At 60.5% G+C, this 57,671-nt stretch carries 39 protein-coding genes (2 of these 39 cut by a window edge); 16 read left to right on the forward strand and 23 right to left on the reverse strand.

Annotated elements, in window-relative coordinates; translation table 11 throughout:
• The 3 genes from BMZ66_RS07470 to BMZ66_RS07480 form a co-directional block, all read left to right on the forward strand.
• Positions 1-30 carry the final stretch of a YceI family protein gene (locus BMZ66_RS07470; protein WP_092670697.1) on the forward strand. Its footprint begins 570 nt before the window's first position, so 30 of the gene's 600 nt are visible here — the last part of the coding sequence; the start codon falls outside the window, past its left edge; it ends in the stop codon at positions 28-30.
• Between the two features lie 24 nt (positions 31-54).
• The gene (locus BMZ66_RS07475; protein ID WP_234795019.1) at positions 55-963 is read left to right on the forward strand and encodes a DUF5777 family beta-barrel protein; all 909 of its coding nucleotides are present in this window, start codon (positions 55-57) and stop codon (positions 961-963) included.
• A gap of 341 nt (positions 964-1,304) precedes the next feature.
• Positions 1,305-2,666, forward strand: coding sequence for a DUF8692 domain-containing protein (locus tag BMZ66_RS07480; RefSeq protein ID WP_092670699.1), 1,362 nt, complete (start codon positions 1,305-1,307; stop codon positions 2,664-2,666).
• A gap of 148 nt (positions 2,667-2,814) precedes the next feature.
• Here BMZ66_RS07480 and BMZ66_RS07485 read toward each other — a convergent pair whose 3' ends face one another.
• The gene (locus tag BMZ66_RS07485; RefSeq protein WP_092670701.1) at positions 2,815-3,249 is read right to left on the reverse strand and encodes a hypothetical protein; all 435 of its coding nucleotides are present in this window, start codon (positions 3,247-3,249) and stop codon (positions 2,815-2,817) included.
• Positions 3,250-3,429: 180 nt separating this feature from the next.
• Here BMZ66_RS07485 and BMZ66_RS07490 point away from each other — a divergent pair, with 180 nt between their 5' ends.
• Positions 3,430-3,690 (forward strand): hypothetical protein, encoded by a 261-nt coding sequence (locus BMZ66_RS07490; protein WP_143080100.1) that lies wholly within the window; start codon positions 3,430-3,432, stop codon positions 3,688-3,690.
• Positions 3,691-4,107: 417 nt separating this feature from the next.
• Here BMZ66_RS07490 and BMZ66_RS07495 read toward each other — a convergent pair whose 3' ends face one another.
• The 3 genes from BMZ66_RS07495 to BMZ66_RS07505 all read right to left on the reverse strand — a co-directional run bounded on the left by BMZ66_RS07495 (position 4,108) and on the right by BMZ66_RS07505 (position 7,973).
• A complete protein-coding gene (locus BMZ66_RS07495; RefSeq protein ID WP_092670705.1) occupies positions 4,108-4,725 on the reverse strand; it encodes a DNA-3-methyladenine glycosylase in 618 nt (205 codons plus the stop codon).
• A gap of 79 nt (positions 4,726-4,804) precedes the next feature.
• Positions 4,805-6,778 carry a carboxypeptidase-like regulatory domain-containing protein gene (locus BMZ66_RS07500; RefSeq protein WP_092670707.1) on the reverse strand — a complete coding sequence of 658 codons (1,974 nt, stop codon included), beginning with the start codon at positions 6,776-6,778 and terminating at the stop codon, positions 4,805-4,807.
• A gap of 193 nt (positions 6,779-6,971) precedes the next feature.
• Entirely contained in the window at positions 6,972-7,973 is a 1,002-nt protein-coding gene (locus BMZ66_RS07505) for an aspartate-semialdehyde dehydrogenase (protein WP_092670709.1), read from the reverse strand.
• Positions 7,974-8,096: 123 nt separating this feature from the next.
• On the opposite strand from BMZ66_RS07505, the gene BMZ66_RS07510 reads away from it, so the two are divergent.
• From BMZ66_RS07510 to BMZ66_RS07525, 4 genes are all read left to right on the forward strand, one after another.
• A complete protein-coding gene (locus BMZ66_RS07510) occupies positions 8,097-10,688 on the forward strand; it encodes a lamin tail domain-containing protein (RefSeq protein ID WP_143080101.1) in 2,592 nt (863 codons plus the stop codon).
• 67 nt (positions 10,689-10,755) lie between these two features.
• Positions 10,756-12,300 carry a DUF1800 domain-containing protein gene (locus BMZ66_RS07515; protein WP_177204637.1) on the forward strand — a complete coding sequence of 515 codons (1,545 nt, stop codon included), beginning with the start codon at positions 10,756-10,758 and terminating at the stop codon, positions 12,298-12,300.
• A 216-nt stretch (positions 12,301-12,516) separates the two neighbouring features.
• A complete protein-coding gene (locus BMZ66_RS07520; protein WP_092670715.1) occupies positions 12,517-13,734 on the forward strand; it encodes a DUF1501 domain-containing protein in 1,218 nt (405 codons plus the stop codon).
• 109 nt (positions 13,735-13,843) lie between these two features.
• Positions 13,844-14,257, forward strand: coding sequence for an SPW repeat domain-containing protein (locus BMZ66_RS07525; RefSeq protein WP_092670717.1), 414 nt, complete (start codon positions 13,844-13,846; stop codon positions 14,255-14,257).
• 170 nt (positions 14,258-14,427) lie between these two features.
• Here the strand turns inward: BMZ66_RS07525 and BMZ66_RS07530 are convergent, their stop codons facing one another.
• Positions 14,428-15,192, reverse strand: a complete 765-nt coding sequence (locus tag BMZ66_RS07530; protein ID WP_092670719.1) for an alpha/beta fold hydrolase — start codon at positions 15,190-15,192, stop codon at positions 14,428-14,430.
• A gap of 539 nt (positions 15,193-15,731) precedes the next feature.
• Between BMZ66_RS07530 and BMZ66_RS07535 the strand changes: the two genes are divergently transcribed.
• On the forward strand, positions 15,732-16,556 hold the full coding sequence (locus BMZ66_RS07535) for an energy transducer TonB (protein ID WP_092670721.1): 825 nt from the start codon (positions 15,732-15,734) through the stop codon (positions 16,554-16,556).
• Between the two features lie 13 nt (positions 16,557-16,569).
• On the opposite strand, the gene BMZ66_RS07540 is transcribed toward BMZ66_RS07535, so the two are convergent.
• Complete coding sequence (locus BMZ66_RS07540; RefSeq protein WP_092670723.1) at positions 16,570-17,337, reverse strand: alpha/beta fold hydrolase; 768 nt, start codon at positions 17,335-17,337, stop codon at positions 16,570-16,572.
• A 71-nt stretch (positions 17,338-17,408) separates the two neighbouring features.
• Positions 17,409-18,470, reverse strand: coding sequence for a LacI family DNA-binding transcriptional regulator (locus BMZ66_RS07545; RefSeq protein WP_177204638.1), 1,062 nt, complete (start codon positions 18,468-18,470; stop codon positions 17,409-17,411).
• A gap of 353 nt (positions 18,471-18,823) precedes the next feature.
• On the opposite strand from BMZ66_RS07545, the gene BMZ66_RS07550 reads away from it, so the two are divergent.
• The 3 genes from BMZ66_RS07550 (at position 18,824) to BMZ66_RS07560 (ending at position 24,168) form a co-directional block, all read left to right on the forward strand.
• On the forward strand, positions 18,824-19,876 hold the full coding sequence (locus BMZ66_RS07550) for an arabinan endo-1,5-alpha-L-arabinosidase (RefSeq protein WP_234795020.1): 1,053 nt from the start codon (positions 18,824-18,826) through the stop codon (positions 19,874-19,876).
• 360 nt (positions 19,877-20,236) lie between these two features.
• Positions 20,237-23,059: a bifunctional transaldolase/phosoglucose isomerase gene (locus BMZ66_RS07555; RefSeq protein ID WP_092670729.1), complete on the forward strand. Its 2,823-nt coding sequence runs from the start codon at positions 20,237-20,239 to the stop codon at positions 23,057-23,059.
• A 77-nt stretch (positions 23,060-23,136) separates the two neighbouring features.
• A complete protein-coding gene (locus BMZ66_RS07560) occupies positions 23,137-24,168 on the forward strand; it encodes a glycoside hydrolase family 43 protein (protein ID WP_234795021.1) in 1,032 nt (343 codons plus the stop codon).
• A gap of 328 nt (positions 24,169-24,496) precedes the next feature.
• On the opposite strand, the gene BMZ66_RS07565 is transcribed toward BMZ66_RS07560, so the two are convergent.
• From BMZ66_RS07565 to BMZ66_RS26245, 15 genes are all read right to left on the reverse strand, one after another.
• On the reverse strand, positions 24,497-25,810 hold the full coding sequence (locus BMZ66_RS07565) for a DASH family cryptochrome (RefSeq protein ID WP_092670731.1): 1,314 nt from the start codon (positions 25,808-25,810) through the stop codon (positions 24,497-24,499).
• 264 nt (positions 25,811-26,074) lie between these two features.
• Positions 26,075-27,466 carry a cadherin-like domain-containing protein gene (locus tag BMZ66_RS26030; RefSeq protein ID WP_234795069.1) on the reverse strand — a complete coding sequence of 464 codons (1,392 nt, stop codon included), beginning with the start codon at positions 27,464-27,466 and terminating at the stop codon, positions 26,075-26,077.
• The gene (locus BMZ66_RS25810; protein ID WP_092670735.1) at positions 27,388-28,887 is read right to left on the reverse strand and encodes a glycoside hydrolase family 27 protein; all 1,500 of its coding nucleotides are present in this window, start codon (positions 28,885-28,887) and stop codon (positions 27,388-27,390) included. Before BMZ66_RS25810 ends, BMZ66_RS26030 begins: the two co-directional genes overlap by 79 nt.
• A 283-nt stretch (positions 28,888-29,170) precedes the next feature.
• On the reverse strand, positions 29,171-30,952 hold the full coding sequence (locus BMZ66_RS07580) for a family 43 glycosylhydrolase (RefSeq protein ID WP_092670737.1): 1,782 nt from the start codon (positions 30,950-30,952) through the stop codon (positions 29,171-29,173).
• Between the two features lie 178 nt (positions 30,953-31,130).
• Positions 31,131-33,230 (reverse strand): alpha-L-arabinofuranosidase family protein, encoded by a 2,100-nt coding sequence (locus BMZ66_RS07585; protein ID WP_092670739.1) that lies wholly within the window; start codon positions 33,228-33,230, stop codon positions 31,131-31,133.
• A gap of 149 nt (positions 33,231-33,379) precedes the next feature.
• Positions 33,380-35,080, reverse strand: coding sequence for a sodium:solute symporter family transporter (locus BMZ66_RS07590; protein WP_092670741.1), 1,701 nt, complete (start codon positions 35,078-35,080; stop codon positions 33,380-33,382).
• Between the two features lie 178 nt (positions 35,081-35,258).
• The gene (gene araA, locus BMZ66_RS07595) at positions 35,259-36,743 is read right to left on the reverse strand and encodes an L-arabinose isomerase (RefSeq protein WP_092670743.1); all 1,485 of its coding nucleotides are present in this window, start codon (positions 36,741-36,743) and stop codon (positions 35,259-35,261) included.
• Between the two features lie 179 nt (positions 36,744-36,922).
• Positions 36,923-37,624 (reverse strand): L-ribulose-5-phosphate 4-epimerase, encoded by a 702-nt coding sequence (locus BMZ66_RS07600; RefSeq protein WP_092670745.1) that lies wholly within the window; start codon positions 37,622-37,624, stop codon positions 36,923-36,925.
• Positions 37,621-39,342 (reverse strand): ribulokinase, encoded by a 1,722-nt coding sequence (locus BMZ66_RS07605; protein WP_234795022.1) that lies wholly within the window; start codon positions 39,340-39,342, stop codon positions 37,621-37,623. Before BMZ66_RS07605 ends, BMZ66_RS07600 begins: the two co-directional genes overlap by 4 nt.
• Positions 39,343-39,461: 119 nt before the next feature.
• Positions 39,462-40,661, reverse strand: a complete 1,200-nt coding sequence (locus BMZ66_RS07610) for an aldose epimerase family protein (RefSeq protein ID WP_092670749.1) — start codon at positions 40,659-40,661, stop codon at positions 39,462-39,464.
• 50 nt (positions 40,662-40,711) lie between these two features.
• Entirely contained in the window at positions 40,712-42,442 is a 1,731-nt protein-coding gene (locus BMZ66_RS07615) for a family 43 glycosylhydrolase (RefSeq protein ID WP_092670751.1), read from the reverse strand.
• 44 nt (positions 42,443-42,486) lie between these two features.
• On the reverse strand, positions 42,487-43,563 hold the full coding sequence (locus BMZ66_RS07620; protein WP_234795023.1) for a glycoside hydrolase family 43 protein: 1,077 nt from the start codon (positions 43,561-43,563) through the stop codon (positions 42,487-42,489).
• A 93-nt stretch (positions 43,564-43,656) separates the two neighbouring features.
• Positions 43,657-45,177, reverse strand: coding sequence for a RagB/SusD family nutrient uptake outer membrane protein (locus BMZ66_RS07625; RefSeq protein ID WP_092670753.1), 1,521 nt, complete (start codon positions 45,175-45,177; stop codon positions 43,657-43,659).
• Between the two features lie 64 nt (positions 45,178-45,241).
• Positions 45,242-48,373 carry a SusC/RagA family TonB-linked outer membrane protein gene (locus BMZ66_RS07630; RefSeq protein WP_092670755.1) on the reverse strand — a complete coding sequence of 1,044 codons (3,132 nt, stop codon included), beginning with the start codon at positions 48,371-48,373 and terminating at the stop codon, positions 45,242-45,244.
• Positions 48,374-48,875: 502 nt separating this feature from the next.
• Positions 48,876-51,014 (reverse strand): Ig-like domain-containing protein, encoded by a 2,139-nt coding sequence (locus BMZ66_RS26245; RefSeq protein ID WP_092670757.1) that lies wholly within the window; start codon positions 51,012-51,014, stop codon positions 48,876-48,878.
• A 488-nt stretch (positions 51,015-51,502) separates the two neighbouring features.
• Between BMZ66_RS26245 and BMZ66_RS07640 the strand changes: the two genes are divergently transcribed.
• From BMZ66_RS07640 to BMZ66_RS07650, 3 genes are all read left to right on the forward strand, one after another.
• A complete protein-coding gene (locus BMZ66_RS07640; RefSeq protein WP_177204641.1) occupies positions 51,503-52,879 on the forward strand; it encodes an amidohydrolase family protein in 1,377 nt (458 codons plus the stop codon).
• Positions 52,880-53,265: 386 nt separating this feature from the next.
• Positions 53,266-53,619, forward strand: coding sequence for an ASCH/PUA domain-containing protein (locus BMZ66_RS07645; RefSeq protein ID WP_092670761.1), 354 nt, complete (start codon positions 53,266-53,268; stop codon positions 53,617-53,619).
• Positions 53,620-53,888: 269 nt separating this feature from the next.
• Positions 53,889-55,055: a Gfo/Idh/MocA family protein gene (locus BMZ66_RS07650; protein WP_092670763.1), complete on the forward strand. Its 1,167-nt coding sequence runs from the start codon at positions 53,889-53,891 to the stop codon at positions 55,053-55,055.
• A gap of 281 nt (positions 55,056-55,336) precedes the next feature.
• On the opposite strand, the gene dxs is transcribed toward BMZ66_RS07650, so the two are convergent.
• Positions 55,337-57,283 (reverse strand): 1-deoxy-D-xylulose-5-phosphate synthase, encoded by a 1,947-nt coding sequence (gene dxs, locus BMZ66_RS07655; protein WP_092670765.1) that lies wholly within the window; start codon positions 57,281-57,283, stop codon positions 55,337-55,339.
• Positions 57,284-57,587: 304 nt separating this feature from the next.
• Between dxs and BMZ66_RS07660 the strand changes: the two genes are divergently transcribed.
• A protein-coding gene (locus BMZ66_RS07660) for a TonB-dependent receptor domain-containing protein (protein WP_234795024.1) crosses the window boundary here: on the forward strand, positions 57,588-57,671 show its 5' end (the start). It continues 2,892 nt past the right edge of the window; 84 of the gene's 2,976 nt are visible here — the first part of the coding sequence; its start codon is at positions 57,588-57,590; its stop codon lies off the right edge, out of view.

Here is a 57,671-nt window from a genome sequence, read left to right on the forward strand (position 1 = left end):
AAGCCCACGCGTTCGAGCCCGCTTAAATAACGGCTATATCAATACTTGACTTTTATGCAATTACCCTGCTACACCCTTTTTTCCCTGTTGGGCCTGACCGCCGCCGGCCTGGCCTGGGCCCCAGCGGCGCGGGCGCAGACTGACCTGCTGCACCAGCTCGAACGGGAAGTGGCAGAGCCCGCGAAGCGGGAAGTGGTGGCGGCCACCTTTAAGGGGACGCGCATCATCAATTCGCAGTCGGTGGAAACGCCCGGCGCGGGCACGCTGGCGTTTCTCATTCAGCACCGCTTTGGTACACTCAACAGTGGTGCCTACCAATTCTTCGGTCTCGACCAAGCGGTGCTGCGCCTGGGCTTGGAGTACGGGCTTACCAACCGGCTCACGCTGGGGCTCGGGCGCAGCTCGCAGGACAAAACGTTCGATGGATTCGTCAAATTCCGGGCCCTGCAGCAAGCAACCGGGGTGCAGCCCTTGCCGGTTTCGGTCACGCTGCTGGCCTCGTCGTCGCTCACCACGCTCAAATTCAACGAGACCCCCGACCGGAGCCTCACTTCGCGGGTGAGCTACGCTTACCAAGCCCTGATTGCCCGCAAGTTTAACGAGAACCTGTCGGTGCAGCTGATGCCCACGCTAATCCACCGCAATTACGTGGCCACCGCCGCCGAGCAAAACGACGTGTACGCCCTGGGTGGGGCGCTGCGCCAGAAACTGACCAAGCGCCTCGCCCTCACGGCCGACTACTACTACCTGCTGCCGGGGCCAACGGCGCGCGCTTTCCGCAATGCCCTGGGGCTGGGGGTAGACATTGAAACCGGCGGCCACGTTTTTCAACTGCACGTCACCAACTCGCGGGGGATGACGGAGACGTTCTTTGTGCCCCAAACGCAGGGCAATTTCTTCTCCGGCGACTTGTACTTCGGCTTCACGGTGGCGCGCAGTTTTACCGTCAGCCCGCAGCTGTAGGCTGCGCATTGACGGTAAGTCGGCCTTCCTTTACTTCAACCACCGTTTCACTGAGCGCTGCGCAAGCCATCCGATGCTCCTTCTCTTCCGAGCAAGCGCCCCACTCTGGTGTGCCCATCCCTGCGCTTTTGGGCGAAGTGATTGCCCCTTCCGCTGCCCAAGCACCGGCTGTGGCGGCCGTTATTCTTCCTGCTTGCCCCTCGTTCCCACGCCTCGTGCGCCGGAGACGCTTCGCAGGAAAACAGCGGGGTGAGTCAATGTTACTTGAATATTATGCTATATTAGAGCTCCTCATCCATACTTTACGATGAATGAACTCTATTAAATTATCGATTAGTCAATTGCGGCTTCTGCTCGCGGTGACCGCCGTTCTGGGTATTTTGTTCGTTGCTACCACCGGTGGCCTCTACTGGTACCACGACCAATGGGTAACGGGCCAGGCCAACCCGTTCGTCCTGCCCCGGGCGGGCCATCTCCTGCTCTTGCAAGGAACCCTGGCGCACGAGAACAACGTGGCCACGTGGTATTCGGCCATGCTGATGCTATTGGTCGCCTTTACGTCCCTCTTGTGCTTTGGGGTGGACCAGCAGCCGGGCGGGTCGCGGCGGACGCGGGTCGCGGGCTGGGGCTGGGTGGGCCTGGCCGGCATGTTCGCCCTGCTGTCGTTCGACGAAATCGGGTCGTTTCACGAAACCATCGGGGACACGGCGGTTTTTGCCGCCGTGGGGCGCGGTTCGGGCTGGACGGCCTTTTTGGTGTTGCTGGCCGGGGTGGGGGCGGCCATAGGGTGCTTTGGGGTGCTGCACCTGCGCCGCCACCCGGTCGCTCTGGCCTTGCTGGTCGTGGGCACCCTGCTGTTTCTGAGCAATCCTTACCAAGAAAAGCTGGAGATTGACGCGTACCGCGCCGCCGCGGACCCGGCAACCTGGCAGCGCCCGCTGGGCCTGTTGTTGCTGGAGGAGGGGTCGGAGCTCTTGGCGACCTGGTGCTTTCTCTGCGCGACCGTGGTGTACAGCGCCGGGCGCCCGCACCGGGGGCGCCTGGACCGGCCGGAGGACCCGGCCGGCCTGGCGATTCGCTTGGCATATTCCCCGCACGGCGCCACCCTGGGCGTGGGCCTCGTCGCCGCCATGCTGGCGCTCCTGCTGACGCAAGTAGCCGGCCAGCAAATTGCTCCGGGTATGGGGATTCCGAAGAATTGGTTTCCGAGTGCGGGCGCCTTTGGCCTGTTCGTGTTCAGCCTGTACCAGTTCAGCCGCGGGGGCCGGGCCAAGGCGGGCCATGCCGTCCTGGCCGCCTGCAGCCTGGGCATATCGGTTTTTTACGGGAGCGATTTGTACAGCGCGCCGGTTTTGTGGCGGGAAGGGTCGGCGGCGGGGTACGCCCTGCGCCTGCTGCTGGCCGGGCTCTGCGGGGGCCTGGCCCTTCTGCTGTGGCGGGGGCAACGCTTAACCCGCCTGCAAACGGCCACGTTGGGCCTGGGGTTGACCGGGTGGGCGGCGGCGCTGTGGTTCCCGCAAGAACAAGCCGCCCTCGTGGCATTTGGGGGAGCCGTCGGGCTGGCCCTGGCCTTGGTCCCGAACAGCTTTCTTCCCGCTAGCGTACCCGCCGAAATGACTCAGCAAGCCGAACCATTCGTGCAACAAGAGGCTCCGGTCCGCAAGAACCCCGCCGGAGCAAGCGCCGCCGCAGGAGGCATTTAGGCAGGGGGCAAGTACGGACGAAAAGGGAAGACAACGAATATGCTGGCTTTTCTCCTCTTCCGCAAAGCCATATGGCTTTGGGAACGGTAACGGCTTATTTGACCACGATACGCACCTGACCCTTTGTCACTTGAGCGTTTTAGCTGAACTAGATGGGGATTGGGTTTATAGTTGATGAAAATGCCGCTGCTGGCATTTTAAAATCATACTCGGCCGTCACGCTGCCACAGGAAAAAGCTCCGTCGCGGCCGACCTCTCGGCGTATCCACTGCCTCAACGCCTCAAGTCGCTGCCTTTCATCACCCTCCGACAACGCCTCCCACGTGTCCACTGGCTCAAACGGCTCAGAAGAAACGGCGAGCGAAACCTGGAGCAAGGGGTTGTCGCTAAACCCGAAGGCGAAGGCGTAGTACTCGGTCCCTACTTGCACGTTTCGGGCAAACAACCATTTCCAGCCAGTCTGCACGTCGCGTACTTTCGGCGATTCACCCACGCCCAAAGCGACCACGGTTTCCAACGAGTCGCCGCGACGGACGCACACCGACGGGGAGAAGAGCAGGTTTCCGGTCTGGCGGTCAATCATAAGCTCGCTGTGAACCCTTAAAGAAACGCTCCTTATTTTGAACGGTCTCGGTTGGGACCGTTTTCCTGAACGCAAGTTCTGCTAGGCTGACCAACCCGGTGGACACGGCCACCCGCGCCCGGATGCTAGCCTGTTTTTCTTCCCTATCTTAGCCCGCCGGAAGGACTCCCCTTTCTGCTTTTGCCGCCTCGCCCTATGCCCCTGCTCCAGTTCTACGCCCATCTGTTGTTCCGGGCGGCCGCGCTGCTCATGGCGGGGCTCGCCCTGGCCTGCCTCGCGGTCATCAACGTGCTGGGTGGGGCCCTGCCGGGCGTGGAACTGAACGAGCTGGTGGCCCGCGCGGCGACGGCGTTGCACCGCGACGCCTGCCGGCTGTGGGCTTCGGTACGGGCCCGCAACGCCCCGGAGCCTACCGTTTCCAGGTCCGGCGACGCCGGGTAAGCCCTGGGGATTGCCTCCCTCGAAATACCGTGGCACCTGCCGGGCCGGAGCGGCTTTTTGGCGGGTATTTATGTTTATAAAACCCCAAAACGAGGCACTGGGGCCCATTTATTGCCAGGAAAGAGCTTCTTAGCCTCCTCGTAGAGGCCAGAGCGAAGGTAACATTAGCGCGACCAGTAGGCTGACATATTCCTCATCTAAATAAACCGCTCCACCTAGTGCTTTCAAATCCGCTGAACCGACTCTACTCCTTAGAATGAGCTCAATAAACTGGCTCAAATAATCAAAGTACAGAAACCGCATTTTGCATGAGTTTTATGAACTCCATAAAACGGTATTTCCTTGCCGCTTTAGGGACGTGAGTGCCTACAGGAAGACCAAGCTCCTACAGTCTTCCGGATAAGCAAACCACACACCCTACTTCGCGGGGCTGGTCCAGGCATTGCCGCGAATGCGGAAGCGCCACGGAAGCCCCGCCGCCTCCAGGCCAGCGTATTCCAAGCCGACGCGGGCACTGGCCAGCACATCGGCATCGGCTATGGTCTCGCCGTGGTCTTCAAACCACAGCACTTCGCCGCTTACCGGCAGGCCAGTGAGCGCAGGCGTGATGCCCAGGGCCAGGCTCATCACCCCGGGCCCCGCCGTGAGGGCGCGCTTGGCCGCCGGCAGGCCGCGTCGTGCTAACATCTCTGGAATGCCGATGGTGGGCTCTACGGCCCGAATCAGGACAGCGTCGGGGTGGTCGGCGTCGTGGGTAGCGATGTTGAACAGCGCGTAACGGTTGTAAACGGTATAGATATAAGCCTGGCCGCCGAGCACGTGCAGGCCCTGGGCCTGCTTGCGCTTGCGTTGCAGATGCATGGTTAGCGAGTTGTCGCCCTCGTGCCGGTAGGCTTCGGTTTCGACAACGCGCCCGGCCGTGACAACCCCGTCGATTTTGGTATAGAGGTGCTTGCCGAGCAGCTCGCGGGCAATCTGCAACACATTGGGCCGCTGGAAGAAGGCCGCAGGCAATTGGGGCTGGGTGGTTGGCATGCAAGCTCAAGCAGCAAGTGCCGGGAAGTGTTTTGCCCGGCCGGGGCAGCTTATTGCAGCTGCTTACGCTTGTGGCAGCTTACCGCAGCCGGTACAGCAGCCCAAAGCTGAGCAGCCAGCGCTGCTGTTGCCACGGTGCAGCAGTGGCCGGCTGGTCGTTTACGCGCAGGCTCACGTCGGCGCTTGGCAGGGTGATGGCGGCCGAGCTGCGGGTCAGGAAGAAGCCGCTTTCCTCTTCCAGCTGCAATTGGGTGCGGGTACGAAGCGGCAGCAAGTAGCCCACATCCGCCACTAGCTGAACTTTGTGGCTCAGCTCCAGCCCCAGGCCCAGTTTGGGCTGCACGGCATCGGTGGTCGACTGCAGCGCCATGCTCAACTCATCGGCGTTGAGGCGGGTGCCTCCCACCCGCAGGTCGCCGCTGGTGTTCTCAAAGGTTCCGACTGCCCGCCCCAGGGTTTGGCGTGTGTAGGCCAGCCCGGCTCGCCCATAAAGAGGGCGGTGGCGGGGGTTGAGGTTGTGCTCGTAGCTAAAACCGGCCTCCCAGCCATCGCCGGAAAACTGCCGGAACACGCGCCGCGTGGCCAGGCGCACGGCCAGCTTGGCGGTAAGGTCAAACTGATACTCGGCACTCCACCAACCGGTAAGCTGCTGGCTGGCCACGCCGGCGCTGCCCTGAGCCCGAAACGTTGTCCCGACCGGCGCATAGTCAACGGCCAGCCCACTTGCCGACACGCTCAGCGGCCAAGCCCCCGCCGACGCTCCGTAACGGACGCGACTCAGCCACCGCATGGCCGAAGATTCGGGAGCCGTTGTGGAAGCGGACACGGCTGGGCCATCAGCGCCTGCCGTTGCGGGCAGGCCCTTTTGCTGCTTAAACAACGAGTCGGCGCGCTGCTGGCGGCGCTGGTCCAACAGTGCTTGCTGCACGGCCGCAGGGGGCAGCAGGGTGGTTTGGCTGTGCCAGAATGCCGAGTCGTAGGGCACCGGGTTGTGCAGGAAAACGTCGCGGTACTGGGCCCGCTCCAGGTAGCTGGGCGATGCCACCTGAGCTGTATCAATGGCCGTGGTCAGGAACTCGCCGAAATACAGCAGCGGCTCGCCCACGGGCGGGCGGTATCTCGTTTGCCACCACACCGTTTTGAGGTGCCAACGGCCGGCGTAGGGCTGGTAGGCCACGCGCAGCTCGCGGGCATCGGCCTGGTGAATGCCGCTGCGCAGGCCGCTGGGCGTGTAGTGCCATTCGGCCCCCAGAAAAGCGTAGCTGTCCTGGTCAATGTACATCCGGCCCGCGAAATTGGCGCGCCGGTTGCCGGGCCGGGGCTCAAACGTCACCACGTACACCGGCCGGTCGGCGTAGGTGCTGCCCGGCGCCAGGCGGTAGCTATAATCCCGAAAATTGGTCGGGTCAATGAACTGCGCCCGGCTATGCACAAAATCGGCCATGTGCGCAATGAAGGGGCCGCCCGCCCAGTCTATCCGCACCAGCGTCTGGGGGCGCAGGTCCACCTTGCGCGACTGCTGAATTTGCACCTCGCCTTTGCCCGTGCGCACTTGGTAGGGCTGCTTAAACACTGTAAGCAGACCCTCAACCAGGTAGCGCGGCTTGCCGCTGGGGTCGTTGTCCGACTCGCGGTAGAAGCCCGTGAGGCGGGTGGCCTGCCGGGGGTAGTTGCGCGGGATGCGCGCCACGGCCTCCCGCACAATGCCCTCTACCGAGGCCGTTACCTGCACTTCGCCCAGCGCCGCCGGGCTCAGGCGTAGCTCAATGCGCAACTCCGGACCCGGTAGCGGCGGCAATGACCGGCTGTATTTGCGGTAGCCGAGCAGAGCCACTTCCAACTGCTCGCCCTGGTACTCGGGCGTAATGCTCAGGACAAAGCGGCCGTCTTCGTTCGTGCTGGTGCCTATGCGGTTGCCGGCCACGCCCACCTGAGCGTTGGGAATGGGCTGCTTGGTTTCGGCATCGACCACGATGCCGCGCAGAAGGGCCGGGCCCTGCGCCAGCGCAGTCCCGCCCATCAACACAAACCACAGCAGCAAGAAGCAGCGCATATTTAGAAAAGGGATGGTCGTTCAAGGAGGCGCCTCACCCCCCGGCCCCCTCTCCGAAAGAGGAGAGGGGGAGGCAGACGATTCCACAAGCAGCATGATGGGCTCCCCCTCTCCTTTTCGGAGAGGGGGCCGGGGGGTGAGGCGCCTCCTTGAACAACTAAACAGCTAAACCGTCCTCTTTCTTACTGCTGGCTTAGTGACTAGCCGGCACCAAGTCGCGCACCAAATACTCGGCAATCTGCACGGCGTTGGTGGCGGCGCCTTTGCGTAGGTTGTCGGCCACCACCCACATGTTGAGGGTACGGGGCTGGGTCTCGTCGCGGCGCAGGCGGCCCACTAGCACGGCGTCTTTGCCGTGGCTGTCCTTGGGCATGGGGTATTGATTTTGGGATGGGTCGTCGACCAGCTCCACGCCGGGCGTGCGGGCCAGGATGGCGCGCACATCTGCCAGTTCAAACTCCCGGGCAAACTCCACGTTCAGCGACTCCGAGTGGCCGCCCATTACGGGGATGCGCACGCAGGTGGCCGTGACACGGATGCTGTCGTCGCCCATGATTTTCTTGGTCTCGTTCACCATCTTCAACTCCTCCTTGGTGTAGCCGTTGGCCTCGAACACGTCGATGTGGGGCAACACGTTCAGGTCGATGGGGTGCGGGTAGGCGGGGTTACTGGCGGTTTGGCCGGCGCGCTCTTCCAAGAGTTGGTCCACGGCTTTTTTGCCGGTGCCGGTCACGCTCTGGTAGGTGCTCACCACAATGCGCTGCACCTGGTACACCTTGTGCAGCTCGTTGAGGGCCACCACCATCTGGATAGTGGAGCAGTTCGGGTTGGCAATAATTTTATCCTCGGGGGTGAGGGTATAGGCGTTCAGCTCGGGTACCACCAGCTTCTTGGTAGGGTCCATGCGCCAGGCCGAGGAATTGTCGATAACGGTGGTGCCCACGGCGGCAAAGCGCGGGGCGTGCTCTTTGGAAACCGAGCCGCCAGCCGAGAAGATGGCAATTTCGGGCCGGGCCGCAATGGCGTCGTCCATGCTTACCACTGGGTACTGTTTGCCCATAAATTCAACCAGCTGGCCCACCGATTTGGCCGAAGCTACGGGCAACAGTTCGGTCAGGGGAAACTGGCGCTCGGCCAGCACTTTCAGCAGCTCGGTACCGACCAGGCCGGTGGCTCCTACAATAGCGAGTTTCATGGAATAAGCAAAAAATGAAAAAAGCACCACGCTCGGGCGCAAACACACAAATGTCGCCACAAATGGACTACTTTCGATGTTGCGGCGGCGCATTCCTGTTCTTATCTACTTCTACTTCAATTCTTGAAACACCTTTTACTGCTCTTGCTGCTATTGCCGGGTTTTGCCCACGCCCAGCTGCGCGACGACTTCGCCGACGGCAACTTCACCGCCAACCCCGCCTGGACCGGCGACGCCGCCAGCTTCCAGGTAACGGCCCAGCAGCTGCAGAGCAATGGCCCCGCCACCACCGGCACCCAGCTGCAGCTGAGCACGCCCTGCCAGGCCAACACCGGCACCGTGTGGGAATTCTGGGCCAACCTGAAGCTGGCCACCAGCTCCACCAACCTCGCCGATGTGTGGCTGATAGCCTCCCAAACGGACCTCAAGAGCCCAGCCAACTCGGGCTACTTCGTGCGCCTCGGCGGCACCGACGACGAGGTGAGCCTCTTCCGCAAAGACTCGACCCGCAGCCCCGTCCTCGTCATTGACGGCCTGAACAACACCCTGGCCAGCACCACCAACAACCTGGTGCGCGTGCGCGTGACCCGCAGCACCGCCAACCGCTGGACCCTGGAGCGCGACCTCACCGGGGGCCGCACCTTCGTGGCCGAAGCCGCCCAACCCACCGACGCCACCTACCAACGCAGCGTGGCCGTGGGCATGTCGCTGCTCTATTCTTCGGCCAATAGCCGCAACTTCTACTTCGACGACTTTGCCGTGACCGACGCCACGGCGCCGCTCCTGCTGCGGGCCCAGCCCCTGGATGCGCGCCGCGTTAACGTGCTCTTCAACGAGCCCGTGGCTGCGGCCAGCGCCGCCCTGCGCGCCAACTACCGCCTGCAGAGCGGCGCCGTGCCGGCCACGGCCCAGGTGCTGGCCACCAACCCCGCGGTGGTGCAGCTAACCTTTGCTGCCGACGTGGCCCCGACCAACGTGCTGGAAGCCCGCAACATTGCCGACCTCTACGGCAACGTGGCCGCTGGCCCGCTCACGGCTACGTTTTCGGCCCCGCCGGCCCTTCCGCAGGTGGGCGATTTGCTTATCACCGAGATTTTTGCCGACGAAACGCCGCAGGTGGGCCTGCCGCTTTCGGAGTATGTGGAGATTTACAACCGCAGCGCCCGCGTGCTCAACCTGGGCGGGGTGCGTTTTACCAAGCCCGGCAGCACCACGGCCGCCGTGCTGCCTGATACGGCCCGGCTGCTGCCCGGCCAGTACGCCATTGTGTGCGGCAGCACCCGCGTGCTGCAATTTGTGACCTACGGCAAGGTGTACGGCCCCACCAACTTCCCTACTCTCAACAACGGCGGCGACCAGCTGGTGCTGCGCAGCCGCGACGGCCGCACCCTCTTCGAAGTGAGCTATTCCGACACCTGGTACCGCGACGCCCGCAAAAAGGACGGCGGTTGGAGCCTGGAGATGATAGACGCCAACAACTACTGCGCCGGGGCCAGCAACTGGACCGCCAGCACCGACCCCACCGGCGGCACGCCCGGCCGGGCCAACTCGGTGCGCGCCGCCAACGCCGACGCGCTGCCGCCCAGCCTGCTGCGCGCCGTGGCCCTCGCCCCAAACACCGTGCGCCTGTACTTTTCGGAGAAGCTCGACAGCGCCGCGGCCGCTACCCTCAGCCGCTACGCGCTGCCTGCCCCAGGCCCGGCTGTTACGCGGGCCGCACCCGTAGCGCCCGATTTTCGGCAGGTCGACCTGACCTTGGCCGCACCCTTGCAACCCAGCCGCGCCACCACCCTCACCGTGCAAACGGCCACCGACTGCGCTGGCAACGCCAGCGGCCCGCTGCAGTCGGCCCGCTTTGCCCTGCCCGAGCCCGCCGCCCCCGGCGATGTAGTGGTGAACGAAGTGCTGTTTAACCCGCGGGTGGGCGGCACCACGTTCGTCGAGCTCCTGAATCGCAGCCAGAAATACGTCAACCTGCAAAACAACCAATTCACGAACGGGCTGGGCATCAGTACCTCTACCCGGGTAATCACCACGGCGCCCTATGTGCTGGGGCCGGGAGAGTTGGTGGCCATCACGCCCAATGCCGATGTCCTGTCGGCCCAGTACCCCACCAGCTTCAACCCGGAGGCGGTGCTGGTCGGCCCCCTGCCCACGCTTGATGACAAGGCCAGCAGCGTGATTCTGCTGGATGCGCGGGGCAACACCCTGGACCAGTTTGCCTACAATAAAACCATGCACCTGAGCCTGCTGGCCACTCAAGAGGGCGTTTCGCTGGAGCGCATTCGGGCCAACGGGCCCAGCCTGGGCAGCAATTTCCACTCGGCGGCCGGGGCGGTGGGCTACGCCACGCCCGGCCGGACCAACTCGCAGGCACAGGACGCGCCCGGCGGCAACCAGGAGCTGACCGTGGAGCCCGAAGTCTTCACGCCCGACGACGACGGCCAGCAGGACTTCGTTACCCTGAGCTACCACCTCGACCAGCCTGGCTACGCGGCTTCCGTGACGGTGTACGACGCCCTGGGCCGCCTCACGCGCCGCCTCGTGCGCAACGAGACTGTGCCGACCGACGGATTTTTTCGGTGGGATGGCCTCGATGACCGGGGCCGCAAGGCTACCGTGGGCTACTATGTATTGCTGGTCGAGCTGTTTCGGGCCGGCAGCGGCGAGAAGCGCGAATACAAGAAAACAGTGGTGCTGGGCGCCCGCTTTTAGCGCGGCACCGGGCGGCGTGGCCGCGTGCCCCATTAAACCCGGGCCCGCAGCTGGGGTCAGAGTAGCCATGAGCAGCACTCAGCAACTTCAGCACCTCTACTGGCGGGCGGGCTTCGGGCCCCGGCCGCAGGATGTCGCCGCCGGCCTCAGCATGCGCAAAGCCCTGCGACAGCTGCTGCGCGACGCGGAAGCCTATGAGCCTTTGGCCGCTCCCGACCTCACCCACACCGAGCCCCAGGGAGTGGTGATGAGCGAGCCAGCCCCCGGCTACCAGCCCGTGCCTGATGGCGCCGCTACCACGCTTCCCGACCAGCCGCTGACGCCAATGCGCCCCCGCTCGGCCCTGCGCGGCGGAAGCCTGGCGGCCGGCGTGCCCCGCCTGCGCCGTGCGCCCCTCACCCCCGAGCAGCGCCGGATGCAAAACGTAGGCATCCGCGAGGCTTACGTGAGCATGAGCACGGATTGGATGAACCGCATGGCTACCTCGCCGGCGCAGCTGCGCGAGAAAATGACGCTGTTCTGGCACGGGCACTTTGCCTGCCGGGTGCGCCAGCCCGCCGCCGCGCTCAGCCTGCACAATACCACCCGCAAGCACGCCCTGGGCAAGTTCGCCGACCTGCTGCTGGCCGTGAGCCAGGAGCCGGCCATGCTGCAATTCCTCAACAACCAGCAGAACCGCAAGGCCCAGCCCAACGAGAACTTTGCCCGCGAAGTGATGGAGCTGTTCACGCTGGGCCGCGGCCACTACACCGAGCAGGACGTGAAAGAAGCCGCCCGGGCCTTCACCGGCTGGGGCTACGACGCGCAGGGCAACTTCAAGTTTCGGGAGCGCGACCACGACGCGGGCCCCAAAACCTTTCTGGGCCGCACCGGCAACCTCACCGGTGAAGACGTGCTGCAGCACATTCTGCAGCAGCCCGCCGCGGCCACCTTTCTGGTCACGAAAGTGTACTGCTTCTTTGTGAACGAAGTGCCCAACCCGGCGCACATTGAAGCGCTGGCCGGGGCCTTCCGGCAAAGCGGCTACGACATTGCCGCCCTGGTGGAGCGCCTGTTTTCAGCCGATTGGTTCTACGAGCCCGCCAACCTGGGCACGCACATCAAGTCGCCGGTGGAGCTGCTGGCCGGCCTGCGCCGCACCCTCAACCTACAGTTCGACAACGACAAGCCGCTACTGGGCTACCAGAAAGCCCTGGGGCAAACGCTGTTTCAGCCGCCCAACGTGGCCGGCTGGCCGGGCGGCCGCAACTGGATAGATTCCTCGTCGCTGCTGCTGCGCCTGCAGCTACCAGCCGTTCTGTTTCGCAACGCCGAATTTGCCGTGGCCCTCAAGCAGGACGAAAACGACATCGCCCCCAACCTAACCAAAACTGAGCGTACCGTGCGCCCCGGTACCGGCACTCACCTGCCGCTGGCACCCCTGCAACAGCTGCTGGGCGCCACGCCCGCCGCCCAGCACCCCGAGAAGCTGAGTGCCTTCCTGCTACAAACGCCCATTCGGCCCGAAAACCTGCACCTCGTGCAACAAGCAGCCCTGAACAAAGAGCCCGCCGAGGCGCTCCGCACCACGCTGATAAGTCTGCTGAGTTTGCCAGAATACCAGCTGTCTTAACAGAACAAAACTCCCCTCCTTTTTTCAAGGAGGGGATGCTGGCGCGAAGCGCCAGCTGGGGTGGTGAAGTCGTTGAACGACACCCGAACGATGCCCTGACATTTCTACCATGAGTCGTTCGCCCATCGTTCAACGACTTCAACCACCCCAGTCCGAGCCTGGCGGCTCGAACATCCCCTCCTCATCTGAGGAGGGGAGCTTAATTACTTCTTCCTTATGGCTGCTACCCGTCGCGAATTTCTCCGCACCTCCGCCCTGGCCAGCTCGCTGCTGCTGGTGCCCAAGTTTCTGCACGCGCTCGACCGCGGGCCTGGGCTGGCGCGCCTGGCCGATGCGCCCGGCGCGCGGCGGCTCATCGTAGTGCAGCTCAGCGGCGGCAACGACGGACTGAACACCGTTATTCCTTACAAAAATGACCTGTACTACAAAGCGCGACCCACACTTGGCATCCGGGAAGCCAGTGGCATCCTGCCCCTGGAAAAAGACCTGGGCCTGCACCCCACGCTAAAAGGCCTGAAGGGCCTCTACGACCAGGGCCACCTGGCCGTGCTCAACTCCGTGGGCTATCCCAACCCCGACCGCTCGCACTTCCGGGCCATGGACATCTGGCAGAGCGGCTCCGGCGCCGACCAGGTGGTGAGCACCGGCTGGCTCGGCCGCTACCTCGACTCAGATTGCTCCGATTGCCAGCTTCCCTACCACGCCCTCGAAGTCGACGATACCCTCAGCCTGGCCCTCAAAGGCGCCACCCGCAAGGGCCTGGCCTTGAAAAACCCCGGCAAGTTTCACCAGCTCACCCAAAACCGCCTGCTGGCCAAGGTGAGCCAGCAAACCGCCCCCGCCCACCACGCCCAGGTAGACTACCTCTACAAGACCCTGGCCGAAACCGCCTCCTCGGCCGAGTACCTCTACGACAAGTCAAAAATCTACAAATCCAACGTAGCCTATCCGAATTCAGAGTTCGGCAAAAACCTAAAGACCACCGCCGAGCTCATCAACTCCGGCGTCGAATCGCGGGTGTACTACCTGGCCCTGTCGGGCTTCGACACCCACGTGCGGCAGCAGGAGCAGCAGCAGCGCCTGCTAGCCGACCTCGGCGACGGCCTCGCCGCGCTGGCCCACGACCTCCAGCAGCACAACCAGTGGGACAATACCCTAGTGCTGGTGTTCTCCGAGTTTGGCCGCCGCGTGGGCCAGAACGCCAGCAACGGCACCGACCACGGCACCGCCAACAACGTGTTTCTGCTCGGCGGCGGGCTCCGCAAAAAAGGGGTTCTGAACGATGCCCCCGACCTGGCGAATCTCGACCAGGGCGACCTGCGCCACCAGGTCGACTTCCGCAGCATCTACGCCACGCTTCTCCGTGACTGGCTGGGCGCCGACGATGCGGCCATTCTGGGCACCGGGTTCGAGCACCTGAACGGACTGGTATAAGGGAAGCATGAGCGGTGCAATCAACGGCCTTTTTCTAAGCTCTTCTATATCATTTTGAGCTGTCTGGCCGTAGAAAATGCATCTTTCAACCCTTTAAGTTATTCCTGCTATGAAACCCATATCACCCACCATGCACGGCGTGCTCGACTATGCCACGTGCGCATTTTTTGCCCTCGCCCCCAGCCTCTTTAACCTGCAAGGCACCTACGCCACCGTGTGCTACGTGCTGGCCGGTGGCTACCTCGTGATATCGCTGCTCACCAACATGCCGCTGGGCGTGGCGCGCGTCATTCCGTTCCCAGTGCACGGCAAGCTGGAGCTGGTGAGCGGCCTGGTGTTCATTGCCTCGCCTTGGCTGTTTGGCTTCGCCAATGACAACGAGACGGCCCGCAACCTATTTGTGGCCGCCGGCGTGGTGTTCCTAATCGTGTATTTCCTCACCGACTGGGTCGGCAACACCCGCTCTGCCAATGACAGCCAGACCATTTCAGGTGCAGGCACGCGTCGCCCCGGCGTAGCATAAGGCTCTTTAGATTTTGTATTTGCTGCAAAGCCCGGTCTCCCCACGGAGGCCGGGCTTTTTGCTGAACTTCCGGTAAGCTCCTGGTGGACAAGAAGTCTGCTTAGGAAAATAGGCTTTCCGCCAAAAAGCCGTCATGATGAGCCTGCGAAGCATTGCTTCGCAGGCTCATCTCATCGGTCGAACGCTGCATCTACTAACTGGCGCACGGCGCGGCGGGTATCGGCGGGGCGCTCCACGAAGCTGAGGTGGCCCACGTTGGCCAGCCATAGCACGGTGCAATGGTCGGGCAGCAGGCTTTCCTCGTGCGTTTTTTCGGGCGGCACAGCCTTGTCCTCTTTGCCGGCGATGAACAGGACCGGGTAGGTGGCTTTTTCGAGCACCGGGCGGCGGTCGGGCCGCTGGCTCATGGCGTCGATGCCGCCCAGGGCCACGGCCTGGGGCACGGCCGCGGCCAGGCTTTTGAGCAGGGCCAGGTGGTGGGCCATCGATTCGCGGTGCTCGGCCGCAAACTGCGGCTGCAGAAACTCCTCGGCAAACGCAGCCACGCCGTGCTCTTCAATAAATGAACGGTTGCGCTGCCGGCGGGCCAGGTCTTCGTCGGTATCGGGCAAGGCCGTGGAATGCAGAAGCCCGAGCCCCGCCACCAGTCCGGGGTATTTTTCGGCGAAAGCCAGGGCCACGTAGCCGCCCATGCTGTGGCCCACCAGCACGGCCTGGCCCGCGCCGACGCGCTCCAATTCGGCGCGCACCGAAGCCGCAGCAGCTTCCAGCGAATAGTCTTGCTCGTCGGCCAGGGGCTGGCCGTCGTAGCCGGGCAAGGCAGGCAGCAGCACTTGGCAATCGTCGAAATAGTTAGCCGCAAAATCCGACCATATTTCGGGGCTTTCGAGAAAGCCGTGCAGGAAAACAACCACTGGTGGGGACGTAGTGCTCATAGGCCGGGGAATACGCGCCGAGCTAGGGCACTGTTGTTATAAATAACTGATGTTACGCAGTTTCGCCTTGATGGCGCGGGGATGTGACCCGTGTCTCCTATTTGTCGGCCTTTGGCTGACGGTCGTTGAACAATTCCAGAACGACTTCTGAACAATCACAAGGTAAATCGTTCTGGCGTTGCGGGCCAGAGGCCCGCAACCAGGAGACACGGGGCACAGCCCCGCGCCATCAAAGCAACACTGCGTAACATCAGTAAACAACATAAAGTATTGCCTCAAAACAGCTGCTGAGGTTATGAAAACGCAGCATTGGCAGCTCTCCATTCATGAAAGGCAACCTGTTGCCCTGCGGCCAGCGGCCCCAGCAGTGCCTGATTATTGCGCAAAGATTTTTCGTGCTTGTCGTGGGCTGGGTTCTGCATGCCCCTTCATCGACCTCCCCTGCACTCATTCAAAAATTTAGCTCTTGAAGGAGACCGCAGGACAATCGGGAGGAATGCATCCACTAGCTTACGCCTTTATTTCATTCGTCTACCCTATTGAAAAACCCATTTACCCGCCTTGCCACAACTGTGGTGCTGCTAGCCATGGCCTTCAACGCCTTGGCCCAGGCCCCGGTTACTCCCGCGGCATATGCAGGGCCGCGCTTCCCCGGCGGGCCCGATTCGTTGCGGGCCCTCGTTTATCGCAGCAGCCGGCTAATAGCACCTAGCTTGGCAAGGCGAGCGGTGGTGCAAATTGAACTGCAAGACGGCCAAAAACCCGTTAATTTCAAGGTTTTGGGCCCTCCCCAACCGGCCAAATCGGAGCTTGCCAAGGCTACCCAAGCAGCTGTGAGGTACCTGCAGGCCCAAATGCCCGCCTGGCAACCGGCACCACCGCAGCCGGAAGACAAACCAGGCAAAAACCCGCGCATGCTCATCGCCCTGAACTTCGCATCAATTCTAAGCGGCCAGCCCTACAGCTACGCCGACCAGGAGCCCGTGTTTCCCTACCTCGCAGGCCTGCTGCAGGACCAGCGCAATGCCAACTTCAAGAATAACCCCGAAGGAACTGCCGTCCTCGCCCAGATGGTGGCGGCGCGCAGCACCTATAGCAACCTATCAGACTACGCCCAGCGGCAGGTGAGGTACCCGGCAGCGGCATTGCGCGGCCAGCAGCAAGGCAAAGTGACTGCGTATTTTGAAGTAGCCGAAAACGGGGCCATCGAAAACGCCGAAATACTGACTTCAGCCAGTACTGCTCTTGATGAAGAAGTGCTCCGGGCCGTCAGGAGCCTGCGGCCGGCTAGCACGCCAGCCCTGTTGCGAGGCCAGCCCGTACGGGTTTTCTACGTCGTCCCTTTCACCTTTCGGATACAATAGCTCTGAAAATTTGCTATTTCCGGAATACCGCGCCGGCCAGCGCCAGCACGGCCCGCCGCGTTTCCTCGGCCTGCTCCAGGTACGACTGATGCCCGCTGCCTTCCAGAAACAGCGCGTGGGCCACGGCCGGCATGGCGGCCTGGCGCACGGCGTCCTCGAAGTGCACGGCTACGTCGTGTTTGCCGGCCACCATCAGCACCGGAAACTTGGCGTTGGCCAGCACCTGGGTGCGGTCGGGGCGGGCGGCCATGCCGCGCAGGGCCCCCGTAATGGTGGTTTCGGGCGTGGCTTTGCCGATTTCCTCCAGCAGGGCGCGGGCATCGTTGAGCTTGTCGCGGTTGACGGGCGCGAACAGCGGGCGCACGAACGATTCCATGAACTTGGCCACGCCGTGCCGCTCCACGAAACCGATGTTTTTTTCCCGGTTCTGGCGTTTCTCATCGGTATCGGCTAAGGCCGTAGAATTGATGAGGGCCAGTCCCGCCACCCGCTGGGGCCAGCGCTCGGCCAGGGCCAGGGCCACGTAGCCGCCCATGCTGTGGCACACCAGCAGCACCGGGTTAGCGCAGTCCTTCTGCCCCAGGTATTCGATGACGTGGCGGGCCTGGGCCTCCATCGAGAAGTCGGGCACCGGCGCCAGGTTGGTGCCGTGGCCGGGCAGGTTGGGCGCCAGCAGCCGGTAGTCGTCCGGGAAGGAACGGGTGAAGGCAGTCCATACCTCGCGGCTTTCGGCAAAGCCGTGGAGGAAGACGATGGTGGGCAGGTTCGACGGTGCTGGCATGGGGCAAAAGTAGCGCCTGCGTCTCAGCGGTCAATTTCTTTCGGAAATAACCCCTCGCCCTGCCCGGGAATCTATCCCTTGCGCAGCGACGACGCCCGCACAAATAGCTGCGGCTGCAGCACCACCTGCCGCTGCGAAAACGATGTACCCTCGGCCGCGACCAGTTCGGTAAATAGCCGGAACGCGGCCTGCCCCATTTCCTCGGTGCGCTGGTCGACGGACGTAATCATGGGCTCGGCCACCAGCGTCAGGGCCTCGTTGCTGAAACCGGCCAGGGCCACGTCCTGCGGCACGCGGATGCCGCGGCTTTTTAGCAGCTGCAGCGCCCCCAACACAGCAGAGTCGCCGGCCGAAAACACGGCGTCGGGCGGGGAAGAAAGCTTCAGCAGCTCGGCCATGCAGCCGGTGCCGCCCTCCAAAGTCATGTCGCAGTCCTTTATCAGGGTCTCATCGGGTTCGAGGCCGTAGCTCTGCAGGGCGTCGAGGTAGCCCTGGCGGCGGTTTTTGTAGATGTTCAGATGCTGCAGGCCGGCAAAGTGGGCCACGCGGCGGCAGCCCTGCTCGAGCAGGTGGCGCGTGGCCTGGTAGGCGCCTTCGCGGTCGTTGAGCAGCACGGCGTTCACGTTGTCGCCTTCCAAAATGCGGTCGAAGAAGACCAGCGGCACGCCGTGCTTGCGCACCTTCTCGAAGTGCCGGAAATCGACGGTAGTACGCGACACGGAAATCAGAATACCGGCGACCTGCGCACTGAGCAGGGTTTCGAGGTTTTTGCGCTCTTGCGCCACGTCTTCGCTCGACTGGCAGATAATCACGCTGAAGCCCGCCTTGCTGGCCGCCGTTTCGATGCCATGCACCACCGAAGCAAAAAAGCGGCCTTCGATGTAGGGCACAATCACGCCCAGCAGCTTGCTTTTGCCCTTGCGCAGGGCCGCCGCCAGGTGGTTGGGCTGGTAGTTCAGCTTCTTGGCCAGCTTGAGCACCGCCTGCTTGGTGGCCGGCCCAATGCTGTGGTGGTCGCTCAGCGCCCGCGAAATCGTGGTCATCGACACGCCCAGCTCCCGGGCCAGGTCGGCCATGGAAACGGGACTACCGGCCGCGCTGGGTTCTTTGGGTAGAGTTCGGCGTGAGGCCATTGTGGTTAAGCGAGGCATGCGATGAATCGTGTAAAGCTACTGAGAGTTCGCAGAAATACCGGCCTTCGGGAAGGCCCGTACGAAGGAGTTTAAGCACCGGTATCGGTGGGCCGGGCATTAGCGTTTCATTGGCTGGAAGGCCTTTGCTGCCCATTTCAGCTCGGGGCACGACCAAGCACTGCTGGTGAAGCCGACCGACTTTTGGTAGGGCATGCGCCTGGCAGCCATTTGAGAGAAGCGTTGGCAATGTAAAAAATAAATTACACAAACGATTGTGAATTTATATAACTTTGGTCGCACAGCAACCGCTGTCGGAAGAACATTGCATTGCACAATCGTTAATTTAAGCCAGCATGTCGAGCACAACTAAATTCATCACCACCGCCGTCTTGCTACTCACGTGCTGGGGAGCGATTGCGCAAACCACACCGCCACCGTCGGCCCCACCAGCCGCCGCACCTGGCCCGCCCCGGCCCATGGGCCCCACCACCACACCCCCGGCCCACGACCCGGTGATGATTCGGCAGAATGGCACGTATTATATGTTCTGCACGGGCATGGGCATTGCAGTGTGGTCGTCGAAAGACATGAAAACCTGGACGCCCGAAAAGCCCGTGTTTGACGCGCCGCCTGCCTGGGCTGTGGCCACTGTGCCCAGCTTCAGAGGTCACATTTGGGCACCCGATATTTCTTTCGCCAACGGCCAATACAGCCTGTTTTACTCCATATCGGCCTTTGGCAAGAACACCTCGGCCATTGGCTTGGTCACGAACAAGACGCTGGACCCAAAATCGCCCGATTTTAAGTGGGTCGACCACGGCAAGGTCATCCAGTCGGTGCCGGGCCGCGACATGTGGAACGCCATCGACCCCAACCTGGCCCGCGACGCCGCCGGCACGCCCTGGCTCACCTTCGGCTCGTTCTGGAGCGGCATGAAGCTGGTGAAGCTCAAACCCGACCTCACGGCGCCCGCGCAGCCGGAACAGTGGCGCACCATTGCCCGCCGCCCCCGCGACTTCAAGCTGAACGACTCCCTGCCGGGCGATGGGGCCATTGAAGCGCCGTTCATCTTTAAAAAAGATGGTTTTTACTACCTCTTCACTTCGTTTGACTACTGCTGCCGCGGGCCCGAAAGCACCTACAAAATGGTGGTGGGTCGGGCCAAGGAAATCACTGGCCCGTATGTAGACCGGGCTGGCCTATCGCTGGAGCAAGGCGGCGGAACGCTGGTGCTGGCCGGCGACAGCAAGTGGTTTGGCGTGGGCCACAATGCCGTGGCTACGTTTGACAAGGCAGACTACCTCATTTTCCATGGCTACGATGCTTCGGATAAAGGGCGGCCTAAGCTGCGGGTTGAGAAGCTGGCTTGGGATAAGGAGGGGTGGCCGGCGGTGACTGGGAAGTAGCGGCTTGTTCGCCTGGGGCACCTCACCCCCTGACCCCCTCTCCCGTGGAGAGGGGGCACCGGTCTTGCTTTATGTACCGTGGACTGTGCGAGTCCGCACGTGGGCGGGTGTCGTTTAGGATGTCGTTCGGGTTTCGTTCAAGCGCGGACTCGCAGAGTCCACGGTACACTTCGTCAGGCTCCCCTCTCCGCGGGAGAGGGGTCGTACCCGGCAGGGCCGGGGGTGAGGTTCCCCGGCGAACGAGATGCCTGCCCCCCCCACAACGTTCTTTTTTTCTCCCCACCCGTAATTCCCTCGCGCCGCCCTTACGAAAAAACCCATTCTTTACAGACCTTTGGCGCTCTTACTAACCGCACCTCTATGAACCCTCTCGTTGCCATTCGCCAGTTCGACCAAAGCCTCTGGCTGGACTTTATCAGCCGTCCCATTTTGATTAACGGCAAGTTGCAGCGCCGCATCGCCGACGAAGCCTTGCGCGGCGTGACGTCAAACCCCGCCATTTTTGCCAAATCCATCGGCGATAGCGCTGACTACGATTCGGCCATTAAGGCACTGGCGCTGCAAGGCAAAACCACCGACGAAATCTACACCAACCTAGCCGTGTCCGACGTGCAGGCGGCCTGCGACCTGTTCCGGCCCCTCTACGACGGCGCCGACAACAGCAGCGACGGCTACGTGAGCCTCGAAGTATCGCCGACGTTGGTGAACGACACCGAGGGCACCATCGAAGAAGGCATGCGCCTGTGGCAAACGGTGGACCGCCCCAACGTTATGATTAAGGTGCCAGCCACGCTGGAAGGCCTGCCCGCCATCCGCCGCCTCATCGCCGAAGGCATCAACGTAAACGTGACCCTGATTTTTGGGCTGGAGCGCTACCGCCTCGTGACCGAAGCTTTCCTGGCGGGCCTCGAAGACCGGCTGCAAGCCGGCTTGCCCGTGGCGCGCATCGACTCCGTGGCCAGCTTCTTCCTGAGCCGCATCGACGTGCTGATTGACCCGATGCTGGAAAAAATCGCGGCCGAAGGTGGCGAGAAAGGCTCCCTGGCGGAGGGCATGGTAGGCGAAGTAGCCCTGTCCAGCGCCAAGCTGGCCTACCAGATGTACAAGGAGATTTTCGCTGGCTCGCGTTGGGAAGCCCTCAAAGCGCAAGGTGCCGAAACGCAGCGTTTGCTGTGGGCAAGCACCGGAAACAAAAACCCGAAATACGACGACCTGAAGTACGTCGAAAACCTCATCGGCCCGAAAACGGTGAACACCGTGCCGGTAGAAACGCTCGACATTTTCCGCGAGAAGGGCCAGCCCGCCAACCGCCTCGAAGAAGGCCTCGACAAGGCCCGCGAAGTGCTGCGCCGCCTGCCCGAGCTGGGTATCGACCTGGACGAGCAAACCAACTTCCTGGAAGTAGACGGCGCCAAGAAATTCAACGAGCCTTTCGGCAAGCTGATGCAGTCGATTGACATCAAGCGCACGCAGGCCCAAGGGCAGGCCGTGGTGCCCATGGCCACTCGCCTGGGCGGCTACCAGGCCGCTGTCGACAAGAAGATTGAGGAGCTGAACGACAAGAATTTCACCGAGGGTTTTTGGGAGAAAAAAGCCGACCTCTGGGTGCAGGACGAAGCCGGGCAGCAAAGCATCCGCAGCTTCATGGGCTGGCTGCGCGTGGCCGAGACCATGGTGGGCCGCGTGTCCGAAATCGAGCAGTTTGTGAATGAGGTGAAGGCCGCCGGCTTTAAGCACGTGGTGGTGATGGGCATGGGCGGCAGCACCATGGCACCCATCGTGTTCAAGGCCGCGTTTGAGCAGGGCGAAAACGGCCTGCCGATGTCGGTACTCGACACCACGGACCCCGGCACGGTGCGCGAGATTGAAGCGTCGGTGCCGCTGGCCGAGACGCTGTTTATCGTGGCCAGCAAGTCGGGCACCACGGCCGAGCCGCTGGCATTCGGCGACTATTTCTACGCCAAGCTGAAAGAGCTGAAGGGCGATAAGGCCGGCGAGAACTTCGTGGCCATCACCGACCCCGGCTCCAAGTTTGTGACCGATGCCACGGCCGCTAACTACCGCCGCATTTTCCTGAACTTCCCGGAAGTGGGCGGGCGCTTTTCGGCCCTCACGTACTTCGGCTTGGTGCCGGCGGCTCTCTATGGCCTGCCTATCGGCGAGATATTGGAGCGCGCCATCCGCATGATGCGGGCCTGCGGCGCCTACGGCTCGTCGGAGCGCAACCCCGGCCTGGAGCTGGGCGCCGCGCTGGGCGTGCTCGCAGAGCTAGGCCGCGACAAGCTCACGCTGGTAGTACCCGAAAAGCTGAGCGACCTGGGCCTGTGGCTGGAGCAGCTCATTGCCGAAAGCACCGGCAAGGAGGGCAAAGGCATCCTGCCCGTGGCCGGCGAGCCGCTGGGCGAGCCCGGCATCTACGGCCAGGACCGGGTGTTTGTGTACGTGGGCTACCAGGGCGAAGCCGATGAGGCCAACACCACCAAGCTGAAGGCCCTGGAGCAGGCGGGCCACCCCACCATTACCATCCTGATGGACGATGCGCTGGACCTCGGCCAGGAGTTCTACCGCTGGGAAGTGGCCACGGCCGTGGCCAGCGCCGTGTTCGGCATTAACCCCTTCGACCAGCCCAACGTGCAAGCCGCCAAAACGGCCACCGACGGCCTGATGAAGGTGGTAGAAGAACAAGGCAGCCTGCCCGAGAAAAGCCAGCCCGTCGCCAGCCAGGACGGCGTGACGTACTACTCCGCCGTGCAAGGCGAAGGTGCTGCTGAGGTGCTGAAGGCGTTTTTCGCCCAGGCCCGCCCCGGCGACTTCCTCTGCCTGCAAGCCTACCTAACCGAAAGCTCCGCCGTGAGCGAGAGCCTGCAGGAGCTGCGCGCCCGCGTGCAGGCGCAGTACCACATTGCCACTACGTCGGGCTACGGCCCGCGCTTCCTGCACTCCACGGGCCAGTACCACAAAGGCGGCCCCGAAACGGGCTTGTTCGTGCAGTTCACCGATGACAACCCGAACGACCTGGCGCTGCCCGGCCGCTCCTACACCTTCGGCACCTTCAAGAATGCCCAGGCCTTGGGCGATTTGGAGGCCCTGCACAGCTACAACCGCCGCACGCTGCGCGTGCACCTCGGCGCCGATGCGGAAAAGGGGCTGCGCACCATGCTGGCGGCTTTGCCAACAGCATAATCACCCAGAGTAAGAGGCGGCGGGCTACGGTCCGCCGCCTTTTTTAGCTCAGTTTACACAATCGATAATCTTAGCTCATGCAAACAAATCTGAGTACCCTAAAAACGTCTGTTCGCACGCTGCTTGGCACCCGGCTGGCCGCGCTCGCTGGCCTGACCTTAGCGGCTTCGGCCGCGCTGGCGCAAACTGCTCCCATGGCCCCGCCAACCCTTGGCGCCGCGGTAGGCGGCAACCCCGTTATCAAAAACAAATACACCGCCGACCCGGCCGCTATGGTGCAGAAAGGCACCGTGTACCTCTACACTGGCCACGACGAGGCGCCCCCGCGCCAGGAGCGCTACGTAATGAACGAGTGGCTGTGCTTTTCCTCGACCGATATGGTGAACTGGACTGAGCACCCGGTGCCCCTGAAGGTGTCGGATTTTTCCTGGGCCAAGGGCGATGCCTGGGCCTCGCAAGTGATTGCGCGCAACGGCAAGTTCTACTGGTACGCGGCCGTGGAGCACGGCAGCATCAAGGGCAAAGCCATTGGCGTGGCGGTGGCCGACAACCCCACCGGGCCCTTCAAGGATGCGCGGGGCACGGCCATTGTCAGCAGCGACATGACGCCCAACGACAAGATAGACTGGGCCGATATTGACCCCACGGTTTTTGTGGATGCCAAGGGCCAGGGCTACCTCTTTTGGGGCAACACCACCTGCTACTACGCCAAGCTCAAACCCAACATGACAGAGCTGGATGGGCCCATTCAAACCATCAAGCTGCCGCAGTTCACAGAAGCGCCTTGGGTGCACGAGCATAACGGCTGGTACTACCTGAGCTATGCCTCGCAATTCCCGGAGAAAATTGTGTACGCCATGAGCAAGAGCCTGGAAGGGCCGTGGGAATACAAGGGCATTCTGAACGAGGTAGCGGGCAACTCTAACACCAACCACCAAGCCATTATTGACTTCAAAGGGCAATCGTATTTCATCTACCACAACGGCGGCATTAACCCCGATGGCGGCAGTTTCCGGCGCTCGGTTTGTATCGATTATCTGTACTACAACAAGGACGGGACGATGAAGCGCGTGGTGATGACGACGGAGGGCGTGAAGGCGGCGAAGTAAGTAGCTCACCCGGGGAAACCTCACCCCCGGCCCCTCTCCAAAAGAGAGGGGAGCCTGACGACAGTTGTCATTGCGAGTGGAGCGCAGCGCAACGCGGCAATCCGTCCTGTTCTCAGCGACTCGCCTCTTAATGTGACAAAGCCCCGGTACTGCGCAGTGCCGGAGCTCTTCGTTTCATTGAACTGTCTGGTCTTATCAGGACGGATTGCCGCGTTGCGCTGTGCTCCACTCGCAATGACAGCGCCGCCGTGGCTCTCCTCTTTTTTGGAGAGGGGCCGTGCCCGGCAGGGGTCAAGGGATGAGGTCCCGCTGTAAAGGCCTTCAGCTCTTACCGCATCCACGTCCGCACGTAGCTGCCTTTGGGGTCGTAGCGCTTGGCTTGCTGGGCTACGTCGAAGGCGGTGTCGCGCACGTCGGTGCCGGTGCCGGCGATGTACTTCCAGTTGCCCCAGTTCGAGGCCGGGTCGTGGTCGATGAGCTGGTGCTCGAACCAGGCGGCGCCCCAGCGCCAGTCCTGGTGCAGGTCGTGGATGAGGTAGCTGGCGGCGTTTTGGCGGCCGCGGTTGCTCATGAAGCCAGTGGCGGCCAACTCGCGCATGTTGGCGTCGACGAAGCCGTTGCCGGTGCGGCCCTGGGTCCAGCGGTCGAAGGCGGCGCGGTCGGGGTTGGGGGTTTTGGGAAGTTGGCCTCGCAGGCCCGCAAGGCGGAAAAAGTCGGCCCCGGCGCGACGGGCCAGCAGCCGGAAATAATCGCGCCAGATGAGCTCCAGGCGCAGCTGCTGCGAGCCCTTGCCGTTGCGACCGGCTACTGCTTCGTAGGCGTCAATCGCCGCCCAGATTTGGCGGGCCGACAAGCTGCCATTGGCCAGCCAGGGCGAAAATTTGGTGCTGAAGGCCTCGCCCAGCATCTCGTTGCGGGTGTCGTTGTAGCGCGCAATGAGGCGGCGGTCGACGGCGTAGTCGTGCAGGCGGGCCAGGGCGGCCGTTTCGCCCCCACCCAATGCCGGCAGAGCAGAGCGGGCGTCGCGGGCCAGCACGTTTGCCGACAAGCCGATTGATTTAGCGATGACAGCCGCCTCAGGCAATGGAGCGGGCACTACGCCGGCCGGCAACGGCGGTAGCTGGCGCGGGGCAGGCAGCGGCGGGCGCACCGGCGTGCCCACTGCGGCATCGAACCGAAACTTGCTGAATGAGAGCGGCAGCTGGCGCACGGGAATCGGCAGGTCGTGCGGGTGCAGCAGCGAAAGTGTCTCGAAGAAACGCAAGGGCACGCCGCGGCCCAGGGCAGCCGCCAGGTCGGTTTCGGCGGTGGTTTCCTCGTGTGGGTGCTCGGCGCTGGCCCACACGGTATTCAGGCCCAGTTCGCTGGCCAGGCGGGGCAACTCGGTGGTGGGGCTGCCCACTACGAAGTGAATGCCGGAGCCCAGGGCCGCGTATTGGCGCTGCAAGTCAGCCAGGGTTTCGAGCAGAAACGGTAGGCGGTGCGGGCCCAACCGCGGCAAGCCGAGGTAGCGGTCGGGGCCGAGGGTGGCGGGGTCGAAGCAGTAAACGGGCAGCAGGGCTTCGGTGTGGGCGGGAAGGGCGGCTAGTGCTTCGTTGTCGTGCAAGCGCAGGTCGTTGCGCAGCCAGTAAAGGATTTTCATGCAGCTTGTATCAAAGGCGGGTCTTTTGCCTTCGGTACAACGCTTGGTCAGAAGCAATGTTTGTGGGACTGCCAGGACGATAAGCTAGCATAGGCTCTGCGATTTTGCGCTGTGTTTTACTGACGGTGGTTAGTTTTAGTATCAGCCCATCATGCTGAGCGCAGCCGAAGCATCTCTACTGCGTAAGTAATTTGGTTTACTGCCGCGGTAGAGATGCTTCGGCTGCGCTCAGCATGACGTTTTTCCGAATTTCCAGACACACTCTTATTTCTGAATCTGGATGCGTAGGTTCTGCACCTGTTTGCCCATCTGCAGCCGCAGCAGGTAGATGCCGGAACTCAGGTCCAGGGCATCGACTGGCACTTCGCGTATTTCATCTGCCGTCAGGCTGCCGGTGTAGAGAGTGCGCACCCGCCGGCCCTGGAAGTCGAACAGTTCCAATTGGGTGGGGCTGGCCACGCCGGCGGCCGTGATGCGCACCCGGAACTGACCGGTGCTGGGGTTAGGCGAAGCTTCCAGGGCCGCCAGACCAGCGGCCGCAGCCGTTACCGGATGCGAGGCCACCATCCGGGCCTGGGCCGAGGCACCTACGGTGATGGTGATGGTGCCCAAGGAGTACAGAATGGGGGTGCACGCCTCCAGCCCACCGTACTCGACTACGTAGCCGGCGGTAGTGCCTCCGGTGTTGCAATTGTCCACGTCGTTCCACAGGCTGGAGTTGCCGTAGAGCTGGGCGTAGTCCTCGCCTTGGGGGCGCCACTGGTTTTTGTAGTCGTCGGGCTGGCCGGGCAGCCAGTGGTTGTAAGCCGCGCCGATGCCGTTGGGTCCGCCACGCCAGATGAGTTGGCCGGCTTCGGGGCCGGTTTTCCAGCGCCACTCGCCTTCCACGGCGTCATCGCTGGCCCCAAACCAGTACTGGCCTTCGGCGTGCCCTTTGAGGAATTCTTTCTCCCCGGCAAAGGTGATGGTGGCCAGATACCCCTGCATGCCTTGGTAGCGGCGGGCGGCGGCAGCTGCCTGCGCATCGGTCCAGCAGATGCCCGGTGCGCTCACAAATTCATAGTAATGATACGTTTCTGAGCTGGCCAGCACGGGGCCGTTCTCCTGAATCAGATACGGAATGGTGACCCGGCCCGCAAACCCCGCCCAGGGGGTGAAGGTGTACGTGCCGTTGGAATTGCGCACGAGCGTGCCCGAGCTGGGGGTGCCCACCCGGCTTACTTGCAGGGGCCGGCCCTGTGGGTCGGAGTCGTTGGCCAGCAGCTGAGCTGCCGTGAAAGTTAGCGAACCGGCCGTCAGGGTAAAGCCGTCGGGGCCGGCGGTGGGCTGGTTGCGGGTGTTGTTGCATACCGGAGCAGCAGACTGCAAGTATTTCACAGTCAGCATATCGGCGCCGCTGGCATTGTCCGTTGCTTGCGAGCTTCCGGTCACGTAGATATTGCCCGTGGGGTCGAGGGCCAGGGCTTGGGCGCTTTCGAAACCCGGGGTGCTGTAGCGGGCCAGCCAGAGCTGCTGACCCGTAGGCGAGTATTTCAGGGTGGCGTAGTCGGAAGAGTCGTCCCCATCCGATTTCCCCATTACGTACACGTTGCCCGCCGCGTCGGTAGCCAGGTCGGCGGGTATATCCAGTCCGCTACTTGGGCCGTTGTACTCCACCGACCACAGCTGCTGCCCGGTGGTCGAATACTTGGTCGTGACGTAGTCGGCAACGTAGGCCATCCCTCCCATGCCGCTGGCCACAAATACGTTGCCGGCCGCGTCCAGGGGTACAGCTTGGTGGCGCCGGTGATGTCGATGCTGGCGGGTTTGCTTTGGCCGGGAGTTTCGCGGGTGATGGGGCCGCTGGCCCAGGCGGCTTCGTTTTCGGAGGCCAGTTCCTGGTCTTGGGCGTTGAAAAGGGCCAGGAATTTGTCGCCGGTGGCGGGGTCGTCGGCGGTCCAGGCCACGAGATTGTCGCGGCGGAAAAGCTGGCGGTTGCGGGCGCTGTTGCGGTGTATGGCCAGCACGTTTTTGTTGGTAAGCAAGCTCAGCGTGAAGGCGTCGTTGCTGGGCAAGTCGCCGCCAAACATCAGCGGCGAGCGGAAGATGCTCCACAGCGTCATCAGCGTGATTTGCTCATCGCGGGTGAAGCGGCTCATGCGGTCGTCGCCCCGCTCGGCCCGGATGCCCAGGCGGCCCAGGGGCAGCATGTCGGCATCGGGCCAGGAGCCGGGGCTGATGTGCGGTGCCCACCGCTCGCACACGTCGAAGTGCTCTTTCAGCTGCTCCCAGCTGTCCCAGAAGTCGCCCACGGTGCGCCACATGTTGGCGTGGGCCGCCACGTGCTTGGCCTGGGCAATAAGCGTTTCGCCAGGCGAGGTGCTAAGCACAATTTTGCGGCCCGAGCGGTCGATGGCCTTGCGAATCATCTCCACTTCCGGCGCGTGGTAGGGCGAGGACAGGTCATCGACTTTCACAAAATCCACCCCCCACGAGGCGTAGAGCTTGAACAGCGAATCGTAGTATTCCTGCGCGCCGGGGCGGCCGGCCACCACGGTGTACATATCGCGCAGCCAGCCGGCCTGCCCTTCCTTGCTGTAGATGTCGGCGGCAGTGGCCTTGCTGCCGAGGATGGGCAGCTTGCGCTGCACTGCCACCACGGGCACGCCCCGCATGATGTGAATGCCGAATTTCAGGCCTTTGGCGTGCATATAGTCAGCCAGCGGCTTGAAGCCCTTGCCATCCGCCGCTGAGGGAAATCGGTTCGGGGCCGGCACGAAACGGCCGTAGGCGTCGAGGTTGAAGTCCGGGTCTTTTTCGTTGTAGCCGTGGGCCGTATCGTTGCCCACGTACCAGCGAATGTCCACTACCACGTATTCCCAGCCGCTGCTTTTGAGGTTTTTGGCCATGTAGTCGGCGTTGGCGCGTACCTCGGCTTCGGTCACGGTGGGGCCGTAGCAGTCCCAGCTGTTCCAGCCCATGGGCGGCGTGGCGGCCCATTGGTGGAAGTCGGTTTTCGGTGCGGCTTTTTGGGCGTAAACACCGGTGAAGCCACCAAGCACAAGAGCCGCGACCAGTAACTGAGTGGCTGTTTTCATACAGTCATTTGCTTTGGTTAATCATTAAACAGAACGTCATGCCGAGCGCAGCCGAGGCATCTCGCGTGGGGAACCTCACCCCCGGCCCTGCCGGGTACGACCCCTCTCCAAAAGAGAGGGGAGCCTGACGATTCTAGAACAAGCCGGACCGGTTCCCCCTCTCTTTTGGAGAGGGGCCGTGCCCGGCAGGGGCCAGGGGGTGAGGTTCCCCACGCGAGATGCCTCGGCTGCGCTCGGCATGACGTTCTGTTTACCAATGGTATTGGTGTGAGGAACCAACACCTTATTCAACCACGATTTTCTGGGTGAACGTGCCCAGCGAGCCCCGGGCTTGCAGCACATATAGGCCCGCCTGCAGCCTCGCTTCGATGGGCAAAGACGTTTGGCCGACGCTGGGGCAGGTAAGCACCTGCCGGCCCTGCATGTCAGTGAGCGTAACCGTGACCAGGCCAATGGAAAGCTCATTACCCAGCTCCACCACGAAGCGGCCCTGCGAGGGATTGGGCGAGACACTGAACGGTGCCGGGCTCGGGGTTTGGGTAGTGGCCAGCGCCGTGCGGGCCAGGGCCGTGGCGCTGATGGTCCAGCGCTGGCAGGCATTGGCCAGGTAGTCGTAGAGGGCCAGGGTGACGCCGGCCGTGGTCGAGCAGGCCGGCACTTCCACCGCGCGGTTGCCATTGATGGACGATAGCACGTAGCCACCGTTGTTGGCCCGCTCAATTTTGAAGCGCTGGCTGGTCGCACCGGTGTAGTTGTTCAGCTGCAGCTTGGCGCCGTTGGTGGAGCTGCCGCCCACCACTTCGGCCGCCAGCCCGGCTCCCACCGCCGAGTTGATGCGGTACTCGCCGTTGCCAACGGGCGTGAGGCGCCATTTCTGGCAGTTCACGCTGCTGCTGGTGCCCTGCGCCACGGGCTGAAACTGTGCGCCAGTGCAACCCCAGGCATCCCATACCTTGCCGGTGCTCTGGTTGGTGAGGGTGTAGAGGCCGGAGGCAACCCAGTCGCGGGTGATGAAGGGCCAGGCCGCCGCGTCCCATCCCATGTTGCCCACGCTCAGGCGGGCCCGGCCATTTTCGTTGGAGTCGTAGTAGTGGTGACTGAAGTAGTTGGCGCCGTTTTCGACGAACAAGCCGGCGTGGCCCGGGCCCACGTAGTTGCCCGAGGTGGCAATAAGCGTGGTGCCGCCGTTCCTGTTCAGGTCTACCCCGTTCTTGTCGAGGTAAGGACCGGTGATGCTCGTGGAGCGACCAATCTGGATGTAGTACGTGCTGCTGGAGCCTTTGCAGCAGGCGCTCTTGTTGATGAACAGGTAGTAGTACGAGCCGTTGCGCACGATGTAGGGCGCTTCGCTGGGGCTGTTGTTGCGGGTACCGGCGGCGTCCACGTTGCCGGCCAGCCAGTAGAAGCTTGTGCCGGAGCGTTTGCCGGTGGTGCCGTCGAGCCGAATCAGGCCCAGGCCCTTGAAAAAGGAGCCGTAGGTCATCCACAGCGCCCCAGCGGCATCGGTCACAATGGCCGGGTCGATGGCGTTGATGGCGCTGCTTGAACCGCTCGATACCACTTCGCCCTGGTCGACCCAGTTGTAGTTGGGATTGGCGGGGTCCAGCGTCACGTTGGTGGCCAGGCCAATGGCCGACACATTGGAGCCAAACGTGGAAACGGAGTAGTAGAGGTAATACTTGCCGTTGCGATACACGCACTCCGGCGCCCAGTATTCGCCGGCAAAGCCCGGCACGCGGCTGGCTATCCAGGCTGGCCGGGTGCCGTTGAACACGCTGCGCGGGCCCGATTGCCAGGTTACCAGGTCGTACGAAAACATGGCGTAGATGTCGGTGCCCGTGGTGAACACCCAGTACTTGTTGCCTTCCTTGATGATGGACGAAGGGTCGTGGCAATTATCGTTGCCTTGCAGGGCGAAGCTGCGCTGGCTGCCAAGCAACAGTAGCACCAGCAGGCACAGCCCGCCCCACCAACGGGGCCAGGCAGTGGCGGCGCTACGGAACGAGCCGGCGACACGCCCGGCAGACTGCGAATGGGTAGAAACGGATGTATAACTGCTTTTCATTATGTGGGAATTGAAGGTGAAAATGCGGTAACAACCAGAAAAAAGGACCTGGCACAAGCACCAAAGTGTCACGCAGCAGGTGGGCAGGAAGAGTAGGGTTTTTCTTTAAATAGGCAACTCAATCGATTGTGTAAGGCAATTAAAAAAGGAGCGGCTTTCTGGGCCGCTCCTTTTCACATTACTTCCGGGCCGGAATGCGCAGCACCGTGAAGGAGTTTGGCGCCAGCGTGTAGCTCACATTCGAGCCCGACACGGAGAACGTTTCTTCCTTCGGCGTGAGCTTGGTGGGCTCCTGGATGGTGTTCAGGGTGTTCAGGTCGTCGCTGGCCATCACGAAAGCCTTGCCACTGTTGCCCATTTTCTTGGCGCCGGCCAGGTTCACTTTCACGGCGCGGGGCGTGGTAGAGTAGTTCACCAACTTCACAATGACGTCGCCGGTGGGAGCATCGGTCACGGCGCTCGCGAAGAGGTTATCGGTGCCGTTTTTGGCTTTACCGGGCATGGTTACGGGCAGCACGCTGGTGCCTTTGTTCAGGGCGTAGAGCTTCTGCACATAGTAGTTCACGGTGCCATAGGAGGTCAGGTTGTCGAACCAAATCATGTTCGGCGTCCACTGCCAGGCATCGACGTGGGCGAGCATGGGCGCGTAGGACGCCATGGTCACTACGCCAGCGTTGCGCTCCAGGCCGGTCATAAACGCGGCTTCGGAGATGGCGCAATCCCAGTTGTTCTTGTTGTCGGGGCTGCCGATGGCCACGCTCTGGGCGGCGTACTCGCCGGCGAAGATTTTGGGACCGGTGCGGGGGTAGTTGTCGTAGCGGCCGGCGTTCTGGCGGAACCACTCGGGCTTGGCGTAGTAGTGCTCGTCGATGAACTCAGCCTTCAACTCGCGCATTTTCAGCGTGGCTTTTTCGAAATTCTCACCATCGGGCGAGGGGCCCACGCTCGATACGATTTGCATGTTGGGGTACTTCGCCTTCACGGCCTTGGCAAAGGGCTCGTAGCGCTCCAGGTACTGCGGGCCCCACTGCTCGTTGCCGATGCCAATCATCTTCAGGTTGAAGGGCGCGGGGTGGCCCATTGCCACGCGCTTGGCGCCCCAGGGACTATTGGCCGGGCCGTTGGCGAACTCAATCAAATCGATGGCATCCTGGATGAAGGTTTCCAGGGTGGGCTCACCCGCGTGGTTGGCGTCGTGGCCGGCCGCATTCGGGCCCTTCGCGGCACTGCTGGTGATGGGCGCCAGCTCGGCCGAGTTGAACTGGCAGGCCATGCCCACGTTCAGAATCGGTAGCGGCTCAGCACCGATGTCTTCCGATAGCTGGAAGTACTCGAAAAAGCCCAGGCCAAACGACTGGTAATAGTCGGGCGTGTAGCGGTGCTTAAACTCCTTGTTCCAGCGGTTAATCATGGGCTGGCGCGAGGCTACGTCGCCGATGGTTTCTTTCCACTGGTAGCGGTTGTCGAGGGTGATGCCCTCCACAATGCAGCCGCCGGGGAAGCGCAGGAAGCCGGGGTTCATGTCCTTGAGCAGTTGCACGAGGTCGGGGCGTAGGCCGTTTTCGCGCTTCATCCAGGTGTCTTTGGGGAAGAGCGACACCACGTCGATGTCGGCCGAGCCAGCGCCGTCCAGGGTGAGCTTCAGGCGGGCACTGCCCGACGTTGCCGACGGCTTCATCACCACGCTGTACTGCTTCCACTCGTTGGTGAGACCCGTGATTTTGGCTTGCGCCAGGCCCTGGCCCGAAAGAGGCGTTTCGGGACCGGCACCGGGCCGGCGGGCTTCCTCCAGCGTCACGGTCAGGCCGCTCACGCTGCCGGCGCCCTTCCGTGCGTAGATGGAAAAGGTGTACTCCGCGTCCTGCTTGACGCCCATGCCCCGGAAGCCTTCGTTCACGAAGCCCGCATCCGGGCCCGCCACCTTGGTGCTGAGGCGCAGGAAGTGGTTATTGGCATTGCTGATGGGCCGGTCGCTGGAGATGATGTAGGTCTCCAGGCCCGCCGCACCGCGGATGGCTTTCCAGCCAAGGAGGTGGTCGTCGGTTTCGAACGACTTGTTCTTCACCAGCTCGGGGTACAAGCCGCCATCGGCTGCGAAGTTGATGTCCTCGAAAAAGAGGCCGTACATGTTTTTAGCCACGGCCGCGCCGGGCTTGTTCACCTGCACGGTGATGGTGGCCGGGGCCGACTGAGCGTACGCAGCCGGGCCGGGCAGCAGGCCCAGCAGGGCGAGGCCAGTGGCCAAGCGTGCAATTCGGGAAGCGGGAATTTGGAACATAGATTCAGTAGTTTACAAGAAATAACTGCTTAAAGAAGAACGTCATGCAGAGCGCAGCGAAGCATCTCGCCCGGAGTGGTGACTCAACGAAGCGAGCGAGATGCTTCGCTGCGCTCTGCATGACGTTCTCTTGTGGTTTGTTCTGACGGTTACCAGAATTTGGTGTAAAGTGCGGTGATAAGCAGCAGGATGATGACGATGAGCACCAGCGTCTGCCGGCTCACGCGGAACAGGCCGGGCTGCAGCTCAATGGCCTTAGCGCTAACCCTCGGGCCAACGAGGCTAATGGCGACCATCAGCAGCATGGTGATGGCAAACGAAAGGCCCATGCAAATCAGGAACGGGATTTCGTAGGTACCGCGGCCGTTGGGGAAGGCCGTGTAAAGCAGCGTTTCAGGGCCGAGCACGGCTGGGGCGTAGTTGTTGAAGAACACCGACATTACAAAGCCGGCCAGCACGCCCACAATGGCCGCCGTGGCCGTGGTGCGCTTCCAAAACAGACCCAGCAGGAAGATGGCTAGGATACCGGGCGAGATAAAGCCCGTGTACTTCTGAATGAACTGGAAGCCGCCTTCGCCGCCGATACCCAAAAGGTCTTTCCAGGTCAGGGCCACGCTGATGACCACGGACGCCAGGATGGTGAGACGTCCCACCCACACCTGCTTCTTCTCGGTCGCTTCCGTGTTGAGGTAGCGCTTGTAGATGTCGAGGGTGAAGATGGTGGAGATGGAGTTCACCTTGCCCGCCATGGAGGCCACAATGGCCGCCGTGAGGGCAGCCATGCTCAGGCCCTTCAAGCCATCGGGCAGGAAGGTGAGGATGGCCGAATAGGCGTTGTCGGAGTTGAACGCGCCGGTAGAAGACATTTCGGCCTGCAGGCTGCCGTTTTTGTAGAGCACGTAGGCCGCAATGCCGGGCAGCATCACAATCACGGGCATCATCAGCTTCAGAATGGCGGCAAACAGAATGCCGGTGCGGGCCGTGTGCAAGTCAGCGCCCAGGGCGCGCTGGGTGATGTACTGGTTGCAACCCCAGTAGTTGAGGTTCACAATCCACTGGCCAGCCAGATACATCGCAATACCGGGCAGCGACAGGTACTTATCAACCTCCACCTGCGGGGTATCGGCCGTAGGCTTTGGGAATATCATGTGGAAGTGGTCGGGCGCCTTGCTCATGAGGGCATTGAAGCCGGAGATGGCACCGCCGCCCAGGCCAAACTTGTCGCTTACCAGCGTAAGGGCGATGTAGGTCGTTACCAGACCACCCACCACCAGCACCACCACCTGCACCACGTCGGTGTAGCCCACCACCTTCATGCCGCCAATGGAAATGAGGATGGAGAAGAGGGCCAGCAGCACAATGATGACGTGAAAAGTATCGCCGCCCACCAGGTTGCTGAGGGCCAGCGCACCGAGGTAAAGAATCGACGTCAGGTTGACTAACACGTAGAGAAAGAGCCAGAAGATGCTCATAATCAGGCTCAGCGTGGAATTGTAGCGCTGCTCCAGAAACTGCGGCATCGTGAAGATTTTCTCCTTCAAAAACACCGGCATGAAAAACACCGCCACAATGATGAGCACAATGGCCGCCACCCATTCGTAGGCCGCCACGGCCACGCCCACCTTAAAGCCGGAACCCGACATGCCGATGAACTGCTCGGCCGAGATGTTGGAGGCAATCATGGAGGCACCAATGGCCCACCACGTCAATGACCCTTCGGCCAGGAAGTAGTCTTTGGTGCTTTGTTCGCCCTTTTTCTTGCTCTGGTAGATGTAATAGCCATAAGCTGTCACACCGACCAGGTATATCAGGAAAACCGCTATGTCAAGCGGGGTTAATTGATTGCGCATGCAGGGGTTTGGGGTGGATGGCGCGGGGCTCTGCCTCGTGCCGATTATTCGCAGGCCTCGGGCCTGCTGCTTTGAACACTACTTGAACAACAGCTGAATAGCTCAACCACAGTTCGACGATGCAGGCCGGGAGGCCTGCGAGTAATTAACACGGGGCAGAGCCCCGCGCTATCGCCCTTTATCGAAAAGCCACTTCGTTGTACCGCAGCTCGTTTTTGAACGTGCGCAGCTTGGTGTCGTCGTCAATCAGCACGTATTCAATACCAGCCATTTCGGCAAAGTCTTCCAGGTACTCGGCGGTTAGGTTTTGGCTGTAGCCGGTGTGGTGGGCACCGCCGGCCAGTATCCAGGCGGCTGCGCCGGTGGCGAGGTCGGGCTTCACTTTCCAGAGCACGCGGGCTACGGGTAGCTTGGGCAGGTCGTGCTCAGGCGCTACGGCTTCTACTTCGTTTACTATCATGCGGAAGCGGTTGCCGAGGTCCACGATGGTCGCGTTCAGGGCCGGGCCGGCGGGGCAGTTGAAAACCAGACGCACGGGGTCGGCTTTGCCACCGATGCCCAGCGGGTGCACTTCGCACTTCACTTTGCCTTCGGCGATGGTGGGGCAGATTTCCAGCATGTGTGAGCCGAGCACCTGCTCGTTGCCGGGCGCGAAGTGGTAGGTGTAATCTTCCATGAAAGAGTTGCCGCCGGGCAGGCCGGCGCCCATCACCTTCATGGCGCGCACCAGGGCCGAAGTTTTCCAGTCGCCTTCACCGCCGAAGCCGTAGCCCTCGGCCATGAGGCGCTGCGTGGCGATGCCGGGCAGCTGAGCCATGCCGTGCAGGTCCTCGAAAGTATCGGTGAAGCCTTTAGCGCCGGTGTCCTGCAGGAACTTGCGCATGCCGGCTTCGATGCGGGCCGCTTCGCGCAGGCTGTCACGCTGGTCGCCGCCGTCTTTCAGGGCATCGGCCAGTTCATACTCCTGCTCGTAGGTAGCCATCAGCTCGTTCACCTGCTCGTCGCTTATCTGGTTGATAACCGCCACGAGGTCACCGATGCCGTAGGTGTTTACCGAGTAGCCAAACTTGATTTCGGCTTCTACTTTGTCGCCTTCAGTCACGGCTACGTAGCGCATGTTGTCGCCGAAGCGGATGAACTTGGCACCCTGCCAGTCGGCCCAAGCGCTGGCCACTCTGGACCACACGCTCAGGCTTTCCTGCACCGCGGCGCTCTGCCAGTGGCCCACCACCACTTTTCGATTGAGCCGCATGCGAGTCCCAATGAAGCCAAACTCCCGGTCGCCGTGCGCCGATTGGTTGGTGTTCATGAAATCCATATCAATGTCCGCCCACGGAATGTCACGGTTGAACTGGGTATGCAAATGCGCCAGAGGCTTTTGCAGAATTTTCAGGCCGTTTATCCACATTTTCGCGGGGGAAAACGTGTGCATCCAGGCAATCAGACCCACGCAGTTTTCGGTGGTGTTGGCCTCCTGCATGAGCTTGTAAATCTCCTGCGGCCCCGTGAGCACCGGCTTATACACAATCTTGATGGGCAGCTTGGTGCCAAGCTCAGCGGCAATCTGCTGCGAGTGCTGGGCTACCTGCTCGAGGGTTTCGGGACCGTAGAGGTGCTGGCTACCAGTAATAAACCAGGCTTCGTAATGGGAAATGTCAATCATAGGAGGGTGGAATTAAGCGAAGCCGAAGCTACACAATCGTTAATCTAAATTGGCTGTAGCGCGGACTTTGCAGTCCGCGTCCCCGCGCCGCTGGGGTTATTGGGGTTGTTACTAAAGTCGTTCAGGTGTCGTGCCGGGACGCGGACTACAAAGTCCCTACCGGGTACGACCGCGCTACTTTACGACTGCCCGTAGTAGGAATTCACGCCGTGCTTACGCTCGTAGTGCTTCTGAATTAATGCGTCTTTCAGGCGCGGCACGTTGGGGCGCAGCGTGCAGCTCAGGTAGGCCATGCGGGCCACTTCTTCAAGCACAGCGCTGTTGTACACGGCTTTCTCCACGGTCTTGCCCCAGGTGAAGGGAGCATGGTTGGCCAGCAACACCATTTCGACTTCCTTGGGCGAGAGGCCGCGGCGCTGGAATTCGTTAAGAATCTGCCAGCCGGTTTGGTGCTCGTAGTCGCCGGCAATCATGGCGTCCTCCATGGGCGGCGCGCAGGGAATGTCGGCGGTGAGGTGGTCGGCGTGGGTGGTGCCCAGAATGGGGATGTCGAGCTGGGCCTGGGCCCACGACGTAGCGTAGGTAGAGTGCGTGTGCACAATGCCGCCAATATGGTCCCAGTGGCTATAGAGCACGGCGTGGGTTTTGGTGTCGGACGAAGGGCGCTTCTCCCCTTCCAGCACGTGGTTGGCGAAGTCCAGAATAACGATGTCCTCGGCCTTCAGCGTGTCGTAGGGAACGCCGCTGGGCTTGATGGCGAACACACCCTTTTCGCGGTCGACCACGCTGGCGTTGCCGAAGGTGAACAGCACCAGCCCCAGCTTGGGCAGCTGCATGTTGGCATCATAGCACGCCTGTTTCAGGTCTTGGTACTGGCTCATGCGTGGGCAGCTTCAGCGGTTTCTTTGGCAACTTTTTCGCCGCCCAGGGTGGTCGTTTCCACAAACTGCCCGAAGGCCTGGTACTGCTCGTAGCGGGCCTGGTAGTCGGCCACGCGGGCGGGGTTGGGCGTGTAGGTTTCGGCAAAGCCGCTGCCCATGGTTTTTTGGGCGGTCAGCACGTCGGGGTGAACGCCGGCCGCCACGGCCGCGTACATGGCCGCGCCCAAAGCAGGCGCCTGCTCCGACACTGCAATTTTGATGGGCCGGTTCAGCACATCGGCCAGGGTCTGCATCACAAACTGCGACTTCTTGGCCACGCCGCCAATGCCTATGACTTGCTTAATGGGAATATCCTCGTGCTCAAACCGCTCCACTATTTGCTTGGAGCCATAGCAGATGGCCTCCACCAGCGCCCGGAAAATCTGGGGTGCGCTGGTGCCCATGGTCAAGTTCATGATGGCGCCTTTCAGGGCCTGATTGGCGTCGGGCGTGCGGCGGCCGTTCACCCAGTCCAGAGCCAGTACCGAGGACTCGGCCGGGTCCACCGCCGCGGCGGCTTCGCTGAGCTGCACCAGCAGGGTGTTGCTCATTTCTTCGCGCAACGCGGCCTGCAGCTCCGGCGTCAGCACCTTAGAACTTGGGAGCACCTGCTGCAAGGGCCACTCCAGCATCTGGCGGAACCAGGCCAGCAAGTCGCCGAAGGCCGATTGGCCGGCCTCAAGTCCGAGCATGCCCGGAATCACGGAGCCATCGACCTGACCGCAGATGCCCGCTACTAGATGGCTGCCCACTTCGTTGGTGGGGGCCACCACAATATCGCAAGTGCTGGTGCCCATCACCTTCACCATCGAATAGGCTTCGATTTCGCCGGCTACGGCGCCCGCATGGGCATCGAACGAGCCTACAGCGACAACAGTGTCGGTGGTGAGACCGAGGCGCTGGGCCCACTCTTCGGTGAGGCGGCCGGCTACTTCGTCGGCGGTATAAGTTTGCTCGAACAGGCGTTCGCGCAAGCCCGCCAGTTTGGGCTCGAGGTGCGTGATGAATTCTTCGGAGGGCAGGCCGCCCCAGCTCTCGTGCCACATGGCCTTGTGGCCCGCGGCGCAGCGGCTGCGCTTGAAGCTGGCGAGGTCGCCGCCGGTGAGCATCAAAGTCAGCCAGTCGCAGTGCTCCATCCAAGAATGCGCAGCGCTGGCAACGGCTTCATCCTCACGCACCACGTGCATGATTTTGGCCCAGAACCACTCGGAGGAATAGATTCCCCCCTCAAACTTAGTGTAATCCTCGCCGCCCCAGGTGCGGGCTTTGTGGTTGATTTCGGCAGCTTCGTCCAGGGCCGTGTGGTCTTTCCAGAGCACGAACATGGCGTTGGGATTGTTCTCAAAACCCGGCGTGAGGGCCAGGGCCACGCCCTGCTCGTTCACGGCACCGGGCGTCGAGCCGGTGGTGTCCACGGCCAGGCCCAGGATTTGGGCGACCGGTACTTGCCCGGATACCTGGCGCACCACGGCCTCCAGGCCCTCGATGTAGTCGAGCGGATGCTGGCGAAACTGGTTGCGGGCGGGGTTGCAGAATTGGAGGGTTTTCCAGCGGGCGTAGTTGTGTACGGCCTGGCTGATTTCGGCCCCTGTGCGGGCATCGACCAGCACGGCACGGACCGAGTCGGTGCCATAGTCAACACCAATAACGTAGGCAGGAGTGGCGGATTGTTGTTCCACGGGATATAAAATAGGGAGGAAGTAGGAATAGGATAAATGAAGAAATGGGGGACAAAGACGAAGGAGAAGGTTCCCACCACTGGTACCCTCGTGCTTCATCCCCCAATCTTCATTATGGGTTATTTCCGCACCCCAAACTTGTAAACGCTGGTGGAGCGGAACGTCTCGCCCGGCTTCAGCACCGTGTTGGGGAACTTGGGCTGATTGGGCGAATCGGGGAAGTGCTGGGTTTCGAGGCAGAAGCCGGCGTGCTTGCCGTAGGTGGTGCCGGCCTTGCCTTTCAGGGTGCCGTCGAGGAAATTGCCGGTGTAGAACTGGATGCCAGGCTCATCGGTAGTTACCTCCATGGTGCGGCCGCTCACGGGCTCGTATACGGTGGCTGCGGCGTGCATCTTGGCCGAGGCATTGTTCAGCACCCAGTTGTGGTCGTAGCCACCGGGCACCTGCGCAATGCGCTCGCCGATGGTGTGGGGCGTGGTGAAGTCGAAGGGCGTGCCCTTCACCGGGCGCAACTCGCCGGTTGGAATCAGCGTGGCGTCGACCACGGTGTAGCGGTCGGCGGGGATGGTTACTTCGTGATTCAAGATGTCCTTGCCAGCGCCGTGGTTCAGGTTGAAGTAGGCGTGGTTGGTGAGGTTGATGGGCGTGGCCTTGTCGGTCGTGGCTGTGTAGTCAATTTTGAGGGCGTTGTCGTTGGTGAGGGTGTACACCACGGTCACGGTCAGGTTGCCGGGGTAGCCTTCTTCACCGTCCTTGCTCAGGTAGGTCAGCTTGAGGCTTTGGCCGTCGGCCGAAGTGCCGGGCTCGGCCTGCCACACCACTTTGTCGTAGCCCACTTTGCCGCCGTGCAGGGTGTTGGGCCCGTTGTTTTTGGCGAGGGTGTAGCTTTTGCCATCGAGGGTGAATTTGCCTCCTTTAATGCGGTTGCCGTAGCGGCCAATCAATGCACCAAAGTAGGGGCCTGATTTCAGGTACTCCGCGCTCTGGTAGCCGCTCACGTTATCAAAACCCAAAATCACATCGCCCATCTTGCCGTCCTTATCGGGCACCATGAGGCTGGTCAGCGTGCCGCCATAGTTGGTGATAGTGGCCTGGGCGCCGCTGGAGTTGCGCAGCGTAAAGAGCTGCACTTCGGTGCCATCGGTGGTTTTGCCAAAAGGGGCGGAAACGGGCATGGTCGTGGTGGTTTTAGTAGAGTCGGCAGTAGTGGTCGAAGCGGCGGTGCTCTGGTCGGCAGAATTATTCGACCCACAGGCCGCCAGCAACAGCACGCTGGAAAGGGGTACGGCCAAACGCACGGAACGGAGGGGTATGGTCATTACAGAAAAGCGATAAAAGAGATTGAGTGGAAAAGTCCGATGCGAAGGAACTAGAGAACGGTCAGTTTTTGAGTAAACAGACCGGTGCCCTGGCGAACTTGCACCAAAAAGAGGCCCGGCAGCAGGCCCGCTTCCACGGCCGTCTTGGCCTGGGGGTTCGCCACCACGCGGCGGTACAGCACGCGGCCCTGCATGTCGAGCACCTCCACGGTCACGGCTTCATTTGACTTACGGCCAGTCAGGTCTAGGGTAAAATTGCCAAGGGTGGCCGGTATGGGGTAGATGCTGACGTTAGCCATATTCCGGCTGGCAAGCGTGGTCAAGGGCGCACCAAGCGACAACGTCCAGCGCTGGCAGGAGCAGCCGTTGTAGTCAAACAAAGCCAATTGTGTTCCCGATACGTTTGAGGCAAAAGGCACTTCCACCACTCGGTTGCCATTGGCCGACGCAAACACTAGGCTACCGTCGTTGGCACGGTCAATCCGGAACAGTCGGCACGGCGAGTTATTGGCAGCTTCGAGCTGTAGTACGGCACCGTTTGCCGCCGAGCAGCCTGCTACACCAGCAGCAAGACCACCTACTGCGTTGGTAATTCGGTATTCGCCATCACCGGCTGGGGTGAAGTCCCACTGCTGGCACGCTTGGCCGGTGCGGGTGCTTTGCGTTACGGCATCGCCCTGCGCGCCGGTGCAGCCCTGCGCCTGCCACACCAAATTACTTCCCTGCCTGGTAATCTCATAACGGCCCGGAGTAACCCAATCGCGGGTCACCTGCGGCCAGTCGGCGGCATCCCAGGTTAACTTGGCCAAGCCCAGTTTGGGAAAGCCGTTGTCATCGCCGTCGTAGTAATGGTGCGAGAAATAGCTCACTCCATTCTCTTCGAAAATGCCGGCATGGCCCGGTCCCACGTACCGGCCCGATACGTTCAGCACCACCGTTCCGCCGTTGTTATTCAGGTCGCGCCCAGTTTGGTCCAAAAAGGGTCCGGTGGGCGAAGTTGAGCGGCCTACCAAAATATAATAGGTACTGTTGATGCCATTGCAGCAAGCGCCCCGGTTGATGAACATGTAGTAGAAGTTGCCGTGCTTGGTAAGGAAGGGGGCTTCGGGGTTGCCATTGGCCACGGTGGTGCTGGTATTACCTTGGCGCTTGCCGGTAGCCGGGTCCAAGGGAAACATGCTAAGGCCGCCAAAAAAGGAGCCATAGGTAAACCACACGTTGTTGCCCTCCTTGAAGACGGCCGGGTCGATGGCGTTGAAGGTGCTACCCGCGTTGCTGGAAATCACCTCGCCTTCGTCAACCCAGTTATAGTTGGGGTTGGCCGGGTCGAGGGTTACGTTCGTGGCCAGTCCGATGCCCGATACGTTGGAACCAAACGACGAGCAAGAGTAGTACAGGTAAAATTTACCGTTCATGAAAATGCACTCCGGAGCCCAGTAGTCGTTCACGAACGTGGGCACCTTGGTAGTTATCCAGCTGGGCCGGGTAGCTGCCGTGAACACAGGGCGTGGCCCAGCAGTCCAGTTCACCAGGTCGGTGGAGTATTTGCTTGGAATGCCTTGCCCGGTGGTAAAAACCCAGTACTTGTTGCCATCTTTCACGATGGTGGAGGGGTCGTGAGCGCCCAAATTGCCTTGCAGGGCAAAGGCGGGGGCTGAGGCCCAACTCAAGAGCACCAGCAACAGCAGGTACCACCGCAGCAGGGCAGACTTTATGGCTTGGGTTGACTCCCGGGTAAGAGGGAGTTCAGCAGCGCTATGATTTAGGAAAGGTTGAGTCATCACGAAGGAAAGCTAAATGAAGGGCCGCCCTGCCCGGATGAAAGCTATTCGCCCGAAGGCTTCAGAATGGGCGTGTTGATGGAAACCGGAACCCCAAAATTGGGCGTGTCGTCGGCGTTCCAGCCAAATTTTTGCATGCGCGGATTGCGCTTCTCCACGCAGCCCTCGTCGGGGTTAGAATTAGCGTGGTAAATAATCCAGTCCTCCTGCCCGTCTTTCGACTTAAAGAACCCATTGTGGCCTGTGGCATAGGCCCGGTTAGCCGGACTTTGCGAGAAAATCGGCGTGGCCGATTTGGTCCAGGAAGTAAGTAGCATGGGGTCGGCGGTGCTTGAGGCAGTCAGCAAGCCCAGGGCATACTGGTCGGCGCCACAAAAGCTGGCGGAATACACCAGATTGGTTTTGCTGCCGTGTTTAATGATTTCGGGTCCTTCGTTTACAAAAGGTGGCCCTACATTTTCCCAAGCATATTGGGGGTGAGACAGCTCTACCCGGGGGCCGGTTAGGGTCCAGGGGTTGCTCATGCGCGAGATGTAAAGTCGTTGCACTGCGTCGATGCCGTCGTGGCCCGACCAGATGAAGTAGCGGTTGCCGTTTTGCTCTAGTATGGTACCATCAATGGCCCAAAAGTCGGTAATGGGGCTAAACAGGCGCCCACGGTCGACCCAGGTGTTGGTGGTGGGGTCGGCGCTGGCGTTTTCCAGTACCCATGTTTTTTGCTGGCCTAAGCCCACATTAGCAGGGCCAGCCGTGTAATAGATGTACCACTTGCCGTCCAGAAAGAAAAGTTCTGGGGCCCACAGGTTGCTCGAGGCGTTGCCTGTTCTTGGAGGCGTCCAGACCGTGACCGGAGTGGCCCGGCTTAAGTCAGACATTTTCGCAGTTTTCCAAATGGCCAACCGGTCATTCAGCGTGTGCATGTAGTAGTAGAAGCCGTCCTTTTCATACACCCACGGGTCGGGGCCGGAAGGTAGCAGCGGGTTTGTGAACGTAGTGGTTGCCGCAGGAGGCGTCACCGCCAGCGGCACAAACGGGGCGGGCTTGCTTTTCTGGCAGGCTGTGCTCCCGAGTATGAGCACCCAAAACAGTAGATGGTAGACGTAGCGCATAGCACTCTTCATAAGCAATTGCAAAACAGTAGCGCCATGAGCCAACCATTTGAAAAAACCGCCCCGGGTTGCAGCCCAGGACGGCTTTTTTCTCACCTCTCTTTTTTAGTAGCCCGGGTTCTGCTTAATGCTCCGGTCGATGTCAATGTCGGTCTGCGGAATTGGCAACCACTGCGATTTACCCAGCACAAAATTATTAAAGTCAGCATCCCGGGTTTTGAGCTCGTCGATGCCTGCTTGGTTATTTAACAGGCCGTAACGGTTGATGTCGTACCAGCGCATGCCTTCACCCGAGAGCTCTGTCACCCGCTCGTGGCGAATCTGGTCACGCATCTGGGCTTGGCTTAAGGTTGCGGCAATGGGGGTCAGGCCCACACGAGCGCGGACCTGGTTCACCAGTGGAACGGCGTCGGCAGGACGATTAAGTTCGTTTAGCGCTTCAGCCTGCATGAGCAGCACGTCTGCGTAGCGAAGCAGGCGGATATTAATGCCCGAAAAGAAGTTCTCCGAGCTCTTAGTCCGGTCGTTCTGATACTTGCGCCAGAAGTAGCGCGAGGGGTTCAAGTTCAGGCCGTTATTGCCAGCACCAAAAGGTCGACCATACACCGTGGGAGTGCCCACGGCACTGAACAAAGTTGCGTCGCGGCGCGGGTCTACCTGCCCGGTGGTGGTGCGGTCGGTAAATTCATCAAAAATCCAGCGGCGAGCCTCTACATCGGCAAATCCAATGCCGGGAGGGCCAAAGAACTGAGCCCGCTCGTTGCCTTCGCCAGCACCGGCAAAGTCCTGACCGGGAGTGATGGACGCATCAGAGAACTGTACCTCAAACAACGACTCGCTGTTGTTCTCATTGGCCATCGTGAAGTTATCGACGTAGTTCGGCACCAAAGAGTATTGGTTCGAGCTGATGACTTCGGCGAACTGAGCTGAGGCCTCGGTCCACTTGCGCTGCTGCATGTATACCCGGCCAAGCAAGCCAGCTGCGGCGCCTTTCGTAGCGCGTCCTTTATCGTTGGCACTGTACGCCGATACCAAAGGCAAATCTGCTTTGGCAGCCAGCAAATCAGTGATAACCTGCGCCTGCACCGACTCTACCGTGCCCTGAGGAATGCGGGTATTAGCATCGGCCACCACTAGGTTCAGCGGCACATTGCCAAAGGTCATCGACAGGTCATAATAGCACAGTGCCCGCACAAAAAGGGCCTCGGCCACGAGTCGCTTCTTCAGCTGCTCGTTCATTTGAATGCCTGGCACCCGTGCAATGACCTGGTTGCACCGGAAGATGGCCCGGTACATGTCAATCCACATGAAGTAGGTGTACTCAAACGTGGTGTTCTGCTGGACAAAGCGCGTGTACTGGGCCAGCTCAACGTAGGGGCTTTGGCTGAAAGCCTCATCGGACCGGGGCACGGTGGCGAAGTGCCAGCGCTGCCCGTAGGTGCCGATAACCTGCAAGCCGCCGTACATGGCGGTTACGGCCCGGGTTGCATCGCTTTCCGACTGCCAGAACTGTTCCGTGTTCGGACGGTTTGGGTTGACTTTATCCAGCAAGTCTTCCTTACAGCCGCTCGTGCTGAGTAGGAGGCTGCCTGCCAACAGGAATGTGGAGATTTTATAGCGTTTCATAATATGAAGCAAAGAGGAGGATTGAGGCCGCCCGCGCCCTTGGGCCTAGCAGCGTCAAAAGGATTTAAAAATTGACCTGCAAGCCACCGGTGAACGACCGCACGTTTGGATAGCTGCCATCGTCGACGCCACGACCAAACGGATTTCGCAGATAGTCGACTCCTGGCGTTTCAGGGTCGAAGCCTGTGTACTTGGTCAGCGTGAACACGTTGCGGCCGGTCACGTATACCCGCACGCTACCCAAGCCGGGCACAACATTGCTCAGCGTTTGGGGCAGGGTGTAGCCAATTTGAATGTTGCGCAGGCGCATGTAGCTGCCGTCTTCTACCCAACGCGAAGTCTGACGCAAGGTGTTCTGACCGTTGTTGCCACCGTTTATAAAACGAGGAGTGGTGTTGGAGCGGTTCTGCTCGGTCCAGGGTTCCAAGTCGCGGCGGAAGTTGGTCTGGCCATCCAGTTGGTCGAGCGAAGCCCGGGTCGAGTTGAACACGTCGTTACCGGTTACACCTTGGAAGAACACACTGGCGTCGAAACCTTTGAAGGCAGCGTTCAGGTTCAAACCAAACTGGAGCGTGGGGAAAGGATTGCCGAAGAAGCGGCGGTCCAAATCGTTGTTGATGAAGCCATCACCGTCTACGTCTTCGTACTTCACATCGCCGGGCTTGGCAGTGGGTTGAATCACGCGACCGGAGGCACTCTTGTAGTTATCAATTTCGTCCTGCGACTGGAAAATACCCAGCATCGGAATCAGGAACAGGCGGCTGATGGGCTGGCCTACCGTGGTGCGGGTCACGTTCAGTGCACCCGGAATGTTGGGCTGTAGCTCCGACAACGCCAGCACTTTGTTTCTGACTGTGGTCAGGGTCAGGTCGGCACCGTAGGTGAAGGCATTACGGTTTTCGTGGTAACCTAAGGCAAACTCAAAGCCTTTGTTTTGAATTTCACCCAAGTTGGTAAACGGTGGCGTGTCGAAAATACCCAAGTAAGTGGGCAGCGGTGGGCTTACTAGTGCGTCCTTGGTGGTCGAGATATAGTAGTCCGCCGACAGGGTTACGCGGTTTTCAAGAAAAGCCAAGTCCACACCAAAGTCCGTGGTATAACGCGACTCCCAGCGAATGTCTTTGCTTTCTACCCCAATCTGGATGGCGCCGTTGGTAACCACCTGGCCTGTGCCAAATACGTAGTTTACGTTCTGGTTCACGTTGGCCTGATACAGGTAAGAACCGGGCAGATTGTCGTTGCCATTCACACCGTAGCTAGCCCGCAGCTTTGCGTTGCTCACGAAAGGCAGGGCGCTTTTGAAGAAGTCCTCCTCGCTAACCCGCCAGCCCACCGAGGCCGCACCGAAGTTGCCGTACTGCCGGGTCCGGTCGAAGCGCGATGAGCCGTCGCGACGGAAGCTACCCGTAACCAAGTAACGGTTTTTGTAGTCGTAGTTAATCTGGCCAAAGAAGGAGCGTTTTGCCCATTCGTCTTCGCCACCGCCCACAGTAGGCGTGGCGTTGGTAGCAGCACTTTGCACAAAATAATATTGAGGCACCGACTGGAAGCCCGTAGAACGCGCCGATGTGTTGTCGCCACGGTAGGACTGCTCCGAGTAGCCCGCCACCGCGTTCACACTGTTATCGCCAAAGCGCTTGTTGAAGTTCAGGGTGTTTTCCACCAACAGAGTGCTCTGGAAGCCCCGGTTTTCGTTCAGGAACGTTTGGTCTTCATCGGGGTCACCCAGGCGGATGCGACCTTCTTTGCGAGCATCTTTATCGAAGTAGAGGTGCGCCTCCAGGCCCAAGTTCAGGCGGTAAGAAAGGAAATCAGTAAAGGCAAACTCAGCGTTGGCACTGCCTTGCAGGCGCTGGTTGCGCTGGGTACGATTGAGAATTTCCTGAGCCGCGATGGGGTTTACTGAGTAATTAAACAGCGCCGCGTTGCCATAACCAAAACCGCTGCGGTTCGCGGGGTCGCGCACCGGAATGCCAGGCAGCATGGTCAGCACGTCCACGAAAGCTACGTTATTAAGCAGAGTGGTATTGATGTGCGTCAACAAAGCGCTTTGGCCAATCTTAAGTCGACCACGAGTCAGGCCGGAGTTGAGGCGCACGCTGTAGCGCTCAAACTTGGGGCCTTTCACAATGCCTTCTTGATTAAAGTAGCCGCCTGAAATCAGGAAATTGCTGGCGCTTTTATCGCCCTGGTTTCCGCCCGAAAACGACAGGTTGTAGTCTTGTACGCGGCCAGTCTGGAAAAACTCCTTTTGCCAGTCTGTATCGATGGCATTCGTGAATGTTCCGCCCGCTTTATTGGCACCTGCCAGGGGTGGAAGTCCGGCGTTGGCATACGCTACCGCACTACGGTCAGCCCACTCACTGTGGTTGGCCATGTCGTAGCTTTTATAGATGCTTTCCGCTCCCATATAGCCATTAAAGCTAATTTTTGGGGCACCGGCCAAACCACGCTTGGTGGTGACGACAATAACGCCGTTGGCACCGCGCGAACCGTACACCGCCGTCGACGAAGCATCTTTTAGCACCGTAACCGACTCAATATCATTTGGGCTTAGGTCCCGAATGTTGTCTGTCCATAGTCCGTCAATCACATACAAAGGATTACTGCCGCTGGAAAAGCTGCCAATACCTCGGATAACGATGTTGGGCACCGCGCCAGGACCACCAGTGCCTTCTACTTGTACACCTGGCGTGCGGCCCTGAATCGATTGCGCCAAGGTGGGCACTGGCGTTTTAGCTGCCTCTCGAACATCGAGGCTGCTCACAGCGCTAGTCACGTTCTGGCGGTCTTGCTGCAGATAGCCCACCACCACGACTTCCGACAGCCCTTGCGCATTGACTCCCAATCGGGCATCAACGCTAGTACGCCCGCCCACGGCCACTTCCTGCGAAGTGTAGCCCACATAGGAGAACACCAGCGTGGCCCCAGCCGGGGCCACAATGCTGTAGCGACCATCGGCATCGGTTTGGGTGCCATTGGTGGTCCCTTTCACGAGCACCGTCACGCCAGGAAGCCCAGCGCCGCTCTCATCAGTAATGCGCCCGGTGACGGGCGTGTCGGCGGCCTGCAGCAAGGCCATGGATACACTTACGGGTGCCGCTACCGTTGCCTGGCCAACCACGGGCAGCAACAGCAAGCCCCCGAGCAAGGCTGGCACCGCTAGCCCTTGCATTTTGGGTACTGACTTTTTCATAAAAACTTGTGGGAATTGGTGAGAACAAGCACAATCGATTGTGTAATGAGGCGCCTTATTTTGGCAATTACAGCAAATTGAAGAGAGACGTCCGAGAGAAAGAGTAGTGGGTGTTACAGGGCCTTACAGGCTCAGAAAATAGTCTGGAAGCGCAATAGAGGCATTTGCAGCTCTTCAGGCATTTATCGCGCGGCAGAATCTGACGGTCGGGGATGCGGCTGAAGATTGACAATGTTAATGGAATTTGTTGGCATTATCAATTTATCGATTGTTTTTTCTTCGCAAAACGCAAAAATTTATCGTTTATCCTGGGAGGCAGATGTGAGCTTGGCTCTGCTTGCGTTTCAGCCAGGGTGGCCCGTAGGTTGTCAACTCAGTAACCCCTTCCAGGGGTATTGCCTTGCATGTCTACCTCAATAGCCAAAAGGCCGCAAACAAAAAGACCCGCGTCTCAACGGCGCGGGTCTTTTTGTTTGCGGCCTTTTGTGGGCCAGTCTTTCGCCTAGCGGTGGCTCAGGCGTAGTACTTGTTGCTGGTTGCCCTGGCGGATGGTGAGGTAGTACATGCCCAGTGGCAAAGCACTGGCTTCGGCCAGCGGCTCTTCCCGCGAGCCCGCCACGGCCGAAACCGTTTTGGTCAGCACCGTCTGGCCAAGCACGTTGCGAACGATGAAGCTGACGGCCTCATTGCTAAGCGAAGTGAACTGCACGGCAACCGTCTTGTCGTAGGGGTTCGGGAATACTTCGGCGTTGAACGCCTTGGCGGTCGCGGCTACTTGCAGCGTGCGCACTGGCGAGTAAGCCATCTCACCCGACACGTCGACCTGGCGCAAACGGTAATAAACAACCGCAGCAGCCGTTTGGCCCAGGCTCGCGTCTACAAACTTGTAGTTGGTACGGGCACTGGTGGTGCCAGCGGCATCGTGCTTGCCCACGGCTTTGAAGGTTTCGCCATCAAAGCTGCGTTCGATATCGAAGAAGGCGCTGTTCTTTTCGGTGGCAGTAGCCCAAGTAAGGACCGGCGTTTTGCCGTTCCAGGCAGCATCGAAGCTGATGAGCTCAACCGGCAGGGGCGCTACTACAGTCACGGTCGAGCTTGCAGTAGTGCAGCCGGCAGTGTTGGTGCCCGTCACGGTGTAAGTGGTGGTGGTGGTGGGGCTAACCACAATGCTAGCGCTATTGCCGGCAGGGCTGGTGACACCGCCGGAAGTTGCAGTCCAGGAATATGCCCCGTTGGTGCTGCCGCTTGCAGTCAGCGTGACCGTGGTGCCACGTGCTATGGTCTGCGAAGGGGTAGCCGTCACGGCAGGGTTCACCGACACTACAGACGAATACTGAGTTGTTCCACACGAAGTTAGTACTTGCAGTACATAGGTAGTGTTGGCAGTAGGACCAACGTTTATGGAAGGGCTGGTCGAGATTATCGATGACGAAGTATTGCCTACATACCACTTGAATTCAGCCGTAGAGACGTTGGTTACGGCCGAAAGGGTAGTTCTAGTACCCGAACAGATAGCAACCGCCGAAGGACTCACGCTGCTGTTAGGGGTAACTACCGTCGCGACAACATCTCGGGTGAGGGTTTGGCCGCAAGTAGTATATGACAGCTCGTAAGTTGTTGTTTGGTTCAACCTAGGGATGTTCAACGCAGCAATCGATGATAGCACTGGATTACTACCTTTTACACGCCACACATAGGTAGTGGCTTCATTATTAGAGCTAGCAACGAAACTAACGGCCCCGCCATCACATACCGAGGCCGATGATGGCGTAACAGCGACCGTGGCGGCTGTTACACCACCCACCGTTACGGTCTCCTGGCGGGTAAAACTGCCGCAGTCCGCGCTAACCACATCCACAGCATAGGTAGTTGTGGCAGTGAGGTTCGTGACATTGTATGATGCGGTGGTAGCGAGGGTAGCGCTGGGATTAGCCACATTATACCAGCGGTAGCTGTTGACGGCAGTACCAGAATAAGTGGCCGTCAAAAGCACCGGTTGGTTGGCGCAAACCACAGGAGCCACCGGTGAAATGCTGACCTGCCTCACTCCAACAGAAATGGTCTGGCTGGCAGCACCACAAGTGCCCGAAGACGGCGTGCTTACCGTGTAAGTCGTCGTTACGGTAGGATTTACCGTCAGCGTGCCGTTGGTAACCACGGTGGTCATGCCCGGTGCCGACCATGTGTACAGATTGTTTGTAGCGCCAGTTGCCGTCAGCACAGTAGGACCACCGGCGCAAACAGAAGTACCATTGCTTGAAGTAATGGATAGCGAAGGCGCTAGTGTGAAAGTCTGGGAAGCTAGAACACCATTCTGGCCTCCGCTACAGCCATTCAAGCTATTTAGGGTGTAAGTGGTGGCAGATGAAGGGGATACGGTGATATCACTATAGGTACCCCTATTATCCGTTCTGGTGGTAGCCGGAATCTGTACGGTAACGCCATTGGTAGTAGCAGTCCACGACAATCCAGAGTTGGGGGCTGACGTGGAACCAGCAATAAAAATTGAGTTTGTCCCATCCGGGCAGAAACTCAAAGTTTCCCCGTTGGTGCTGTTAGGCCTAGACGTTATCCCTATCCCTCCAATGTTGATGGTGATTTTGTTGTCGCAGCCCTGGCCATAGCTGGAAAATGGTACCATGAATAGGAATAAGCCTAAACAGGTAAAATATGTAATTATTGTTTTCAATTCAGGAAGGATTTAAATGTTAAAGTACAATTTTGCTATTATTTACACAAAGATATTAAGACCTTAGCAGATTATAGTAAACTCTCATCTTTCAAGAGTTCATTTACAACAAATTATCAGTTTTTAGCTCTGTTTATTTTATAATTTTCAAACGTTAATGTACCAAATATATTTAAGTTTTATGTTGTAATGTTTTAAAATAGGCGCTGTAATCATTTTTCTTTTTAGTACCTGAGCAGCACACAGGCACTGTTCAAGCGCTACATTAAGAGACGAACGGTATAGCTAATAGTCGACCTTCTGGGCGACTTTGCGCCTTCGCTTGGTTCGGCTGCTTTTTTATTTACTGACGTAACGACTTTCCCGTAGACTCTTCCTCTGCAATGACCATTCGCCCTCGAACCTTGCTGCTCAGCGCCTGCTTGCTTCTCACTAGGCTTGTGCCCGCGATTGCTCAGCAATTCACCCCGCAAGTCCGGGAGTTCATTAAGGTAAACACCCCTACTGTGGCCCTCACCGATGCCAAGGTGATAGACGGCACCGGACACCCGCCCCAACTGCACCAAACGGTGCTGCTGCAAAACGGCCGCATTATGCAGGTGGGCCCCATGAAAAAAGTGAAAGTGCCCGCCGGGGCCCAGGTCATCAACTGCGCAGGCAAAACGCTCATTCCTGGCTTGGTAATGCTGCACGAGCACTTGTACTACACCATGCCGGCGGGCAGCTACTTCAACATTGCCCAGATGCCCTATTCGTTTCCGCGGCTGTACCTGGCCGGGGGAGCCACCACCATCCGCACGGCCGGCAGCATCGAGCCCCAGACCGACCTGGCCATTAAGCGCATGATTTCAGAGGGCAAGGTTATTGGACCCGATATGGACGTGACCGCGCCTTACATCGAAGAACCCAGCCTGGACATTCCAGCCCTGAGCACTGTGAAAGGCCCCGAAGATGCCGCCGCTACTACTAGGTTCTGGGCCGACAAGGGCTGCACGTCTTTCAAGATGTACATGCACGCCACCCGGGCCGACCTTGCCGCCGTGGTGCGCGAGGCCCATCCGCGCAAGCTTAAAATAACCGGCCACCTCTGCTCCATCACCTACCGCGAGGCGGCCGAAATCGGCATCGATAACTTGGAGCACGGCTTCATGGCCAGCTCGGACTTTGTGCCCAACAAGGTGGCAGACGTGGCCGACTACCCGGCGGCCCGGCAATCGCTGCTGCGCCTGCCCCAGAACAGCCCCGAGATGACGAGCCTCATCCGCTTCCTAATCAGCAAGAAGGTGGCCCTCACCTCTACCCTGCCGGTGTTCGAGCCCTACACGGGCCGTGAGGTGGTGCTGGGCGGCGGGCTGGAGTCGTTGATTCCGCAGCTGCAGGAGCGTGAAACGGCCACCTGGCAACAGAACCAGCAGAAAGATTCGGCCAGCGTGCGGCTTTTTAAAAAGGAAATGGCTTGGGAAAAGCAGTTTTACGATGCTGGAGGCTTGTTGGTATCCGGCACCGACCCTACCGGCGCCGGCCGCACCATTGCGGGCTACGCCAACCGGCGCCAAATTGAGCTGCTCGTCGAGGGAGGCTTTACCCCGGTGCAAGCCATCAAAATCAGCACCCTGAACGGCGCCATTTACCTGGGCCGCGAGAAAGAAATTGGCACCATTGAGGCCGGCAAGCAGGCCGACCTTATTCTTATCGATGGCGACCCGGAGAAGGACATTCGGCAGGTACGCAAGATGGAAATCGTCTTCAAAAAGGGTGTGGGCTTTGATTCGCCCAAGCTGTTTGAGTCGATGAAAGGCAAAGTGGGCCTGAATTAGGCGGCTCCGAAGGCGGCACATTGCGGCGACGACAGCTTGCGCATGTTTTTTCTGGCAAAAAACCGTTGTCCGCAAGCGGCGCCCTGAGAGGTTGCGACTCCGAAGCCCACAGCGCAAAATGCCGCCAGAGAGTCTGAAAAATCGATTGGGGAGAGGTGAACTGCGGACGAAAAACTCCTGCGGAACGCGCCCCTATTGGCTTTATTATTGAATGAACCATGCTGATTCACTAAGCGTTACCCCTTCTTGCGCCGTTTGTTTTGATTACCTTTTGGCTATCTTCAAAAAGCTACCTGTCCATCAGGCGCTTTTGCCGCTTGGGGCCTGAACCCGTGCAATGCGTACCCTAGTAGCCGAGTGGCTTATCTTCTATAATGACTATCCCGATGACAACTAATCTTGCTTTTCCCGAACAATTCGTTCCTCAGTTTCAAATCTCCGGCCCTACCAAGCGCCCCACCTACGAGCTAAAAACCTGGCCTTCCTGCTTCGCTGCCGCTAAAGCGGGCAACAAGCCGTTCGACGTGCGCGAAAACGACCGTAACTTCCAGCTCGGCGACAAACTGCTGCTGCGGGAGTACGACCCGGCGAGCGAACAGTTCACCGGCCAGACCATCACCCGCTGGGTGAGCTACGTGCTGGAAGGAGGCGCGTTTGGTGTACAGCCCAATTGGTGCGTGCTGGGCTTTAGCGACGTGCCACCCATCCCCACGGGCATGACGGACATTCGGCTCTGGTAAGGGGGCGAGCACCATGGAGTAGAGACGCAACATTTTGCGTCTTGTCGGTCGCGCCGTACGCTTTGTTGCGACGTTATCGTGCAACGACGAGACGCAAAATATTGCGTCTCTACTCCGTTGTAATGACTTTGGCAGGCAACGCAGACAACTTTATAAGCAATACTGGCCCAGCACTCAAATGCTTCAAGTGAAGCACTTCCCCGGGGCTTAGCCATAACCTGTTGCTGGCAAAGCGGGTAAGCAGTAAGTAGGTCTAAACCGCTTGTGCTATGAAAACTCCCGATGACTTCCTTTCCTCCCGCCGTGCCTTCGTTCGCACCCTTTCGCTAAGCGCCGGAGCCACCCTGGTGGGTGGCGCCGCTTTAGCAAACCCACTGCACTTGCTGGCCAATGGCGGCACCGCCGACCGCAAGCTGGGTGTGGCGCTGGTGGGCCTGGGCAAGTACAGCACGGGGCAGCTGGCACCGGCTCTGCAGGAAACCAAATTCTGCCGGCTGGCGGGCATTGTCACGGGCTCGCCCGCCAAAGCTTCGCAGTGGAAGCGGCAGCACAACATTCCGGACAAGAACGTTTACGATTACAAGACCTTCGACCGGATAATCGACAACCCCGACATCGACATTGTGTACGTGGTGCTGCCCAATGCCCTGCACGCGGAGTACGTGGTGCGGGCCGCCCAAGCTGGCAAACACGTCATTTGCGAGAAGCCCATGGCCACCACCACAGCAGACGCCCGCCGGATGCTGGCCGCCATGAAAAAGGCGGGCAAGAAGTTCAGTATTGGTTACCGGCTGCACTTCGAGCCCCACCACCGCGAAATGATGCGCCTGGGCCAGCAGCAGGCCTTTGGGCCGGTGCAGCGCATGGTGGCCGACAATGGTTTCAGGTTCAACAACGACACGCCCTGGCGCGTGAGCAAAGCCCTGGGTGGGGGCGGTCCGCTTCTGGACATGGGCATTTACTGCCTGCAAGGTTGCCTCTATACCAAAGGTCAGATACCCGTGTCGGTCACGGCAAAATTCGCCCCCAAAACCGACCCCGCGCTGTTCAAAGAAGTGGAAGCCGGCATTAGCTGGCAGTTGCAGTTTGCCGACGGCGCAACTGCCGATTGCCGAACAAGCTACGCCGAAAACATGACCAGCCGCCTGCGCGCCGAAGGCTCCAAAGGCTGGGCCGAGCTAGCCCCAGCCTTCGGCTACGGCGGCCTGCAGGGCCGCACCAGCCAAGGGCCATTGAACATCCAAAACGTGAACCAGCAAGCGGCCCAAATGGATGACTTTGCCGACTGCGTCCTCAACAACAAGCCCACCCGCGTGCCCGGCGAAATGGGCCTGCGCGACGTCCAGCTACTTGAAGCCATCTACCGCGCCGCCGAGACGGGGCAGAAGGTCTCTACCAAGGACGTGGTGGCGGTTTTTGATAAGGTAGGGCGGTAAGGGCTAATGAATTTTCGCCATTTTCTTAATGTCAATGTTTAGTCAGTCTGATTAACCCCATCCCCTCCTCTCCAGGAGAGGGGTGCCAGACGACTTTGTTCCAGAACGCACCCCTCTCCCGGAAAGGAGATGCCAGGGCCGTGCCCGGCAGGGGTGGGTTTAATCGACAGAACGAAGAGCACACGTAATGCAAAGCCGCTCATAATTAGTCATTACAAGCAAAGAAGCCCCCGCAGCTGACGCTACGGGGGCTTCTTTGTGTTTCTAAGTTTAGACCAGTGCTAGCGCAGCAAAGTTGCCAGCTTATTAGCGGCCACTTTCGCATTCTGGTCGCGCACGGCCTGGGCAATGCCTGCCGCATCAAATCCGCATTCCTTGTACAACTCGTCCTGTGAGCCGTGCTCCACCACGCGGTCGGGCATGCCGAGGCGCTGCACGGGCATGTGAAAGCCGTGGTCGGTGAGGAACTCCAGCACGGCGGAGCCGAAGCCACCGGGCAGGCAGCCGTCTTCCACGGTCACGATGGCGCGGTAGCGGCGGGCGATGTCGCGCAGCATTTCCTCGTCCAGCGGCTTGCAGAAGCGCATGTCGTAGTGGCCCACGTCGAGGCCTTCGGCGGCCAGGGCTTCAGTCGCCTTCACGGCGTAGTTGCCGATGTGACCGATGCTGAGGATGGCCACGCCGCCCTCGGCGCCTTCGCGCACTACGCGGCCCGTGCCAATGGCCACGCGCTGCAGGGGCGTGCGCCACTCGGGCATTACGCCCTCGCCGCGCGGGTAACGAATGCTGAACGGACCCGCGTTTTCGGGCAGGGTGGCGGTGTACATCAGGTTGCGCAGCTCCTGCTCATTCATCGGAGCCGAAACCACGATGTTGGGGATGCAGCGCATGAAGGCCAGGTCGTAAGAGCCGTGGTGGGTGGGGCCGTCGGCGCCGGCAAAACCGGCGCGGTCGAGGCAGAATACCACGTGCAGGTTTTGCAAGGCCACGTCGTGCACCACCTGGTCGTAGCCCCGCTGCATAAACGAGGAGTAGATGTTGCAGAACGGCACCATGCCCTGGGTGGCCAAGCCGGCCGAGAACGTGACAGCGTGCTGCTCGGCAATGCCCACGTCGAAAGCGCGGTCGGGCATGGCGGCCATCATGATGTTGAGCGACGAGCCCGAGGGCATGGCGGGCGTCACGCCCATCACCTTGTCGTTGGCTTCGGCCAGCTCCACCATGGTGTGGCCAAACACGTCCTGGTACTTGGGTGGCTGGGGCTTATCGGGAGTCTTTTTGTAAATCTCGCCCGTGATTTTATCGAACAAACCCGGGGCGTGCCACAGGGTCTGGTCTTTCTCGGCCAGGGCGTAGCCTTTGCCCTTCACCGTCACGCAGTGCAGGATTTTGGGGCCGGGAATGGTTTTCAGGTCATTGAGGATGGTGACGAGGTGCTGCACGTCGTGGCCATCCACGGGGCCGAAGTAGCGAAAGTTCAGGGCCTCAAACAGGTTGCTTTGCTTGAGCAGGGTGGCCTTCATGGCGGCCTCTACTTTGCGAGCAATCTGCTGGGGGTTGGGCCCGAACTTGCTGAGCTTGCCGAGCACGTTCCAGAGCTCGTCGCGCACCTTGTTGTAGGTGCGGGAGGTGGTGATGTCGGTGAGGTATTCCTTGAGCGCGCCCACGTTGGGGTCGATGCTCATGCAGTTGTCGTTGAGGATAACCAGCAAGTTGGACTTGGCCACCCCGGCGTGGTTGAGGGCTTCGAAAGCCATGCCGGCCGTCATGGCACCGTCGCCGATTACGGCAATGTGCTGCCGGTCTTTCTCGCCCTTGTAGTCCGAAGCCACGGCCATGCCCAGCGCCGCCCCGATGCTGGTGCTGCTGTGGCCCACGCCAAAGGCATCGTACTCGCTTTCGCTGCGCTTGGGAAAACCCGACATGCCGTGGTAGCGGCGGTTGGTCGGAAATTTATCGCGGCGGCCAGTAAGAATTTTGTGTCCGTAAGCCTGGTGGCCCACGTCCCATACCAACTGGTCGTAGGGCGTATTGAACACGTAGTGCATCGCCACCGACAGTTCGACCACCCCGAGCGAGGCGCCAAAGTGCCCGCCGTAGATGCTCACGGAGTCGATAATGAACTCGCGGAGTTCGGTGCTAAGCTGGACTAATTGCTCAGGAGCGAGCTTTTTAAGGTCGTCGGGCGAGTCAATCGCCGCTAGGAGCGGGCCGGGTTCAACTATCATCAGGGCAGCGTCGGTGGGATGGTGACGGAGTGTAACCATCTGGCCCGCTAAAAGATTGGCGAACCTCGACAAAGGTACGACACCGCGCGAAGAGCGGTTGTTGAAAGCGGGATAATCCGGGTTTTAGTCGGGGTTCGCAGCCTGATTATCTAGTTTCCAATGCTTCGGCTGCCTTTAGCGCGAAACTTTGCGTATCGGCAAGCCGATGCAGCTGCTTCGCGGTTGTCTGAAATATAAAAGTAAAAAAATGCTGCCGGGTGCAACCTCCACCTCAAAGTGGAGCACTTTGGCTGCTATGTATTGTATGAAACAACACCTACCGGCCACCGCCGTTCTGCTCACTGCCCTGCTGGGCACAACCACAATGGCCGTTGGCCAGCAAGCGCCG

It is taken from the genome of Hymenobacter arizonensis (genome assembly GCF_900115775.1).
Lineage (GTDB): Bacteria > Bacteroidota > Bacteroidia > Cytophagales > Hymenobacteraceae > Hymenobacter > Hymenobacter arizonensis.

What these genes read in the sequence shown, in the direction of transcription:
- BMZ66_RS07475 (WP_234795019.1), top strand. Translation starts at nt 55, where the DNA reads ATGCAATTACCCTGCTACACCCTTTTTTCCCTGTTGGGCCTGACCGCC.
- BMZ66_RS07485 (WP_092670701.1), bottom strand. Translation starts at nt 3,249, where the DNA reads ATGATTGACCGCCAGACCGGAAACCTGCTCTTCTCCCCGTCGGTGTGC.
- BMZ66_RS07495 (WP_092670705.1), bottom strand. Translation starts at nt 4,725, where the DNA reads ATGCCAACCACCCAGCCCCAATTGCCTGCGGCCTTCTTCCAGCGGCCC.
- BMZ66_RS07500 (WP_092670707.1), bottom strand. Translation starts at nt 6,778, where the DNA reads ATGCGCTGCTTCTTGCTGCTGTGGTTTGTGTTGATGGGCGGGACTGCG.
- BMZ66_RS07505 (WP_092670709.1), bottom strand. Translation starts at nt 7,973, where the DNA reads ATGAAACTCGCTATTGTAGGAGCCACCGGCCTGGTCGGTACCGAGCTG.
- BMZ66_RS07515 (WP_177204637.1), top strand. Translation starts at nt 10,756, where the DNA reads ATGAGCAGCACTCAGCAACTTCAGCACCTCTACTGGCGGGCGGGCTTC.
- BMZ66_RS07520 (WP_092670715.1), top strand. Translation starts at nt 12,517, where the DNA reads ATGGCTGCTACCCGTCGCGAATTTCTCCGCACCTCCGCCCTGGCCAGC.
- BMZ66_RS07525 (WP_092670717.1), top strand. Translation starts at nt 13,844, where the DNA reads ATGAAACCCATATCACCCACCATGCACGGCGTGCTCGACTATGCCACG.
- BMZ66_RS07530 (WP_092670719.1), bottom strand. Translation starts at nt 15,192, where the DNA reads ATGAGCACTACGTCCCCACCAGTGGTTGTTTTCCTGCACGGCTTTCTC.
- BMZ66_RS07540 (WP_092670723.1), bottom strand. Translation starts at nt 17,337, where the DNA reads ATGCCAGCACCGTCGAACCTGCCCACCATCGTCTTCCTCCACGGCTTT.
- BMZ66_RS07545 (WP_177204638.1), bottom strand. Translation starts at nt 18,470, where the DNA reads ATGGCCTCACGCCGAACTCTACCCAAAGAACCCAGCGCGGCCGGTAGT.
- BMZ66_RS07550 (WP_234795020.1), top strand. Translation starts at nt 18,824, where the DNA reads ATGTCGAGCACAACTAAATTCATCACCACCGCCGTCTTGCTACTCACG.
- BMZ66_RS07555 (WP_092670729.1), top strand. Translation starts at nt 20,237, where the DNA reads ATGAACCCTCTCGTTGCCATTCGCCAGTTCGACCAAAGCCTCTGGCTG.
- BMZ66_RS07560 (WP_234795021.1), top strand. Translation starts at nt 23,137, where the DNA reads ATGCAAACAAATCTGAGTACCCTAAAAACGTCTGTTCGCACGCTGCTT.
- BMZ66_RS07565 (WP_092670731.1), bottom strand. Translation starts at nt 25,810, where the DNA reads ATGAAAATCCTTTACTGGCTGCGCAACGACCTGCGCTTGCACGACAAC.
- BMZ66_RS25810 (WP_092670735.1), bottom strand. Translation starts at nt 28,887, where the DNA reads ATGAAAACAGCCACTCAGTTACTGGTCGCGGCTCTTGTGCTTGGTGGC.
- BMZ66_RS07580 (WP_092670737.1), bottom strand. Translation starts at nt 30,952, where the DNA reads ATGAAAAGCAGTTATACATCCGTTTCTACCCATTCGCAGTCTGCCGGG.
- BMZ66_RS07585 (WP_092670739.1), bottom strand. Translation starts at nt 33,230, where the DNA reads ATGTTCCAAATTCCCGCTTCCCGAATTGCACGCTTGGCCACTGGCCTC.
- BMZ66_RS07590 (WP_092670741.1), bottom strand. Translation starts at nt 35,080, where the DNA reads ATGCGCAATCAATTAACCCCGCTTGACATAGCGGTTTTCCTGATATAC.
- araA (WP_092670743.1), bottom strand. Translation starts at nt 36,743, where the DNA reads ATGATTGACATTTCCCATTACGAAGCCTGGTTTATTACTGGTAGCCAG.
- BMZ66_RS07600 (WP_092670745.1), bottom strand. Translation starts at nt 37,624, where the DNA reads ATGAGCCAGTACCAAGACCTGAAACAGGCGTGCTATGATGCCAACATG.
- BMZ66_RS07610 (WP_092670749.1), bottom strand. Translation starts at nt 40,661, where the DNA reads ATGACCATACCCCTCCGTTCCGTGCGTTTGGCCGTACCCCTTTCCAGC.
- BMZ66_RS07615 (WP_092670751.1), bottom strand. Translation starts at nt 42,442, where the DNA reads ATGACTCAACCTTTCCTAAATCATAGCGCTGCTGAACTCCCTCTTACC.
- BMZ66_RS07620 (WP_234795023.1), bottom strand. Translation starts at nt 43,563, where the DNA reads ATGAAGAGTGCTATGCGCTACGTCTACCATCTACTGTTTTGGGTGCTC.
- BMZ66_RS07625 (WP_092670753.1), bottom strand. Translation starts at nt 45,177, where the DNA reads ATGAAACGCTATAAAATCTCCACATTCCTGTTGGCAGGCAGCCTCCTA.
- BMZ66_RS07630 (WP_092670755.1), bottom strand. Translation starts at nt 48,373, where the DNA reads ATGAAAAAGTCAGTACCCAAAATGCAAGGGCTAGCGGTGCCAGCCTTG.
- BMZ66_RS26245 (WP_092670757.1), bottom strand. Translation starts at nt 51,014, where the DNA reads ATGGTACCATTTTCCAGCTATGGCCAGGGCTGCGACAACAAAATCACC.
- BMZ66_RS07645 (WP_092670761.1), top strand. Translation starts at nt 53,266, where the DNA reads ATGACAACTAATCTTGCTTTTCCCGAACAATTCGTTCCTCAGTTTCAA.
- BMZ66_RS07650 (WP_092670763.1), top strand. Translation starts at nt 53,889, where the DNA reads ATGAAAACTCCCGATGACTTCCTTTCCTCCCGCCGTGCCTTCGTTCGC.
- dxs (WP_092670765.1), bottom strand. Translation starts at nt 57,283, where the DNA reads ATGATAGTTGAACCCGGCCCGCTCCTAGCGGCGATTGACTCGCCCGAC.